Annotated in this window: 57 protein-coding genes (1 of these 57 only partly in view); 25 read left to right on the forward strand and 32 right to left on the reverse strand. The window is 57.4% G+C overall.

All coding sequences use genetic code 11. The annotated features are described in order from the left end of the window. Positions 1-122 precede the first annotated feature (122 nt). The 5 genes from E5J99_RS22015 to E5J99_RS07625 all read right to left on the reverse strand — a co-directional run bounded on the left by E5J99_RS22015 (position 123) and on the right by E5J99_RS07625 (position 6597). Complete coding sequence (locus E5J99_RS22015) at positions 123-251, reverse strand: YggL 50S ribosome-binding family protein (RefSeq protein WP_262712975.1); 129 nt, start codon at positions 249-251, stop codon at positions 123-125. A 110-nt stretch (positions 252-361) separates the two neighbouring features. Beyond that, complete coding sequence (locus E5J99_RS07610) at positions 362-1540, reverse strand: acetyl-CoA C-acyltransferase (RefSeq protein WP_135497126.1); 1179 nt, start codon at positions 1538-1540, stop codon at positions 362-364. Between the two features lie 175 nt (positions 1541-1715). Beyond that, positions 1716-4124: a 3-hydroxyacyl-CoA dehydrogenase/enoyl-CoA hydratase family protein gene (locus E5J99_RS07615; protein WP_135497127.1), complete on the reverse strand. Its 2409-nt coding sequence runs from the start codon at positions 4122-4124 to the stop codon at positions 1716-1718. 69 nt (positions 4125-4193) lie between these two features. Continuing rightward, on the reverse strand, positions 4194-4673 hold the full coding sequence (locus E5J99_RS07620; RefSeq protein ID WP_135497128.1) for a MarR family winged helix-turn-helix transcriptional regulator: 480 nt from the start codon (positions 4671-4673) through the stop codon (positions 4194-4196). A 145-nt stretch (positions 4674-4818) separates the two neighbouring features. After that, the gene (locus tag E5J99_RS07625) at positions 4819-6597 is read right to left on the reverse strand and encodes an AMP-dependent synthetase/ligase (RefSeq protein WP_135497129.1); all 1779 of its coding nucleotides are present in this window, start codon (positions 6595-6597) and stop codon (positions 4819-4821) included. A 229-nt stretch (positions 6598-6826) separates the two neighbouring features. On the opposite strand from E5J99_RS07625, the gene E5J99_RS07630 reads away from it, so the two are divergent. From E5J99_RS07630 to E5J99_RS07645, 4 genes are all read left to right on the forward strand, one after another. Further along, the gene (locus E5J99_RS07630; RefSeq protein WP_135497130.1) at positions 6827-7975 is read left to right on the forward strand and encodes a formimidoylglutamase; all 1149 of its coding nucleotides are present in this window, start codon (positions 6827-6829) and stop codon (positions 7973-7975) included. An 87-nt stretch (positions 7976-8062) separates the two neighbouring features. Next, entirely contained in the window at positions 8063-8332 is a 270-nt protein-coding gene (locus E5J99_RS07635) for a cytochrome b5 domain-containing protein (protein ID WP_135497131.1), read from the forward strand. A 55-nt stretch (positions 8333-8387) separates the two neighbouring features. Further along, positions 8388-9188: an N-acetylmuramic acid 6-phosphate etherase gene (gene murQ, locus E5J99_RS07640; RefSeq protein WP_135497132.1), complete on the forward strand. Its 801-nt coding sequence runs from the start codon at positions 8388-8390 to the stop codon at positions 9186-9188. A gap of 245 nt (positions 9189-9433) precedes the next feature. Continuing rightward, positions 9434-10000 carry a hypothetical protein gene (locus E5J99_RS07645; protein WP_135497133.1) on the forward strand — a complete coding sequence of 189 codons (567 nt, stop codon included), beginning with the start codon at positions 9434-9436 and terminating at the stop codon, positions 9998-10000. Between the two features lie 74 nt (positions 10001-10074). Here the strand turns inward: E5J99_RS07645 and E5J99_RS21600 are convergent, their stop codons facing one another. The 3 genes from E5J99_RS21600 to era form a co-directional block, all read right to left on the reverse strand. Continuing rightward, on the reverse strand, positions 10075-10377 hold the full coding sequence (locus tag E5J99_RS21600) for a hypothetical protein (RefSeq protein ID WP_210114413.1): 303 nt from the start codon (positions 10375-10377) through the stop codon (positions 10075-10077). A 124-nt stretch (positions 10378-10501) separates the two neighbouring features. Beyond that, positions 10502-11824, reverse strand: a complete 1323-nt coding sequence (gene der, locus E5J99_RS07655) for a ribosome biogenesis GTPase Der (RefSeq protein WP_135497134.1) — start codon at positions 11822-11824, stop codon at positions 10502-10504. Positions 11825-11969: 145 nt separating this feature from the next. Beyond that, positions 11970-12869, reverse strand: a complete 900-nt coding sequence (era, locus tag E5J99_RS07660) for a GTPase Era (RefSeq protein ID WP_135497135.1) — start codon at positions 12867-12869, stop codon at positions 11970-11972. A 192-nt stretch (positions 12870-13061) separates the two neighbouring features. On the opposite strand from era, the gene E5J99_RS07665 reads away from it, so the two are divergent. Beyond that, on the forward strand, positions 13062-14090 hold the full coding sequence (locus E5J99_RS07665) for an NAD-dependent epimerase/dehydratase family protein (RefSeq protein WP_135497136.1): 1029 nt from the start codon (positions 13062-13064) through the stop codon (positions 14088-14090). On the opposite strand, the gene E5J99_RS21815 is transcribed toward E5J99_RS07665, so the two are convergent. Next, on the reverse strand, positions 14080-14337 hold the full coding sequence (locus E5J99_RS21815) for a helix-turn-helix domain-containing protein (RefSeq protein ID WP_245318786.1): 258 nt from the start codon (positions 14335-14337) through the stop codon (positions 14080-14082). The genes E5J99_RS07665 and E5J99_RS21815 overlap by 11 nt on opposite strands. Before the next feature lie 51 nt (positions 14338-14388). Further along, a complete protein-coding gene (locus E5J99_RS07670; RefSeq protein ID WP_245318787.1) occupies positions 14389-15069 on the reverse strand; it encodes an AraC family transcriptional regulator in 681 nt (226 codons plus the stop codon). A 75-nt stretch (positions 15070-15144) separates the two neighbouring features. Here E5J99_RS07670 and hemH point away from each other — a divergent pair, with 75 nt between their 5' ends. After that, complete coding sequence (hemH, locus tag E5J99_RS07675; RefSeq protein WP_135497137.1) at positions 15145-16179, forward strand: ferrochelatase; 1035 nt, start codon at positions 15145-15147, stop codon at positions 16177-16179. A gap of 90 nt (positions 16180-16269) precedes the next feature. Here the strand turns inward: hemH and E5J99_RS07680 are convergent, their stop codons facing one another. The 3 genes from E5J99_RS07680 to E5J99_RS22020 all read right to left on the reverse strand — a co-directional run bounded on the left by E5J99_RS07680 (position 16270) and on the right by E5J99_RS22020 (position 17634). Then, a complete protein-coding gene (locus E5J99_RS07680) occupies positions 16270-16746 on the reverse strand; it encodes a PRC-barrel domain-containing protein (RefSeq protein WP_167852038.1) in 477 nt (158 codons plus the stop codon). 84 nt (positions 16747-16830) lie between these two features. Next, positions 16831-17496 carry a hypothetical protein gene (locus E5J99_RS07685; RefSeq protein WP_135497139.1) on the reverse strand — a complete coding sequence of 222 codons (666 nt, stop codon included), beginning with the start codon at positions 17494-17496 and terminating at the stop codon, positions 16831-16833. Between the two features lie 9 nt (positions 17497-17505). Next, the gene (locus E5J99_RS22020; RefSeq protein WP_262712979.1) at positions 17506-17634 is read right to left on the reverse strand and encodes a hypothetical protein; all 129 of its coding nucleotides are present in this window, start codon (positions 17632-17634) and stop codon (positions 17506-17508) included. Between the two features lie 290 nt (positions 17635-17924). Between E5J99_RS22020 and E5J99_RS07690 the strand changes: the two genes are divergently transcribed. Continuing rightward, positions 17925-19076 (forward strand): HlyD family secretion protein, encoded by a 1152-nt coding sequence (locus tag E5J99_RS07690; RefSeq protein WP_135497140.1) that lies wholly within the window; start codon positions 17925-17927, stop codon positions 19074-19076. A 59-nt stretch (positions 19077-19135) separates the two neighbouring features. Beyond that, positions 19136-21340 carry a peptidase domain-containing ABC transporter gene (locus tag E5J99_RS07695; protein ID WP_245318789.1) on the forward strand — a complete coding sequence of 735 codons (2205 nt, stop codon included), beginning with the start codon at positions 19136-19138 and terminating at the stop codon, positions 21338-21340. Positions 21341-21436: 96 nt separating this feature from the next. Here the strand turns inward: E5J99_RS07695 and E5J99_RS07700 are convergent, their stop codons facing one another. Together E5J99_RS07700 and glmM are read right to left on the reverse strand one after the other, a co-directional pair. Further along, positions 21437-22621 carry a cysteine desulfurase family protein gene (locus E5J99_RS07700; protein WP_245318791.1) on the reverse strand — a complete coding sequence of 395 codons (1185 nt, stop codon included), beginning with the start codon at positions 22619-22621 and terminating at the stop codon, positions 21437-21439. 108 nt (positions 22622-22729) lie between these two features. Then, positions 22730-24124, reverse strand: a complete 1395-nt coding sequence (gene glmM, locus E5J99_RS07705; protein WP_135497141.1) for a phosphoglucosamine mutase — start codon at positions 24122-24124, stop codon at positions 22730-22732. Between the two features lie 144 nt (positions 24125-24268). Here glmM and mazG point away from each other — a divergent pair, with 144 nt between their 5' ends. The 9 genes from mazG to E5J99_RS07750 all read left to right on the forward strand — a co-directional run bounded on the left by mazG (position 24269) and on the right by E5J99_RS07750 (position 32458). Beyond that, positions 24269-25114 (forward strand): nucleoside triphosphate pyrophosphohydrolase, encoded by an 846-nt coding sequence (gene mazG / locus E5J99_RS07710; RefSeq protein WP_135497142.1) that lies wholly within the window; start codon positions 24269-24271, stop codon positions 25112-25114. A 266-nt stretch (positions 25115-25380) separates the two neighbouring features. After that, entirely contained in the window at positions 25381-26253 is an 873-nt protein-coding gene (locus E5J99_RS07715; RefSeq protein ID WP_245318793.1) for a MotA/TolQ/ExbB proton channel family protein, read from the forward strand. A gap of 68 nt (positions 26254-26321) precedes the next feature. Continuing rightward, positions 26322-26945: an ExbD/TolR family protein gene (locus E5J99_RS07720; RefSeq protein WP_135497143.1), complete on the forward strand. Its 624-nt coding sequence runs from the start codon at positions 26322-26324 to the stop codon at positions 26943-26945. 12 nt (positions 26946-26957) lie between these two features. Next, a complete protein-coding gene (locus tag E5J99_RS07725; protein WP_135497144.1) occupies positions 26958-27482 on the forward strand; it encodes an ExbD/TolR family protein in 525 nt (174 codons plus the stop codon). Continuing rightward, entirely contained in the window at positions 27479-28306 is an 828-nt protein-coding gene (locus E5J99_RS07730) for an energy transducer TonB (protein ID WP_245318794.1), read from the forward strand. Before E5J99_RS07725 ends, E5J99_RS07730 begins: the two co-directional genes overlap by 4 nt. 222 nt (positions 28307-28528) lie before the next feature. Beyond that, on the forward strand, positions 28529-29359 hold the full coding sequence (locus tag E5J99_RS07735; RefSeq protein ID WP_135497145.1) for an energy transducer TonB: 831 nt from the start codon (positions 28529-28531) through the stop codon (positions 29357-29359). 224 nt (positions 29360-29583) lie between these two features. Beyond that, the gene (locus E5J99_RS07740) at positions 29584-29841 is read left to right on the forward strand and encodes a hypothetical protein (protein WP_135497146.1); all 258 of its coding nucleotides are present in this window, start codon (positions 29584-29586) and stop codon (positions 29839-29841) included. Further along, positions 29831-30790 carry a PstS family phosphate ABC transporter substrate-binding protein gene (locus E5J99_RS07745; RefSeq protein WP_245318796.1) on the forward strand — a complete coding sequence of 320 codons (960 nt, stop codon included), beginning with the start codon at positions 29831-29833 and terminating at the stop codon, positions 30788-30790. The genes E5J99_RS07740 and E5J99_RS07745 overlap by 11 nt, the downstream gene beginning before the upstream one ends. A gap of 51 nt (positions 30791-30841) precedes the next feature. After that, positions 30842-32458: a tetratricopeptide repeat protein gene (locus E5J99_RS07750; RefSeq protein WP_135497147.1), complete on the forward strand. Its 1617-nt coding sequence runs from the start codon at positions 30842-30844 to the stop codon at positions 32456-32458. Positions 32459-32534: 76 nt separating this feature from the next. On the opposite strand, the gene E5J99_RS07755 is transcribed toward E5J99_RS07750, so the two are convergent. The 14 genes from E5J99_RS07755 to E5J99_RS07820 form a co-directional block, all read right to left on the reverse strand. Beyond that, positions 32535-33596: an RluA family pseudouridine synthase gene (locus tag E5J99_RS07755; RefSeq protein WP_135497148.1), complete on the reverse strand. Its 1062-nt coding sequence runs from the start codon at positions 33594-33596 to the stop codon at positions 32535-32537. 87 nt (positions 33597-33683) lie between these two features. Then, positions 33684-34310, reverse strand: a complete 627-nt coding sequence (locus tag E5J99_RS07760; RefSeq protein ID WP_245318798.1) for an OmpH family outer membrane protein — start codon at positions 34308-34310, stop codon at positions 33684-33686. Between the two features lie 51 nt (positions 34311-34361). Continuing rightward, the gene (locus E5J99_RS07765) at positions 34362-35054 is read right to left on the reverse strand and encodes an OmpH family outer membrane protein (RefSeq protein ID WP_135497150.1); all 693 of its coding nucleotides are present in this window, start codon (positions 35052-35054) and stop codon (positions 34362-34364) included. A gap of 42 nt (positions 35055-35096) precedes the next feature. Then, positions 35097-37610, reverse strand: a complete 2514-nt coding sequence (bamA, locus tag E5J99_RS07770; protein WP_135497151.1) for an outer membrane protein assembly factor BamA — start codon at positions 37608-37610, stop codon at positions 35097-35099. A gap of 8 nt (positions 37611-37618) precedes the next feature. After that, a complete protein-coding gene (locus tag E5J99_RS07775; protein WP_135497152.1) occupies positions 37619-38365 on the reverse strand; it encodes an isoprenyl transferase in 747 nt (248 codons plus the stop codon). Positions 38366-38434: 69 nt separating this feature from the next. Continuing rightward, positions 38435-39184: a type IX secretion system protein PorG gene (porG, locus tag E5J99_RS07780; protein WP_135497153.1), complete on the reverse strand. Its 750-nt coding sequence runs from the start codon at positions 39182-39184 to the stop codon at positions 38435-38437. 41 nt (positions 39185-39225) lie between these two features. Then, positions 39226-40122, reverse strand: coding sequence for a DUF6089 family protein (locus E5J99_RS07785; protein ID WP_135497154.1), 897 nt, complete (start codon positions 40120-40122; stop codon positions 39226-39228). Positions 40123-40257: 135 nt separating this feature from the next. Then, positions 40258-41145: an NAD kinase gene (locus E5J99_RS07790; protein ID WP_135497155.1), complete on the reverse strand. Its 888-nt coding sequence runs from the start codon at positions 41143-41145 to the stop codon at positions 40258-40260. Positions 41146-41183: 38 nt separating this feature from the next. Then, entirely contained in the window at positions 41184-42623 is a 1440-nt protein-coding gene (locus E5J99_RS07795; RefSeq protein WP_135497156.1) for a BamA/TamA family outer membrane protein, read from the reverse strand. Positions 42624-42638: 15 nt separating this feature from the next. Beyond that, positions 42639-43316: a CBS domain-containing protein gene (locus tag E5J99_RS07800; protein WP_135497157.1), complete on the reverse strand. Its 678-nt coding sequence runs from the start codon at positions 43314-43316 to the stop codon at positions 42639-42641. 83 nt (positions 43317-43399) lie between these two features. Then, positions 43400-44179: an alpha/beta fold hydrolase gene (locus E5J99_RS07805; protein ID WP_135497158.1), complete on the reverse strand. Its 780-nt coding sequence runs from the start codon at positions 44177-44179 to the stop codon at positions 43400-43402. Between the two features lie 24 nt (positions 44180-44203). Further along, positions 44204-44800: an anthranilate synthase component II gene (locus E5J99_RS07810; protein ID WP_135497159.1), complete on the reverse strand. Its 597-nt coding sequence runs from the start codon at positions 44798-44800 to the stop codon at positions 44204-44206. Positions 44801-44895: 95 nt separating this feature from the next. After that, positions 44896-45417 carry a CvpA family protein gene (locus E5J99_RS07815; RefSeq protein ID WP_135497160.1) on the reverse strand — a complete coding sequence of 174 codons (522 nt, stop codon included), beginning with the start codon at positions 45415-45417 and terminating at the stop codon, positions 44896-44898. Between the two features lie 110 nt (positions 45418-45527). Continuing rightward, a complete protein-coding gene (locus tag E5J99_RS07820) occupies positions 45528-45992 on the reverse strand; it encodes a GatB/YqeY domain-containing protein (protein ID WP_135497161.1) in 465 nt (154 codons plus the stop codon). A 97-nt stretch (positions 45993-46089) separates the two neighbouring features. Between E5J99_RS07820 and E5J99_RS07825 the strand changes: the two genes are divergently transcribed. From E5J99_RS07825 to E5J99_RS07855, 7 genes are all read left to right on the forward strand, one after another. Further along, positions 46090-46803: a pyridoxine 5'-phosphate synthase gene (locus tag E5J99_RS07825; protein ID WP_135497162.1), complete on the forward strand. Its 714-nt coding sequence runs from the start codon at positions 46090-46092 to the stop codon at positions 46801-46803. A gap of 9 nt (positions 46804-46812) precedes the next feature. After that, the gene (mnmH, locus tag E5J99_RS07830) at positions 46813-47880 is read left to right on the forward strand and encodes a tRNA 2-selenouridine(34) synthase MnmH (protein WP_135497163.1); all 1068 of its coding nucleotides are present in this window, start codon (positions 46813-46815) and stop codon (positions 47878-47880) included. Continuing rightward, entirely contained in the window at positions 47870-48259 is a 390-nt protein-coding gene (locus E5J99_RS07835) for a VOC family protein (RefSeq protein WP_135497164.1), read from the forward strand. The genes mnmH and E5J99_RS07835 overlap by 11 nt, the downstream gene beginning before the upstream one ends. 42 nt (positions 48260-48301) lie before the next feature. Continuing rightward, positions 48302-49357 carry a selenide, water dikinase SelD gene (gene selD / locus E5J99_RS07840; RefSeq protein WP_135497165.1) on the forward strand — a complete coding sequence of 352 codons (1056 nt, stop codon included), beginning with the start codon at positions 48302-48304 and terminating at the stop codon, positions 49355-49357. A 3-nt stretch (positions 49358-49360) separates the two neighbouring features. Beyond that, positions 49361-49954 (forward strand): hypothetical protein, encoded by a 594-nt coding sequence (locus E5J99_RS07845; RefSeq protein ID WP_135497166.1) that lies wholly within the window; start codon positions 49361-49363, stop codon positions 49952-49954. A gap of 161 nt (positions 49955-50115) precedes the next feature. Continuing rightward, positions 50116-50886: an alpha/beta fold hydrolase gene (locus tag E5J99_RS07850; protein ID WP_135497167.1), complete on the forward strand. Its 771-nt coding sequence runs from the start codon at positions 50116-50118 to the stop codon at positions 50884-50886. Positions 50887-50955: 69 nt separating this feature from the next. Then, positions 50956-51660: an SAM-dependent methyltransferase gene (locus tag E5J99_RS07855; protein WP_135497168.1), complete on the forward strand. Its 705-nt coding sequence runs from the start codon at positions 50956-50958 to the stop codon at positions 51658-51660. A gap of 226 nt (positions 51661-51886) precedes the next feature. Here the strand turns inward: E5J99_RS07855 and feoB are convergent, their stop codons facing one another. Both feoB and E5J99_RS07865 read right to left on the reverse strand, forming a co-directional pair. After that, positions 51887-54079 (reverse strand): ferrous iron transport protein B, encoded by a 2193-nt coding sequence (gene feoB / locus E5J99_RS07860; protein WP_135497169.1) that lies wholly within the window; start codon positions 54077-54079, stop codon positions 51887-51889. A gap of 10 nt (positions 54080-54089) precedes the next feature. Next, positions 54090-54353, reverse strand: a complete 264-nt coding sequence (locus E5J99_RS07865; protein ID WP_245318799.1) for a FeoA family protein — start codon at positions 54351-54353, stop codon at positions 54090-54092. 223 nt (positions 54354-54576) lie between these two features. Here E5J99_RS07865 and E5J99_RS07870 point away from each other — a divergent pair, with 223 nt between their 5' ends. Next, the gene (locus tag E5J99_RS07870) at positions 54577-55473 is read left to right on the forward strand and encodes a carboxypeptidase-like regulatory domain-containing protein (protein WP_135497170.1); all 897 of its coding nucleotides are present in this window, start codon (positions 54577-54579) and stop codon (positions 55471-55473) included. A gap of 250 nt (positions 55474-55723) precedes the next feature. Here E5J99_RS07870 and E5J99_RS07875 read toward each other — a convergent pair whose 3' ends face one another. Next, positions 55724-56646, reverse strand: the 3' portion of a protein-coding gene (locus E5J99_RS07875; protein WP_135497171.1) for an alpha/beta hydrolase family protein. The gene runs 478 nt beyond the window's last position; 923 of the gene's 1401 nt are visible here — the last part of the coding sequence; the start codon falls outside the window, past its right edge; its stop codon occupies positions 55724-55726.

Consider the following 56646-nt stretch of genomic DNA (forward strand, 5'->3'; position numbering starts at 1 on the left):
CGCTATTTATGGGCCGAAACGCTTTTTGACAACTCGCCCAAGGACACCGTCCTGCTCAAAATCCCGCGCCACCAACTCCACATCTGGCAAGAGGCCCTGGCATGGGCCGCGTAGGGCTAAAGTCAAGCTAACAGCGTGTCGGAGAATTCCAGGTAAGCGTCGGGGTTGTCTTCCTTGAGCCGATACGAGACGTTCCAGCTGAATTCTTTGAACTCTTTGCGGTACGTTTTCTTGCGGAGGCGCTTTTTCATAATCTGAGTTAAAAACAGCTTGAACTCATGCCGGGTGCAGCCTGAGTTTTCTGGTGGAGAAGCGCTGCCACGCTTTCCCGGCCAGCACCCGGCATGAGTTGAAGCCTGAATTACTTGAGCAGCTCGTAGATACCGGCTACGCCCTGGCCGCCGCCGACGCAGGCGGTTACCATACCGTATTTCTTGTTCTGAGCCCGCAGCTCATGAAACAGCTGGATGCTAAGCTTGGCGCCCGAGCAGCCCAGCGGGTGACCTAGGGCAATAGCGCCGCCGTTCACGTTCACTTTGCTCTGGTCCATGTTCAACTCGCGCATTACGGCCAATGATTGCGAGGCGAAGGCTTCGTTCAGCTCAAACAGGTCGATGTCTTCGAGCTTCATGCCCGCCTGCTTCAGCGCCTTCGGAATGGCTTTGATGGGGCCCATTCCCATGATGCGCGGGTCGATGCCTTCGGTGGCGTAGGTTACCATGCGGGCAATGGGCTCCAGGTTCAGCTCCTTCACCATGCGCTCCGACATCACGATTACGAAAGCCGCGCCATCGGAGGTCTGCGACGAGTTGCCGGCCGTTACGCTACCATTGGCGGCAAATACCGGCCGCAGCTTGCCCAGCACCTCCAGCGAGGTATCGGCCCGTGGGCCTTCGTCGGTATCTACTACGTAGGAGCGCGTCTTCTTCTTGCCCGAAGCTGGGTCGAGGTAGGTTTCGTTCACCGTGATGGGCACGATCTGCTCCTTGAACTTGCCTTCCTGAATGGCTTTAATAGCCTTCTGGTGCGAGGTATAGGAAAACTGGTCCTGGTCTTCGCGGCTGATTTTGTAATCGTTGGCTACAGCTTCGGCCGTAAGGCCCATACCCAGATAGTAGTCCGGGTACTTCACCGACAGATTATAGTTAGGAACCGTTTTCCAGCCCACCGTCGGTACCATGCTCATGCTTTCAGTGCCACCAGCCACGATGCAGTCGGCCATACCGGCGGCAATTTTGCCAGCCGCCATGGCAATGGTTTCCACGCCCGAGCCGCAGTAGCGGTTCACGATGAGGCCCGATACGTTCATCGGCAACGCCAACAAGGAAATCAGGCGGCCCATTTGCAGGCCCTGCTCCGCTTCCGGTACCGCATTACCCACAATTACATCGTCGATGCGCGTGGGGTCGAGAGCGGGCACAGAGGCCACCAGATGTTTGATTACGTCCGCAGCGAGGTCGTCGGGACGCGTGAAACGGAAACCACCACGGGTTGCTTTGCCAACGGCGGTGCGGTAACCGGCTACGATATATGCGTTCATTGTAGTTGAGTCTTAGAAAAGGTGGGAGTAGAGCTGCTTTTTCTAGTTCCCCTCCTTTTTCCGAGGAGGGGTTAGGGGTGGTTACTAGAGCTAGAGAATGAGAACTACTATTCGTTCTGGCGTTTCAACTACCCCTAACCCCTGCTTAGCTAAGGAGGGGAACTAGGTCTTAGCTCTAGTTTCTCAAAGGTTTGCCGGTCGTCAGAATGCTCTGGATACGCTCCAATGTTTTCCGCTCGCCGGTGAGGCTCAGGAAAGCGTCGCGCTCCAGATCCAGCAGGTACTGCTCACTCACTTCCGTCGGCGACGACAAGTCCCCGCCGGTCATGATGTAGGCCAGCTTGTTGGCAATCTTAACATCGTGGTCGGAAATGTAGTTGCCGGCGCGCATGGCGTGTACACCGGTCAGGAACATACCCAGGGCTCCTCGGCCATGAACCTTGATGTTGGTTTTTTGCACGGGCTGGGTGTAGCCGGCTTCCGAAAGCGCAATGGCTTCGGCCTTCGCCTGCGCAATCACCCGGTTACTGTTCACCACCACATCGTCGCCCCGACGCAGGAAACCCAGGTCGAAAGCTTCAGCGGCGGAAGTCGAGACTTTGGCAGTGCTGATGGTCACGAAAGCGTTGCGCAACAAGTTGAACTCGGGCTCCCCTTCCTCATACTTAGCGGCCGTGCGCAGGGTCATTTCCTTGGTACCACCACCAGCCGGAATCAGGCCTACGCCGAATTCCACGAGTCCCATATACGTTTCGGCCGAAGCCACCACCTTATCGGCGTGCAGATTCAACTCGCACCCACCGCCCAGCGTCAGGCCGTGCGGCGTGCCCACCACCGGAATGCTGCTGTAGCGCATGCGCATCATAGCATTCTGGAACTGCGCAATCATCATATTAATCTCGTCGTACTCCTGATCCAGGGCGTACATGTACACCAAGCCCAGGTTGGCACCCGCCGAGAAGTTGGGGCCGTCGTTGCCGACCACGAGGCCGCGGTAGCCCTGCTCAGCCAGATCCACGCCCTTCATCAGGCCCTGAATCACATCGGAGCCCAGGGTATTCATCTTCGAGTGGAACTCCACGTTCAGGATACCGTCGCCGAGGTCGATGACCGAAGCACCCGCGTTTTTCCAGAGTACCTTGCCCGTCGAGCGCAGGTTGTCGAGAATGATGAAGTTTTCGACGCCCGGAATGGATTTGTAGCTCTTCGAGTCGAGGTCGTAGAATTGCTTCACGCCCTGCTCGTTCACTTTGTAGAACGCCGTATGGCCGGCATCCAGCATTTCCTGCACCCAGGGAGCTACCGATTTGCCCTCGGCTGTGGTTAGTTCCAGCCCTTTGGCCACGCCCAGGGCATCCCAGGTTTCAAACGGACCCAGTTCCCAGCCGAAGCCAGCGCGCAGCGCGTCATCAATCTTATACAGGGCGTCGGTGATTTCCGGAATCCGGTTGGTGACGTAGGCAAACAGGCCCGCGAACATCTGACGGTAGAAATCTCCCGCTTTGTCTTTGCCGGCGGCCAGCACTTTAAAGCGGTCGGCCAGCTTCTCGATGGGCTTGGTGGCTTCCAGCGTGGCAAACTTCACCTTCTGACTCGGCTTGTATTCCAGCGTGTTCAAATCGAGCGCCTGAATCTCGGACTTGCCACCCGCGCCGGCTACCTTCTTGTAGAAGCCTTGCTTGGTTTTGTCGCCCAGCCACTTGTTCTCGCCCATCTTCTTGAGGAAGTCGGGCAGTTGAAATACGTCTTTAGCTTCGTCGTTGGGCAAGCCTTGAGCGAGGCCATTGGCCACGTTCATCAGCGTATCGAGGCCTACGACGTCGGAGGTGCGGAAGGTAGCCGACTTGGCGTGGCCAATAACGGGCCCCGTCAGCTTATCTACTTCCTCTACCGTCAGCCCCAGCTTCTGCATCACCTGCAACACGTCCAGAATGGCGAACACGCCCACGCGGTTGGCAATAAAGGCCGGCGTGTCTTTGGCCAGCACCGTGGTTTTGCCCAGGTACAGGTCGCCGTAGTGCAGCAGAAAATCCACGATGGCCGAATCGGTATCGGGCGTCGGGATGATTTCGAGCAGCTTCAGGTAGCGCGGCGGGTTGAAGAAGTGGGTGCCGCAGAAATGCTTTTTGAAGTCCTCGGAGCGGCCCTCCGTCATCATATGAATCGGGATGCCGCTGGTGTTGGACGTAATCAGGGTGCCGGGCTTGCGGAACTGCTCCACGCGCTCAAACAGACTTTTCTTGATATCGAGGCGCTCCACGACCACCTCAATCGTCCAGTCGTAGCCGGCAATATCCTTGAGGTTGTCGTCGAAGTTGCCGGTCTTGATGCGCACGGCATCGGCCTTGCGGTAAAGCGGCGACGGATTGGAAGCCACGGCAGCCTGCAGCGAGGCATTCACGATGCGGTTTTTCACCGCCGGCGCGTCGAGCTTCAGGCCCTTCTTTTCCTCGTCGGGGGTCAGCTCCTTGGGAGCAATGTCGAGCAGTAATACCTGCACGCCGATGTTGGCGAAGTGGCAGGCAATGCGCGAACCCATCACGCCGGAGCCTAATACGGCTACTTTCTTAATAATTCGGTTCATACAAAACAAAGCGGGTGTTTCAGGTGAGCGGAAGTCGAAGTGAATGACAGGCAAACGCCCCAACCAAGCCTACGCGGAGGCTGATTCGGGGCGGGAAGTTTTGAGCTTGAAGTCGTCGAACAAGGTTTTACCCTCTATCATGCCCGTAATCTGGCCCACGACTTTGAACATGATATCCAACTGGGCCTGGGGGATTTTCTCCCGCACTTTCAGGTTGAAATGCCGCACGGTCTGGCGCGACACCTCCTTCTTGCGCAGGCCGTCTTCAGTCAGGAAAATGCGTACGGAGCGCTTGTCCTGCGTGTCGGCCTGCTTATAGATCAGGCCCTTTTCTTCCATGCTGCGCAAGATGCGCGTCAGGCTGCGGGTTTCGAGGCCCAGCAACGGGGCAATTTTGGTAGCCGGCGTCCCGATTTCCTGGTCTATATTGAGCAGCACGAAACCAATACTGGTGGTAATATCGTGCTTGGCAGCCTGCGTATTATACATGCGCGAAATGGCATGCCAGGCTACTTTGATGTTATAATCGACGGTTTCTTCCGGTTTCATGAGCGTTGCGAAGTCGGGTAAACATACACATAATATGTTATGCTTGCATACTAAATTACGAGAAAAAAGTTTGGGACTACCCAAGCCTCTGATAGAAGAGTAGCTTCGGTAGTCCCAGGCTTTTCCGATGGCAAGCAGCAGTATTTTAGCGGCGGTCGTCCTGCTGATACAGGCCCTCAATCGCGCCTTTGTTGTTCTCCGTGATAATCTTGCGCTTCACCTTCATAGTGGGCGTCATCTCGCCGGTTTCCACCGTCCACTGGTTAGGTAGCAGCACGATTTTCTTGACCTGCTCCCACTGGGCGAAGCTTTGGTTGTACTTCTTCACCAGATCGTCGTACATCTGCACCACTTTCTCGTTTTTGATGAGCTGATCATTAGAGCAGTTAGAATCGACGCCGTTGCGCTTGCACCAGCCTTTCAGATCGTCGAAAGATGGAATGAGCAGAGCCGAAGGAAACTTCTGGTCGGCTCCTACCACCATAGCCTGCTCCACCAGCGGCGACTCCTTGAGTTTGCCTTCTATCACCTGCGGGGCAATGTACTTGCCGCCGGAAGTTTTGAACATTTCCTTTTTGCGGTCGGTGATCTTCAGGAATTTACCCTCTACCAGCTCGCCAATGTCGCCGGTATGGAACCAGCCGTCGGCGTCAAACTCCTTGGCCGTCAGCTCGGGCTGGTTGTAGTAGCCTTTCATCACCGACTCCGACTTGGTCAGGATTTCGCCGTCGGCGGCAATCTTGACCTGAGTGTTGTCGATGATAGGGCCTACGGTGCCAATCATGTTGTTTTCGGGCTCAAAGCCACCCACAGCAATAACGGGTGAGGTTTCGGTGAGGCCGTAGCCTTCCATTACCCGGATGCCGGCCGCCCAGAACACCCGCGCCAGCCGGGGCTGCAGAGCGCCGCCCCCGCTCACGATGCAGCGCAGGTTGCCGCCCAGCGCCTCGCGCCACTTATTGAAGATGAGCTTGTTGGCCAGCGCCAGCTGGGTGTTGTAGACGAAGCCGTGGTTTTTCTGGTTGTCGAACTTCAGCCCCAGGTCCAGGGCCCAGAAGAACAGCCCTTTTTTCGCGCCTTCCAGGGCATGGCCCTTGGCCACGATCTTGTCGTACACTTTCTCCAGCAGCCGCGGCACGGTAGTAAAGATTTCGGGCTTTACCTCGCGCAGGTTGTCGGCAATGACTTCCATGCTCTCGGCGTAGTAGATACTCACGCCGTTGAACATATAGAGGTAAGTGACCATGCGCTCGAAGATGTGGCAGAGCGGCAGGAAGCTCAAGGCCTTGTCGTTGGCCGTGACGGGCACGAAGCGCTGGGAGTTGCGGCAGTTGCTCAGGATGTTGTTGTGGGTGAGCATCACGCCTTTGGGGTTGCCGGTGGTGCCGCTGGTGTAGATGATGGTAAACAGATCATCGGGCTGCACGGCGGCTTTCAATGGCTCCAGCGTGGCGATGTCGCCTTTCTTACCCATTTCCAGCAGCTCGCTGAAGTGACGGGCACCTTCCACCTGGTCGAAGGTAAAAACGTGCTTTACTTCGGGCAGGTCGGCGGTGGCCTCTTTTACCTTGGCGTAGAGCTTCTCGTCGGATACGAACACGGCCTTTACGCCGGCATCGGTGAAGATGTACTTGTAGTCTTCGACCGTGATGCTGGGATACATTGGTACGCTGGTGGCCCCAATCTGGGAGATGCCGAAATCGGCAAACATCCACTCCGGCCGGTTCATGGAAATGATGGCGACTTTGTCATCTTTCTTGATGCCAAGCTGCAAAAGCCCCAGGCTGATCTGGTTGGCCTGATCCAGCACGTGCTGCGTGCTGAAGGGTTGCCAGGAACCGTCGATTTTGGCCGCCAGACAGTCGGCTTTGGGGGCGGTGGCAAGTTGGTGGGGCAGAATGTCAAACGAACGACGGACTTCCATGTAGGGGGGGATACAAGTGGTGGGAAACGCCGGAAGCAGGTGGAAAGACCTTCTCCGGGTGGGAGAATACACGAAACAAGGCGGCCTGACAGGCCAATGCTGCTTAAATAAATGGATTTTTTGCCATAATGCCTACTCCGGACCAGGGCAGACGGCAGTAGCAAGGCCGAAAAACTGGCTGGGGTGGTCGGTTTTGCGTAGTTTTGTCAGCCTGCACTCCCCGCGCCCGATGAATCTGGCCATCTTCTTTGATCCGCTCCACGAGGAGCTTACCGCCGCTACGGCAGCCTCTACTACGCTTGCCAACTACGCTACACGCTTTCTGGACACGTTTCCGGATTGGCGGGTAGCCGACGTGGCCCTTATCGGGCTGAACGAGTGGCGCGGCAGTGCCGGCGGCACGCCACTAGCGCACGGTGCCGACGAAGTGCGCCGCCGCTTCTACCAGTTGCAGAAAGGCACCGGCAGCCTTCGCCTGGCCGACCTGGGCAATCTGCGGCCGGGTCTCACTCTGGATGACACCTACCTGCGGCTGCGCGAAATAGTGGCTACCCTGCTGGAGCACAACACGGTGCCAATTCTGCTCGGCGGCAGCCAGGACCTGGATTACGGGCAATTCCTGGCCTACGAAACGCTGGAGCGTCCCGTGAGCTTCGCCATGATTGACTCGCGGGTAGACATGGCCGAGCACGACACGGCTCCGGCCGAAGACTCCCACCTGCGGCGCATTCTGATGCACGAGCCCAACTTTGTCTTCAACTTCGCCCAACTTGCCCACCAGCAATATTTGGTGGCTCCCGATGTGCTCACGGCGCTGGAAAAGCTCCACTTCGAAACCCTGCGCCTGGGTCAGGTGCGCGACGATATCCGGCAGGCCGAGCCGCTGTTGCGGCAGGCTGACTTTGTGAGCTTCGACGTGGCCGCCCTGCGCTGGAACGACGCGCCGGCTTACTACCCGGCGAACCCCTTCGGCCTCACCAGCGAAGAAGCGGCCAAGCTGGCGTGGTACGCGGGCCACAACGATCAGCTCAGCTCTTTCGGCCTCTACGGCTACCGCCCCGACCACGACACGCACGGTCTGGCGGCCAGCGCTCTGGCTACCATGCTCTGGTATTTCATAGAAGGATTTTACCACCGGCGTAACGAAACCGACTTCCAGAGCCGACGCTTCACGCGCTACGCCGTGGGGTTGCCGGGCTCTCCAGCCAAGCTGGTATTCTACAAAGCGAAGCGTACCGAAAAGTGGTGGCTGGAGGTCGAAAGCCTGGCCAATAGTGAGGTGAAGCGCATCGTGCCATGCAGCTACGAAGACTATTTCAAGGCCGCGCAAGGCGACTTGCCGAACCGCTGGATTTTGACGCAGGCACTGCTGGGCTAGCGGGTTTCAGGCTTTCTGTTGGCATTATTTGCACTTATTCGGTGGTAGTGGCAGCTTCCCCGCCGTATACATCCGCTGCACCCTACTATGAGTCAACCTTCCGCTCCAGCCTTGCTTCCTGAATACACGCGGGCCCAGCTGGCACTGCGCAACGGCCAGGACCGTGACGAAATCTGGGTGGGCTACAAGGGGTTGATTTACGACGTTACTCGCTCGCGCCTGTGGCGGCGGGGCAACCACTACGAGCACTGGGCCGGCCAAGACCTGACCAGGGAGCTACAAAAAGACGCGCCGCACACCGAGCACGTCTTCGATAAGTTTCACGTCATCGGCCGCCTCAAAAACCCTGCTTCCTAAGAAGTGGTTTGAGGAGTCAGACCTCCTCCCGCTTCCTCCACTTCACCGCCTCCCCGTGAGTACTACCGAAAGTCCTTCCCACTTCAATCACCTCGAAAAGCTGTCGGCCAAAGAGCTGCTGGCCGGCATGAACAGCGTGGACCAGACCGTGCCGCAGGCCGTAGCCCAGGCCCTGCCGCAGATTGAGGCGCTGGTGGAAGCCACGGTAGCCCGGCTGCAGCGCGGCGGTCGGCTCTTTTATATCGGAGCCGGCACCAGTGGCCGGCTCGGCATTCTGGATGCCTCCGAGTGCCCGCCCACTTTCGGTGTGCCCCAGGGTCTGGTTATCGGTATCATTGCCGGCGGCGACGCTGCCATCCGCAAAGCGGTGGAAAACGCTGAAGACGACCCCCAGCAAGCCTGGCGCGACCTGGCTGCCTACGCCATCAACACCGATGATATGCTCGTGGGCATTGCCGCTTCGGGCCGCACGCCCTACGTCATCGGCGGCCTGGCCCTGGCCCGCCGTCACGGCATTGCCACCGGCTGCATCGTCTGCAACCCCAACTCGACCGTAGCCGCCGTGGCCGATTACCCGGTGGAAGTACTCACCGGCCCCGAGTTCATAACCGGCAGCACCCGCCTCAAGGCTGGTACTGCCCAGAAACTGGTGCTCAACATGCTCACCACCGCCACCATGATCCGGCTGGGCAAAGTGAAGGGCAACAAGATGGTGGACATGCAGCTCTCCAACCTTAAGCTCGTGGACCGCGGCGAAAAGATGATTATGGACGAGTTGGGCATTGGGCAGGAAGGAGCCGCCGAGCTACTGAAGAAGCACGGCTCCGTACGGGCCGCTATTGAGGCACGCCGGTAGATTCTGCGGGCTATGATTCCTTAGTTTGGCCAGCGGTTGTGCTTTCCTGCCTGTTGCAGTTCTGGCGGTTTTTCCCGCTTTATTGTTAGGCTCAATAATCTTGCTGAGTATACTATCAAGACGGCACTGGCAGCGAACCGACTACCTGGATAGCGCGTTACTAAGAGCCTGTTTTTTCCTCTCCTTGAATCCGCTGTTGAACGAGGCACTCGTTCCCACGTCCAGCTGTAACCTGCCCGCTTGCTATGCATACTATCGAGCCACACTACAACTGGATTGACCAGTATTCCGCTTCCGAAGACCCTCGCTCTCCCCTGTTCGAAGCCGAAAATAGCCTCGATACCTTCACCAATACCATCTACGGCTACTATATCCACCCCCAGTGGGACAGCCTCGACTCCGAGACGCTGTTCCTGAAAATCCTGTTCGTCGACTACGACGAGGCCATTGCCATCATTGAGTTTATCGGGGAGTGGAACGACGCCATCGAAAATGACGTGATGCACCTCAAGCGCAACATCGTGGACGTGCTGGTACACGAGGGGATTCGCAAGTTTATTCTGGTGGGCGAAAACGTGTTCAACTTTCACGGCTCCGACGACTCCTACTACGAAGAGTGGTTTGAGGATGTGGAAGACGGCTGGATTGCCGGCGTCAACTTTCAGGAGCACGTCATCCGCGAAATGCGTCAGTTCAACGTCGACAACTACGTCAACTTCGGTGGTCAGCTCGACGAAATGCCGTGGCGCACCTACGAGCCGCGCAAACTGGTCAAGCTGGTCGATAAGCTTATCAGCCACCGGCTAGGGTAGCACACTACGGGCACAAAAAAAGAGGCTCCCCAGATTGGGGAGCCTCTTTTTTTGCCTTATACAGGCAGAGCAAATTACTGCTGGGTCGTGGTAGCGCCGGCAGCAGGAGCTGGGGTAGTCTGGCTTGGGTTGTTCACGTCAGCAGCATCTTCCATGGCGTCAGCCTTGTTGTCAGCCGAGTCACGAACCATATCAGCCTGCTCTTCCATAGCGTCAGCTTTGGCTTCGCCGCTAGCTTCTACGCCGTCAGCAGCATTTTCTTGAGCATTTTCAGTCTTGCTGTCGCACGAAGTGAACGAGAACGAAGCAGCAGCGAGGGCAAGGAAAAGAACCTTTTTCATGGTGAGGGTAATTAGTGGGGGTGATAAAAATTTCAAGTCAATGGGGATGAATCTGCTGGCGAACAAAACACAGTCCGTCGCAAGATTCAGGGCTTTATACCGCCCCCCTAAGAAGGTAACCCAACCGTAGAAATATATTTTCCCGGCTGGGTCCTAGTTTCTATTTTTTGCGGAATATGATACCGATAGGCACGCCGATGAACCCAAAGTTGTCGCGCATGCGGTTTTCGAGGTAGCGCACGTAGGAATCACTCACGTACTGCGGCAGGTTGCAGAAGAAAGCAAACACGGGGTTGTGCGTGGGCAGCTGCGTCACGTACTTGATGCGTACCATCTTGCCCTTCACGGACGGCGGCTGGTGCTCCTCAATCACCTTGAGCATCACCTCATTCAGCTGGGAAGTCGGGATTTTCTTGGTTTTGTTCTCGTACACCTGAATGGCCGTTTCAATGGCTTTGTGCACGCGCTGCTTGGTGAGCACCGAGGTGAAGATGATCGGCGGGTACGCAATGGGCGCAATCTTCTCCAGAATCTGCTCCTCGATTTTCTTGGTCGAGTTCGTCTCCTTATCCTCCACCAAATCCCACTTGTTCACCAGAATCACGATGCCCTTGCGGTTTTTGTCGGCCAGGGCAATGATGTTCACGTCCTGGGCCTCGATGCCACGGGTAGCGTCAAGCATCACGATGCAGACATCCGACTCTTCCATGGCCCGGATCGAGCGGAGCACGGAGTAGAATTCGATATCCTCTTTCACCTTGGTTTTGCGGCGCAAACCGGCGGTGTCGATCAGGATAAACTCGTTGCCGAAGGCGTTGTAGCGCGTTTTGATGGCGTCGCGGGTGGTGCCGGCAATTTCCGTCACGATGGTGCGCTCCTCGCCCAGCAGCAGGTTCACGAGGCTCGACTTGCCCACGTTGGGGCGGCCGACCACGGCTATCTTGGGCAGGCCTTCGTCCTGCACTTCTTCCCACGGATCTTCGAAATGCGAAACCACCGCGTCAAGAAGGTCGCCGGTGCCGGAGCCGCTCTGGGAGGAAATCGTGAAAATGTCGCCGTCGCCAACGCCCAAGGCGTAAAACTCGCCGGCGGCGTGGGCACGCGCATTGGTATCAGCCTTATTGGCAACGATGTAAATCGGCTTTTTGCCCTGATAGCGGCGCAGCACGTTGGCAAACTCTTCGTCGAGGCCCTGCATACCGGCATCGACGTCGACCATGAACAAAACCACGTCGGCTTCATCAATAGCGAGTTTTACCTGGCGGCGGATGCTTTCCTCGAACACGTCGTCGGAGCCGTGCACGTAGCCGCCGGTGTCGATTACGGTAAAGTGCTTACCGATCCAGTCGCCGTAGCCATAGTGCCGGTCGCGGGTGACGCCGCTTTGGTTGTCCATAATGGCCTTGCGGTGACCCACGAGGCGGTTGAACAGGGTGGATTTGCCCACGTTGGGGCGGCCCACAATTGCAATGGTATTCTTCATGTGTCTGACTCCAGCCGCCGGCCCGACCAAGTTCGGCAGTGCCCGGAGTAGTTAAGTGAGTGTGTGGTCGGATTTCTTACAGCTTAGAGGTGAGAACTTAGACGGATAAAGTCTTCATTCTACCCTCCGAGCTTTCAGTTCTACTTTATTGGCTGTACCCGAAGCGGTTCAGAGCTTTGGGGTCGGTGCGCCAGTTTTCGTTGACTTTGACGTGGGTTTCGAGGAAGACTTTCTTCTGGAAGAACTTCTCCATTTCCTCCCGGGCCCAGGTGCCGACTTTCTTCAACGCCTCGCCTTTATTGCCGATAATAATGCCTTTCTGGCTGGTGCGCTCCACGTAAATCGTGGCCCGGATGCGGATAATGGCTTCCTCTTCCTTGAACTCCTCGATGCCAACCTCGCAGCTATAGGGCACTTCTTTTTTGTAGAGCTTGAAGATTTTCTCCCGAATCATCTCGGCGGCGAAGAAACGCTCGGGCTTGTCGGTGAGCTCATCTTTGGGGTAGTAGGCGGGGTGTTCGGGCAAATAGCCGAGCACCAAATCCAGCAGCTCACCGGTACCAAACTTCTCCAGAGCCGAAATAGGCAGCACGCGGGTAGCGTTGGGCAACTGTTGTGCCCAGTACTCCACCTTGGCTTCCACTACGGCCTGGTCGGCCTGGTCAATCTTATTAATAAGCAGCAGAATGGGCGTATCCACCATTTTGCGCAGGCGCTCCACGACGGGCTCTTCATCGTGCTTTTCGTAGATATCGGTCACGAACAGCACCACGTCGGCATCTTCCAGGGAGCTGTACACGAACGACATCATGGCGTTGTGCAGCTCGTATTTGGGCTGAATAATACCGGGCGTATCGGAGTAGATCAGCTGGAAGTTGTCGCCATTGAGGATGCCCAGGATGCGGTGGCGCGTGGTCTGGGCTTTGCTGGTGACAATGCTGAGCCGCTCGCCCATCAGGGCATTCATCAGCGTCGACTTGCCCACGTTGGGTTTGCCGATAATGCTCACAAAGCCAGCGCGGTGCGGTGTAGGTTCGGAATTCACAGTATTTTCGAAATAAGTCTGCAAAGGTACCGCTTTACGGGCACACGCGCATCGTGTATTGTAAAATCAAGCAGTTGAGCTCGTTAAGCAGGCCGCCGATTTTCGTTTTTGGTCAATTCGTTTACGGAAACGGACAGCAGTCGGGGTGGGTTGGGGGCCGACCTTTGTCAGCTACTCAATCCACTCTCCGTTATGAACTCAACCCTGCGAATTCTCATCCTGGGCGGCACCGGCAGCATCAGTTACGCCGTTACGAATAACCTCGTCGCCAAAGGCTGTTGCGTTACGCTGCTGGTGCGCGACGTTGCCAAAGCCCAACGCCTGTTTGCTCCTGCCCCCAACCTGATTCTTGAGCAGGGCGACGCCCAAGACCGGGCGCGGCTGCTGGCAGTGAGCCGAGGCCACTCGGTTATTTTCCATGGCATCAACTACCCGTACCACCAGTGGTCGGGTAACATGGAGCGCGTGACAGCCAACGTCATCGAAGCCGCCAGCCAGGAACAGGCCACCATCGTATTTCCCGGCAACGTGTGCAACTATGGCCTCACTACCCCGATTCGGGAAGACTCCCGGCCGCAGCCCGTTTCGAAGAAAGGAGCCTTGCGCGTGCAGCTGGAGCAGATGCTGGCCGACGCGGCTCACGCCGGCCGCTGCCGAGTGCTGAATGTGCGCCTACCCGATTTCTGGGGGCCGGACGTGCTGAACTTCGGTATCACGCCCGTTTTTGAGGGCGCCCTCACCGGCAAAGCCCTGCCCTACCTGCTCAACGCCGACATTCCGCACCAGATGGCCTACACACCCGACGCGGCCGAAGTCATTAGCCGTCTGCTACTGGCAGGCCCCCAGCAGCCCTACGAAGTCGTGAACTACGGCGGGCAGGTGATGCCGTCGGTGCGGCGGTTTTTCGGGCAAATCAGCGCGGTGGCCGGGCAGCCGCTCCGTATTCGGGTACAGCCCCGCTGGCTGTTTTCGTTGCTGGGGCTCTTTATGCCGATGGTGCGGGAGGCGAAGGAAATGTTATACCTCTTCGAAAACAGCATTATTTTGGATGATACAATGCTACGCTGCCGCTTCCCTGAGTGGCAGGAAACGCCGCTTTCGGAAGCCCTTGCCACGACGCTGAGCTGGTTTGCCGAGCACCAGCTGCACCGCTCCTTTACGCCGGCTGGGGCAGCCGCTCCCACCGAAAGGCACCCGGTGTCTGTCCCGTCTAACGCTTGAAGGAGCGCACGAACACGCTGGGCTCCGAATACCCCAGCAGAAATGAAATGTCGGTCGTGCTCAGGTGCGGCTCGCGCAGGTGGCGCTCGGCCAGCTCCCGGCGCACGTCGTCGAGCAGCTGCTGGTAGCTCAGCTGGCCCTCCTTCAAATGCAGCTGGAGCGTCCGCACGCCCATTGCCAGCCGGTCGGCCACGGTGGCCAGCGTGGGTTCAGCTCCTCTTAGCAAGTCCACGATTTCGCGCTTCACCCGGTCGGGCAGGCTGGGCGTGCGCAGGCGCGCCAGCAGCGCGGCGGCGTGCTACTCAAACAGCGAAAACAGCGTCGGGTTGGCATTGATTATGGGTAACTCCAGCAAGCTGGCGGCAAAGACAATGCTGCTACGAGCAGCATCAAACACCAGCGTCGCGGGCGCAAAAACCCGCTCGTGCTCGTGCGTATCGGCGGGCCGGGGGTAGGCCAGATGTACTTCCTGCACGGGTAAAGGCTGCCCGGTAAGGGTCCGGAACGCACTGAAGTAGACGGAAAATTCGGAGTTGATGACGTATTCGGGGTAAATGATGGCCGCGCTGACTACCTCCAGATCGAGCCAGCAGACTTCCACCTCCCGGCGCAAAGTAAGCTGCGCACCGATGCAGGCTACCTCCTGGTAGCGCACCAGCTGCTCCAGCGCCGCGCCCAGCGTGGGGCAGTGCAGCATCACGTAGGCCAGAATGCCAATGGCCGTCGGGTCGACTCGCTCGCCCAGATGCAGCGCCAGATAGGGGTCGTTAGTGGCCTGCACTGCTTCCCGCCACAAGTGCTGAATGGTGGCAACGGGCACGCGGCCATGGGGGTCGGCAAGCTGGGCAGGCGTGAGACCCAGGCGCTGGCACAGGGCGGCTTGGTCGGCACCGGCTTGGGCAGCGGCCCACAGCACCACGTTCAGGAGCCCAACGGACGAAGTATCGGCCGAGCCGGCGGAAGGCGAATTGGTAGTCATGGGCAGAAAAATACGTGCTTCTCTCCAAACCCTGGGGGCCCTACCTTTGTCTTAACCGGACGACCGTACTTTTTTATGCCCAACCCTTCCTCTCCTCAGCGCCGTATCGGCGTGCTCCTCGTAAACCTCGGCACGCCCGACTCGCCCGAAACCAGCGATGTGCGCCGCTACCTCAACGAGTTTCTTACCGACGGGCGCGTGATTGACATTCCGGCCGCCGTGCGCTACCCGCTGTTTCAGGGTATTGTGGTACCGCTGCGTGCCCCGAAATCGGCCAAAATCTACAAGCAGCTCTGGACTGAGCGCGGCTCGCCCCTGCTCTTTCACGGCCTCGACTTGCAGCAGAAGGTGCAGGAAGAGCTGGGCCCGGACTACGTGGTGGCCTTCGGAATGCGCTACCAGAAGCCCAGCATCGCCAGCGCCCTGGAGGAGCTGCGGGCGGCTGAGGTGGAGCGGATTATTGTGCTGCCGCTGTTTCCGCAGTATGCCTCGGCCAGCACGGGCTCGGTGCAGCAGAAGGTGATGGATATTGTGAAAGACTGGTGGATAGTACCCAGCATCAACTTCATCAGCGCCTTTGGCTCCGATCCTGGCTTCATTGCTACCATCGTAACATTGGGAAAGCGCGAGCTGGACAAGCAGCACTACGACCACGTCGTGTTCAGCTACCACGGCATCCCGGAGCGGCATATCAAGAAGGGTGACCCCACCAAGTACTGCCAGTTCGGGAGCTGCTGCGACACGCTCACCGACCGTAACCGCTACTGCTACCGCGCCCAGTGCTTTGAAACCTCGCGCCTGGTGGCGGCCGGCCTCGGCCTCTCGCCCGACGACTACACGGTATCGTTCCAGAGCCGCCTCGGCCGCGACCCGTGGCTGAAGCCCTACACCGACATTGCGTTGAAGGACTTTCCGGCGAAAGGCATCAAGCACGTACTGGCCTTTAGTCCGGCCTTCACCGCCGACTGCCTGGAGACGACCATCGAAGTAGGCGACGAGTTCAAGGAATTGTTTGAGGAAGCCGGCGGCGAGCATTGGCAACTGGTGCCCTCGCTGAACTCGGAGCCGGAGTGGGTAGACGCCGTAGCCGCCATGATTCGGCGCAGCTAAACCGACTGATTTTCGGCGAGAACCAGGCACAGAAAGGGCGGCGAAAATCAATTCCGCCGCCCTTTCTGTGCCTGGTTTACTGGTTGGCCGTTAGCTAATGCGGCGGCGGAAAGCCTCGTTGGCGTCCGGGCGGCGGTTTTGGTAGAAGCGCTGTTCATTGTAAGAATCTTGGTCGTAGAAGCTGCCGATGTGGGCTTCCGGTAATGGCAACTGCAGCGACCGAAGCATAGCCTCCTCATATTGCCGCGTAATCTGGATTTCCTGGTAGGGCGGATATTCCAGCACCGATTCTTTGGTGAGAGAAGGCACGAATACATTGTCGCCTTCTTCATCCAGGGCCGCTACGCCCACCGGAATCAGAATATGCCGCTCGTGGTGGTTCACGTTCAGCGAGGCATCCAGCTCTACATCCAGGTAACGAACTTTCAGGCTGGCTTCCTCCACGATTAGCTCATGCACGTCACCGAACTTGTTACCGTCGCCGCCGCGCACGGCCCAGCCGCGCACGTCCGGACTATTGTCGGCTACTTCAAATTCGGTCAGGTCGCGTAGGCGACGCAAGTGCATGCCTTCAGTAGAGGGTATGGGTAACGACGTTGGCTCCATAGAGGCAAGATACAAGCGGATGGAATACAGGGACTTTTATTTCGCTTACGATGCCGGCTCATTGAGGGCCCGCACTATTTCGGCTGCTTTCGTGAAGTACACCTGCAAGGCAGACTGATCGGCAGCCGTACTATGACCCGAGAGCTGCCGCGCTTGCTCGCTCAGTTCCGCCACGGGCGTTTCCAGAGCCGGATAGGCTTTCTGCTGCATGGCCTGCATCAGCCCTACCACGGCTACCAGACCCGGCCGCAAGCTAGCATTGGGCTCTGAGCTACGACTAATGGCGCTGGTCAGGTCGTTGCGCCGCTCGCTCACGGCCGCGTCGCGCAGATCAGCGCGGTCAGCCAGCTCCCCGAGCGTAGCACTTAACATCTGGAGGCCTCGGCGGGCATAATCGGGGCTATCGGCTTCGTTGGCGGCAAAACTGGCCAACTCCTCGGGAGTAGATGGGGCTTCTTCGGCGGCTATGTCGGCCACGGCGGCTCCCGTACCCCCATCGGCGGGCGGCGGCGTGGCGCGGGCGGTTTCCTCGGCCTCCGAAACGGGAGCAGGACTGGCGCTGGTGACGGGGGTGGCAGGTCCGGTGGGCGCGGGACTGGTGTCGGCGCGTAGAAAGAAGTAGGCCAGCAGGCCCAGCACGGCCAGAGCCAGCAAAACGAGCAGCCAGGGGCTGGGAGCAGATTTCTTGCGCTGAATGTTGATTTCGGCCATGCGAGCGGATCAGTTAGGCGTCAGGCCCCCACCATTGGCGGCCCGTTGCTGCCGAATAATACGCATTCCGGCAGAGTTGGTCGGTGCCTGGGCCCGGCATTGCCCGCCGGCGGCTTCGTCCGATCCGGAACTAGGCATGCCGCCCGCCTTGTCGGCAGCAGCATGCCTTGAGTAGTCTGGCCCTGGAATAAGTCCGGTGCCAATGCTGTATCTAAAACTTGAGCATTATTTTTTTGCACTATACAACCTTCCCGTTCATCCTGATATAGAATTAACACTTTATATTGCATGAATTATCAAAACCATTTTAGTAACGATTTGATAACAATCTGGTCATCACAGACTGGAGAATACAGTTTGGCAGCCAGCTTCTTTTCCGCCTGCCCACGACCAGCCTGCCCCGCTTCTTCCCATCCTTCACGCACTCTATGCCCAACTCTTACCCCAAATTCGACAGCTCAACCTACAATCACCTAGCGACATTTTCCTACCGCAGCAAAGCCGTATATCTGGCGGCCATGCTGGGTATCATTCTCCTGCTGGTTTCCCTGCCGCTCGTGCGCATGAGCGTTTCGGCGCAAGCGCCCGGCATGCTGCGGCCCCTGGCCGAGAAAACTGAGGTCCGCCCCCTAGTAGCGGGCACCATCACCAAGCTGCTGGTACGCGAAAACCAGCAGGTGCAGGCCGGCGACACGCTGCTGCTGCTGCAATCGGGGGCTATGCAGTCCCAACTAGCCCTGAACGCGCGGCAGCAGGCCGAGCACGCGGCCTTCGTGCAGGACCTGGCGTGGCTGGTACAGCACATGGCCGCCCCGGCCGGGGGCCTGCGCACTCCACTCTACGGCCAGCAAGCCGCCCAGTACCAGACCCAGCTCCAGCAGTTTCGGAACCAGCTCCAGAAAAGCAGCCGCGACGTGGCCACCAGTCAGGAGCTGTTCCGCGACAAAGTCATTGCCCGCGTGGAGCTCGAAGACAAGACCTTCGCCCACCGCAAGCGCCTCGACGAGGCCCGGGTGCTCACCGAAACCCAGCGCAGCCAGTGGCAGGCCGAGCTGGCCAGCCACCGCGCCGCCCTGGCCGAGCTGCGCGGGCAGCAGCAGCAGCTGGGCCTGGAGCGCCGCCTCTACTGCCTGCGCGCCCCCGTGACGGGCACCGTGCAGCAGCTGGCCGGCAAGTACGTGGGCAGCTACGTGCAGAGCGGCGAGCTGCTGGGCACCCTCTCCCCCGACGGCGACCTGCTGGCCGAGTGCTACGTGTCGCCGAAGGACATCGGCTTTATGCGCGTGGGCATGCCAGCCCGCTTCCAGGTCGATGCCTTCGACTACAACCAGTGGGGCCTGGTGGAAGGCCGGATTACGGACGTATCGCGCGACTTCGTGCTGGTCAACAATGAGCCCGTGTTCAAGGTGCGCTGCCAGCTGAGCCGCGCTTTCCTGCAGCTCGACAACGGCTACCGCGGCACCCTGCGCAAGAGCATGACGGTGCACGCCCGCTTCCTGCTGGCCCGCCGCACGCTCTGGCAGCTGCTCTTCGACCGCGCCGACAACTGGCTGAACCCGACCCAGGACGGCGTCAGCTAGTCCCGCTTTTTTGCCCCCTTCCCTATTCCTGGCTTCGACCGGGCCTTATCCTATTGCTCATGCCCCTGAATACCTCCATCCGCCAGCGCGACGCGGCCGACTGCGGCGCGGCCTGCCTGGCATCCGTGGCTGCCCACTACGGCCTGCTGCTGCCCCTGGCCCGCGTGCGGCAGCACACGCCCGTCACGGCCCACGGCACCGATATGCCCCACCTGCTGAAGGCCGCCGCCAAGCTCGGCCTGGAAGCCCGCGGCGTGCAAAGCGACTTAGCTAATCTGGCCGGGGTGCCCCTGCCCGCCATTGCGCCCATCGTGCTCAATGAAGACGATTCGGTATGCCGCTACGTAGTGATTTACCGGGTGGGAAAGCGCCGTATCACCTACCTCGACCCCGCCGACGGCAGGCGCCACCGCCTGCGCCTGGCCGACTTCGCCCAGTACTGGACCGGCACGCTGCTGCTGGCCCGCCCGGATGCGTCCTTCGAGGCCGGCAACCATAAAAAATCGGTACTCGGGCGCTTCTGGGAGCTGGTGCAGCCCCACGGCTCCATTATCACCCAGGCCCTGGTGGGCTCGGTGCTGTACACGGTGCTGGGGCTGGCCATGTCGGTGTTCGTGCAGAAAATCGTAGACCACGTGCTGGTCGACGGCAACCGCAACCTGCTGAACCTGCTGGGCCTGGGCATGGTGGTGCTGCTGGTGTTTCAGGTGTTTCTGGGCACCATGAAAAGCCTGTTTGCCCTCCAGACCGGCCAGCAGATTGATGCCCGTCTCACCCTGGGCTACTACAACCACCTGCTGCGCCTGCCCCAGACCTTCTTCGACTCCATGCGGGTGGGCGAAATCATTTCCCGCCTCGACAGCGGCATCAAGGTCCGGGCCTTCGTGAATGAAACGGCCCTGAACCTGCTGGTGAACCTGTTCATCGTGGTGCTCTCGTTCGGGCTCATGTTTACCTACTACTGGAAGCTGGCCGCGCTGATGTCCATCATTCTGCCCCTGTACGCGGGTATCTACTGGGTGCAGAACCACCTGAACCGCCGTTCCCAGCGCCGCCTGATGGAGCAGACAGCCGAAATGGACGCTCAACTGGTGGAGTCGGTCACGGGTATGGGCACCATCAAGCGGCTGGGCATGGAAAGCTTCGCTAGCGAGCGGACCGAGGCCCGCTTCATGGGCCTGATGCGGGCCGTATCCGTATCGGGCCGGCAGGGCATTCTGAGCAACGCGGCTACCGAGTTCGTGTCGCAGCTGTTCCGCATCGGCCTGCTGTGGGTGGGCTCCTACTTCGTGCTCGACCACGAGCTGACGCCCGGCGAGCTGCTGTCGTTCTACGCCATCGTGGGCTACTTCGCCGGCCCGGCCACGGCCCTGATGGGCGCCAACAAGTCGGTGCAGGATGCCCTGATTGCGGCCGACCGGATGTTTGAGGTGATTGACCTGGAAGCCGAGGCCCAGGACCAGAAAACGGAGCTGACGCCCGAGCTGGCCGGCGACGTGGTGCTGCACAACGTTTCGTTTGCCTATCACCCCGGCCTGCCGGTGCTGCGCGGGCTGAGCCTGCGGGTGCAGCGCGGCTCCATCACGGGCATCGTGGGTGAAAGCGGGGCCGGCAAAACCACCCTGCTGTCGCTGCTGCAGGGCCTGTACCCGGTCGAGGCAGGCAGCATCACCATCGGCGGCCTCGACGTGCGCCACCTGCACCTGGGCAGCCTGCGCCGGGTGGTGGGCATCGTGCCCCAGCAGATTGACCTGTTCTCGGGCTCCGTGGCCGACAACATCACCATCGGCGACCCGCTGCCCGACATGGCTCGCGTTATCACGCTGTGCCGGGAGCTGGGCGTGCTGGCCTTCATCGAGCAGCTGCCCCACGGCTTTGCCACCCAGCTGGGCGAGCGGGGTGCCGGCCTCTCGGGCGGGCAGAAGCAGCGCCTGGCCCTGGCCCGCGCCCTCTACCGCAACCCCGAAATCCTGATCCTGGACGAGGCCACCTCCTCCATGGATGCCGCCGCCGAACACTACGTGCACGACACGCTGCTCCGCCTGCGCGACGCCGGCAAGACCATCATCATCATTGCCCACCGCCTGAGCACCGTGGCCCACGCCGACAAGATTGTGGTGCTGGCCGACGGGCAGGTAAAGGAAGAGGGTGCCCACGCCCAGCTCCTGCACGACGGCGGGGCCTACGCCGGCCTCTGGCAGCAGCTCATGCCGGGCTCCGCGCCCGTGGTGCCGGTACCGTCCCGGGAAGCGGCCACGCCCTAGGCTGGCACTACCCAGACAAACGAAGGTCGCCCCGGCGGAGCCAACTCAGCTAGCTGAGTTGGCTCCGCCGGGGCGACCTTCGTTTGGGGCTTATATCTACGCCGGCACCTTGCGGTACATCTTGGCCAGCTGCTCCACAGCGTAATCTACTTCGGGAGCCGTGTTGTACTTGCTCATCGAAAACCGGATAGCTCCCCGCTGCGGGTCGCAGCCCAGGGCTGTCAGTACGTGCGAGCCGGCATCGGCCCCGCTGCTACACGCCGAGCCGCCCGATACCGATACCCGACTGATATCCAGATTGAACAACAGCATCTCGTTGAGGGCCGACGGTGGCAGGCTCACGCTCAGTACCGTGTACAGGCTCTGGTCGGTAGTGGCCGAGAGGCCGTTGAACCGCACATCCTCGATTTCGGTGGTCAGCCGCGAAATGAACCGTTCTTTCAGAGCCTGAATGTGCTGCCGATGGGCTGCCATATCCCGGCAGGCAATTTCCAGGGCTTTAGCCAGCCCCACGATACCATACACATTCTCCGTTCCGGCCCGCACGTTGCGCTCCTGCGACCCACCATGAATCAAGGGGCTGACCTGCACTTCCGGCCGCCGATACAGGAAGCCAATGCCCTTGGGGCCATGAAATTTGTGCGCCGAGCCTACCAAAAAGTGGGTTTTGAGCTTCTGCACATCGTGCTGATAATGCCCCATCGTCTGCACCGTATCGGTGTGAAAAATGGCTTTATGCCGCTCACAAATGTCGCCGATAGCAACGATGTCGTTCAGGTTCCCGATTTCATTATTAGCGTGCATCAGGCTCACAAATGAGCGGTCATTAGCAGCTAGTAATTCATCTAAGTGCGCCAAGTCAAGCTGGCCCTGCGCATCATGTCGCAAATAGCTTAGCGTGATGTCGCCGGTTTTTTCCAGCGCCTGCAAGGTGTGCAGCACCGCGTGGTGTTCGAGCTTGGACGTAACAGCGTGGCGCAGCCCCAGCGTCCGGACACTACCGAAGGCCGCGTAATTGTCGCTCTCGGTACCACCAGATGTAAAGGAAATTTCGGCGGGCGCGGCGTTAATCAGGTGCGCAATGGTCTTGCGGGCATTCTCAATGGCTGCCCGCACCTTGCGGCCGTGGCCGTGGATGCTGCTGGGGTTGCCAAAATGCTCGAGCATAAACGGTAGCATGGCATCCAGTACTTCCGGATCGAGGGGCGTAGTGGCCGCATTATCGAAATAGACGGCCAGTGGAGTGGCCGTGGAGGCGTGCGAATCGGAGTGGTGAGGCATACGCGCAACGAGGGAAAAGTGGAGAGCCGCGCGGAGCACGGCCGCACAAAAATAAAGGATTCCGGCTTGGTAGCCGGAATCCTTGACAACTGCTCGGCAAAAAGCCCTTTAGCTCTTCACCGATATAATCTCCTTGATGTCGGCAATGATCTTATTGGCCAAATGGTCGGCGGTAGCATTGGAGTCCGACTCGGCATAGATCCGGATAATAGGCTCCGTATTTGATTTGCGCAGATGCACCCACTCTTTATCGAACTCGATTTTCACCCCGTCGATGGTATTCACTGGCTGCTTAGCGTAGCGCTGCTCCATCTGGGTCAGCACTGCATCGGTGTTGATTTCCGGCGTCAGCTCAATCTTGTTCTTCGAGATGAAATAGCCCGGATACGAAGCCCGCAGCCGCGTCATGGTCAGGTTAGACTTGGCCAGATGACTCAGGAACAGTGCAATACCGACCAGAGAGTCGCGCCCGTAGTGCAGCTCGGGGTAAATGATGCCACCGTTGCCTTCGCCACCGATAATGGCGTTGGTTTCCTTCATCTTGGTTACCACGTTCACCTCGCCTACCGCTGCGGCGGCGTAGTGTCCGCCGTGCTTCTCGGTCACGTCGCGCAGGGCGCGAGTGCTGCTTAGGTTACTCACCGTGTTACCACCGCCATTTTGCTGCAGCACATAGTCGGCCACGGCTACCAGCGTGTATTCCTCGCCGAACATCGTGCCGTCCTCATTCACCAGCGCCAAGCGGTCAACGTCGGGGTCCACCACAATGCCCAGGTCGAAAGAGCCTTTCTGCATCGTCTTGGCAATTTCGCGCAGGTTTTCGGGCAGCGGCTCGGGGTTGTGGGCAAAGTCGCCGGTCGGCTCGCAAAACAGCTTCTCGATGATTTCCACGCCCAGCTGCTCCAGCAGCATCGGCACAGCAAAGCCGCCCGTAGAGTTCACCGCATCCACCACCACCCGGAAGTTCTTGGCTTTGATAGCCGCTTTATCAACCAAAGGCAAAGCCAGAATAGCGTTGATGTGCTGCTGCAAAAACGTGTCGTCGGTGGTGTAGCTGCCCAGCTTGGTGACGGGCGCAAAATCAAACGACTCCGAGTCGCCCAGAGCTAGTACCTGCTGCCCGTCGGCATCTGAGATAAACTCGCCTTTGTCGTTGAGCAGCTTCAGCGCGTTCCACTGCTTGGGATTGTGCGAAGCGGTGAGAATGATGCCGCCGCCCGCTTTTTTAGCCGGCACCGCCATTTCCACGGTGGGTGTGGTGCTCAGGCCCAGGTCGATGACGTGGATGCCCAGCCCGCGCAGGGTGCCTTCTACCAGCTTGCTCACCATTTCACCCGAAATGCGCGCATCACGGCCGATGATAATGGTGTTGTTCTGCGTTTTCTCCAGTACCCAGGTGCCAAAGGCCGCTGCGTACTTTACGATGTCAATAGGAGTCAGGCCTTCGCCTGCGGCACCACCTATGGTGCCCCGGATGCCGGAAATTGATTTAATAAGTGCCACAAGCAATGTCTGGTTTGAGAGTGCAAAAGTAGAGAAATGACCCTGCTTTTCTAGGAAAGTATTTCCGTGCCCGAGGTGTGGTGCCCACACCCCGGCTCTACATACGTATACCCCGGCCGGCTTGGGCACCGTATATTTGGCTCAATGGAAACACAACACGCTATGCCCCCCCGGCGCGCCGAGCAGCTAGCCGCCTTTGGCCGTCTGCTCGACGTATTGGAGCGCCTGCGGGCCGAATGTCCCTGGGATCAGAAACAAACGATGCAGAGTTTACGTCATCTTACTATTGAGGAGACGTATGAACTCTCCGACGCCATCCTGCGGGATGACCTCGCGGATGTGAAGAAGGAACTCGGCGACGTGATGCTGCACCTCACGTTCTACGCCAAAATAGCCGCTGAAACGGGCCATTTTGATATTGCGGACGTACTCGATGCGCAGTGTGAGAAACTCATTTTCCGTCATCCTCATATCTATGGCGACACCGTCGTGACGAGCGAAGAAGACGTAAAACGCAACTGGGAACAGCTGAAATTGCGGGAAAAAGGCAACTCTTCGGTGCTGGGCGGCGTACCGACTTCCCTGCCAGCATTGGTAAAGGCCATGCGGATTCAGGAGAAAGCCCGAGGCGCGGGCTTCGACTGGGACAAGCCGGAGCAGGTCTGGAAAAAGGTGCAGGAAGAGCTGGCCGAATTTGGGGTTGAATACGCCCACGCCGACCCGGCGCAGCGCAACCAGGAACAAGCGGCAGCCGAGTTCGGCGACCTGCTGTTTTCGCTGGTCAACTTCGCCCGGTTCGCCGGTATCAACCCGGAAGAAGCGCTGGAGCGGACCAACCGGAAGTTCATACACCGCTTTCAGTACCTTGAAACCGAATCAGCCCGTGATGGTCACCGTTTGGCCGATATGACCCTGGTCCAAATGGACATGTACTGGGAACAAGCGAAAAAAATGAACTTAAAGAAGCAAGAAAACGAAAACCAGAAATAGCCTTTTTTTAAGTCCCAACCCGCTTTGAAGCGTTTAAACGCATTTTCCATTTGGCAGCACGTAGGTTTTTATTTAGGTTTGCCAAGGATACTCTGATTTCGGAACGGGCCCCGCGCACGAGCAGACCCACACTTTGCCACCCCGGTGGCTGCCAAGTGTGCGGGTGAGCGGGGCGCTGCTGTCTTCAGAATATGCGGTTTACAATCTTCACTTTTTTCACCTTCGAGTTCAACCTTTCACCACCAACCCACTAATTCTCCGGAACAATGGAACAAAAGAATGCCATGAATAAAAACGTGCGGCCCACCGCTCCCGCTGCTCCCCAGGGCGAAGCGAAAGGCGGTTCCGCGTTTGCCGCCATCGTGATTCCACTGGCGTTGATCGTATCGATTATCATCTACAAATTCGTTTTTGGCAACCCCGGTAACTTCCAGGGCGGTAACTCAGAAAATCACCCCCTGCCCGGTAGCTACCTCGGTATTATCTACAAGGGTGGTGTGATTGTACCCATCTTGCTGACTATGTTCCTGTTGGTAATTACCTTCTCGATCGAGCGTTTCCTGACCATCAGCAAGGCAAAAGGCACCAAGAGCATCGAAGCGTTCGTACGCTCGATCCGCCAGAAGCTGAACGTGAACGACATCACCGGTGCCGTAGCCGCCTGCGACCAGCAGAAAGGCTCGGTGGCCAACGTGGTAAAAGCTGGCCTGATAAAGTATCAGGAAATGGCTCGTGACCGTGGCATGGACAAGGATCAGAAAGTATTGGCTATCCAGAAAGAAATCGAGGAATCGACGGCTTTGGAGCTGCCCATGCTGGAAAAGAACCTCGTTATCCTGTCTACCTTGGCTTCGGTATCGACGCTGGTGGGTCTGCTCGGTACGGTGTTCGGTATGATCAACGCCTTCTCGGCTCTGGCAAACGCCGGTGCTCCGGATGCAGTAGGTCTGGCCAACGGTATTTCGGAAGCCTTGATCAACACGGCTCTGGGTATCCTGACCTCGGCCCTGGCTATCATTGCCTACAACTTCTTCACCAGCAAAATTGACGAGCTGACCTACAGCATCGACGAGGCTGGCTTCAGCATCATTCAGACGTTCGCGGCGCAGCACGGCGAAAAAGAAACTTATACTGCTTAAGCTGCGGTTCTCGCACTAAAGCAGCGTTTCGCAACGTTTCTGAATAAAGCTACCTAACCACGCTCGAAATGCCCAAAGTAAAACCCCACAGAACGTCCCCGTCGTTGGATATGACTCCGATGGTGGACTTGGCATTCCTGCTGGTGACCTTTTTCATGCTCACCACCAAGTTCGCTCCCGAGGAAGCTGTAGTGGTGGATACTCCCTCCTCCACTTCGGAGATTCGCTTGCCTGAAAGCCACGTTATTACGATTTCGGTGGACAAGGACAAGCGGGTATTCTTCGGAATGGATGACGCGAAGCCCAAGATTGACATGCTGACCCGAGTGGGTGCCAAATACGGAGTAAGCTTCACGGCTGCTCAGGCAAAGACCTTCTCGAATCTGTCAAGCTTCGGCGTACCGGTACAACAGCTTCCCGACTTCCTCAACCGCGACAACGAGCAGCGTAAAACCGTCAAGCAGTCCGGCATTCCCGCCGACTCCTTGAACAACCAGTTTATCGACTGGGTGGTTGAAGCACAGGCCGCCAGCCGGAAGGAGTTCAACAAGCCCGCCTACATCGCCATCAAAGGCGACGGTAATGCGGACGTACCCACGGTGAAGAAAGTCATCAAACTGCTGCAGGATAAGAACATCAACCGTTTCAACCTGATTACCGATTTGGAGTCCAAACCGGTAGCCGGCAAATAACCGACCCCAGCCATGTCAGAAATACAACAACAAGCTGATTCCGGTAAGGGCGGGAAGAAACGGGCCAAGAAAATGTCGACCAAAATCGACATGACCCCCATGGTTGACTTGGCCTTCTTGCTGCTCACCTTCTTCATGCTGACCACCACGTTCAGCAAGCCCACGGTGATGGACCTCACGATGCCCGTGAAGCCCAAACCCGGTGACCCGCCGATTGAGCTTCCGGCCCGCAATGCCTTCACGGTTATCCTGGGCGAGAGTAACAAAGTTTTCTACTACGCTGGGTTGCTACGCGAAGGCGAAGCTAAACCAGAGTTGGTAGCAAGCGATTATTCCGCCAATGGTATCCGGAAAGTATTGTTGGAGCGTAAGCGCGCTAACAAAGACTTGGTTATCCTGATCAAACCGGTTGACAAGTCGAATTACAAGAACATGGTCGACATCCTCGACGAGATGAATATTACCAACCAGAATAAGTACGCGTTGGTAGATATCTCGAAAGTGGACGAGGACTTGATTAAAAGCTCAGGGCTATGATGGATAACACGCAATTGGCCAAAGCGTCTTTCAACGACATTGTCTTTGAAGGACGAAATAAGGCCTACGGAGCTTATGTGCTCCGGCGGTTGTACGGCAAGCACATCACCCGCGCGCTTCTCCTCGGTATTGCTCTCTTGGCTCTTATGGTAAGCTTCCCGCTCATCGCGCGAATGTTTGCCGACGACAAGAAGGTAATAGATGATAAGATGTTGAAGCAGAACGAGCTGATGGAAGCTCCACCGCTGGACGAAACCAAGCCGCCGCCGCCGCCCCCACCACCGGAGGCGCCACCACCGCCACCACCGAAGCTTTCGACCATCAAGTTTACCCCGCCCGTTGTAAAGAAGGACGAAGAGGTAAAGAAGGTGGAAGAAGTACCGGACGTGGAAGAATTGAAGGAAAAGGTAGTCGCTACCGAAACCGTCAAGGGCAACACCGACAACCCAGCCGACTTGGCTGGCCTGGAAGGTGAAGGCAACAAGGTAGTAGAAGAGGTCGTTGAGAATAAGGTCTACACCTATGTAGAGCAAATGCCAACTCCTCCCGGCGGTATGGCCGGTTTGCTCGCTTATCTGGGCAAAACCATTAAATACCCCGCTTTGGCGCTGCGCAACCAGGTTGAAGGTAAAGTATTCATCAGCTTCGTGGTGGGCCCAACGGGCAACATCACGGATGTGAAACTGACCAAAGGCATCGGTGCCGGCTGCGACGAAGAAGCAATTCGCGTTATCAAGGCCATGCCAAACTGGACGCCTGGTAAGCAGAACGGCCGTCCGGTAAGTGTCTCGTACACGGTTCCGGTGACTTTCGCCATCCGTTAAACAGTTTCTTCCAGCCTTCGGCCGGAAGCCCAAAAGCCCGAATTGAGCAGCTGCTTAGTTCGGGCTTTTTCGTGTGAAAAGAATTCGGCTAGCCGCATACTTTTCTGCTTCAAGCTGGCGTTTTACCCCTGAAAGCCAGCAGCATGAAGGAGTGAGGAGTAGGAATGGCTTGGATACTGCGTGCCTGTGATTTCCGTTTCACCTTTAGCCCCTATCCTGCCCATGAGCATTCTCAACCTGCACACCGCCTCTCTGGATCAAATCGTCTTTGAGGGCCGCAACAAAGCCTACGGCGCCTTCGTGCTACGCCAAGTGTATAACCGGCACCTGGCACGGGCCCTGGCTATTACCGTGGCTTTATGTCTGGTACTCGTCAGCATTCCGCTGGTGGTGCAGCGCCTCTGGCCAGCAGCAGTACCCCTGGCCAAGGATCCGTTGAAGGATATGATACAGCTGACGGACGTGGTTATGACCCAACCAAAACCGGCTCTTCCTGCTACCCCAGCAGCTCGTGCGCAACCAATGGCAGTTGTCACTCCACAGCCGGCGACGACGCTACAGAAAGTAGTGCCAGACGATGCACTGCTGAAGCCACAGCCGACCACGGACGCTGTTATAACCAATGATAATATTCTGGCGGATATCGCGCCGAGCGGGGCGACGACAGCAGGAACGGGCGTGGGCACGCCGGGGGCGGCAGGTACCGACTCGGGGGCCGCTACTGTAGCGCCGCCAGCCAAGCCATTCGTGTACGTAGAAGTAATGCCGGAATTTGCGGGCGGAATAAGCGCATTGCGCCAGTACATGCAGCGTAATCTGCACTTTCCCCGCCAAGCATTGGCCGCCGCTATATCGGGCAAAGTGTTCGTGTCCTTTACCGTGCAGGCCGACGGCTCTATTTCGGATGTGCAGGTATTGAAAGGCCTGGGGTACGGCACCGATGAAGAAGCGGCCCGAGTGGTAAGCAATATGCCCTCCTGGACGCCCGGCCGGCAGAACAGCCGCCCCGTAGCTGTACGCTACACCTTGCCCATCACGTTTCAGTATGAATAGGCATCTGATAAAGTACCATACCTAAGACTTCATCTTCAGAGCTTTAGTTGATTTGATGTTTTATATATAGTCAAAAATCAGGTGGTATACTGTATACCGCCTGATTTTTGGCTTTTTTTGTAGGATAGCTTTTTTACGCTTTCCCGGCAGCCCGGGAGGCTTGAACGAACGGGAGAGCGGTAGTTTTACGTTCTACGCTCAGACTCTTTTCTTTTGCACACTCTATGCTTAATAATTCAACTACTGAGGAACGGCTGAACCGCAAATCACCCCAACGGCTGGTGCAGTACTTCACGCTCGCCATGGCGGTCATCTACACTGGTCTAGGGGTGTTGCTATGGCTGCCGATGGCAAACATAGTTTCGCTGCCCACCACCACCCGGCGCATTTTGGGGGCGGTGTTCGTTTTTTACGGAATCATTAGATTTGTTCGCACTTACCGGCAGCACTTTCAACGAAACAACTCCAACGATGCGCGTTAATATAAAAGCAGCCAGCACCGTACTACTGTTGAGCGGCACGCTGTTCGGTGGCTGCAATCAGGCAACGGGTCCGATGGAGGACAGCTCGGATACGCCAACCAGCGGCGCTATCAACATCAGCGTGGATGAGACGTTTGAGCCGATTCTGAAGTCGCAGATAGATACTTTCCAAAAGCTCTACCCAGCGGCGCGGGTTACGGCTGCTTACAAGCCCGAGGAGGAAGTAATGCGGGATTTGCTGGCCAACAAAGCGCGCGTGGCGGTCCTATCGCGGCAGCTGAACCCAGCGGAACAAGCAGAGTTCGAACGGCTTAAAATCGTGCCGCGCACCGCCCGCCTCGCCGTCGATGGGCTGGCTATTGTAGTACATCCCAGCAACCCCGACTCGATGCTTACGGTAGCGCAGCTACGGAGTATTTTTATGGGCAACACCCAGGAATGGTCGCAGGTCAGTGGCAAGAAAGGGCTAGGCAGCATCAATGTAGTATTCGACACGAACCGCTCCAGCACTACGCGCTACGTTCAGGACTCCCTGCTTCAAGGCAAGGCGCTTACTAAACGTGTTTTTGCGGCCAAATCGAACCCGGCGCTACTAGATTACGTTGCTACTCATCCTAACACTATTGGTATTGTGGGGGTAAACTGGATCAGTGACCGGGATGACAAGGCGGTACAGGGCTTTCTGAAAAATGTGCGGATTGTGAGCGTCAGTGCCCAAGCTAATCCGCAGAAGCCCGACGACTACGTACAGCCTTATCAAGCCTACCTGGCACTGAAAACGTACCCGTTGCGGCGCGAGGTATATCTGATCAGCCGAGAAGCCCGCGCTGGGCTTGGCACCGGTTTTGCATCCTTCTCAGCGGGTAACAAAGGCCAGCTTATTGTCCTCAAGTCCGGGCTGGTTCCGGCAACGGGCCAAATGCGGATTATCGATACGAATAAGCGCTAGCCTTACTTTTTGTCTTTTCCTTAACAACGCTTTCCACCAAACCTTTTGCTCATGAACTTCAAGCCCTGGAAGCTTTCGCTCCTCGCTGCCTTGTCTGTTTCCGGCTCTGCCGCTTTTGCTCAAACCGCACCGAGCGCCCAAAAATCAATTGAACTGGGCCGTTATAATGAAGCCCGCGCAGCCTTGCTGCGGCAGGGTTCGTCGCCGGAAGTATCTTTCGAGCTTGGTCGTTTGTACCAGATGCGGGAATTGCCGGATTCGGCAGCTTACTACTTCAACCGGATTCCACTGAACCCGAAGGATGCTACTACCATGGTAGCAGCGGGCCGGGCCGCTTTGGCCCAAGGCAAAACGGCTGAAGCTGAAATTCAGTTTGACAACGCGTTAAAAGCCACTAAGGGGCGGGACGCGAAGGTGCTGACGATGATTGCGCAGGCGTATGCCGAATCGAACGTCAAGGATGTAAACAAGGCTCTTTCGTATGTGGAGGCCGCCCATAAAGCCAATAAGCTGAAGGACGACCCAACGCTGATGATTGCTCGGGGTGATATTTACCTGAAGCAGGAAAATGGCGGCGGCGAAGCAATGAACAGCTACGACAGAGCGACGCTAGCCGATCAGAACAATGTATTGGCTTACTACCGCAAGGGTCAGCTGAACGTTCGTTCGCGCAACTACAATGAGGCCCGCACGGCTTTCGATAAGGCTATCAGCCTGGACCCTAATTACGCTCCGGCATATAATGCCTTGGCTGAGACCTATTTCTACGCCGGCAAGTACGACGATGCATTGTCTAACTTCCAGAAGTACACTGGCTTAGCCGAGAAGTCATCGGATACGGATGCAAAATATGCGTCCTTCCTTTTCCTGACCAAGAAGTATCCAGAGGCGTTGACGGAAGTACAGAAGGTGCTGGCCCGCGACCCCAACAATGTGACGATGAACCGTCTGCTGGCTTATTCGCTGTATGAAACCGGCAAGAATGAGGAGGCCATTGTAGCCATGGACAAGTACATGAAGATAACCCCTGCTGAAAAAGTCATTAAGGAGGACAACGTGTATTACGCCAAAATGCTGGCTAAAGCGGGCAAGGGTGAGCAGGGCATTGCAATGCTGCAGAAAGCCATCCAAGCTGACCCAACAAACGTGGATCTGCAAAACGATTTAGCACAGGCGTACTCGTCGTCGAAAAACTATCCGATGGCCATTGCCACCTACCGCGCCAAAATGAAGGCGACAGGAGGGGGAGAGCTGACGGATCAGGTGTTGCTGGCCCGTGTGTATACCAACAATAAGCAGTATACGCAGGCCGACAGCCTCTACAACATCGTACTGACGGCAAAGCCCAACTATGTACCTGGCTACCTCATGCGGGCCCAAGCCAACTACGGTCTTGATCCGGACTCCAAGCAGGGCTTGGCTAAGCCTTACTATGAGAAGTATGTTGAAGTAGCCAAGGCTGACCCTGCCAAATACAAAGACGGCTTGGTAGAGGCCAACAGCTACCTGGGGTACTACCACTACCAGAAGGGCGACAAGACTACTGCTCTCCCCTACTACCAGCAGGTACTGGCTCTGGACCCCGCCAACCAGAATGCCAAAGCGGTGGTTGACAGCATGAAGGCCCGGCCGAAAACGGCAACCAAAGCACCTGCGAAGAAGAAGTAACCACTTGCTTCGACTCAACTAAAAAGCCTGCTCCACTAGCGTGGGGCAGGCTTTTTTGGCATCATATGGTTCTCTGTTAGCTGTCGTGGGTGGCATACTGCTCCCACTTAGCCAACACCGATGCAAAGTCAGCAGGCAGCTCTGAGTCGAAGTGCGCGGGTTCATGCGTAACCGGGTGCACCAGGCCCAGGGACTTAGCATGCAGAGCCTGCCGGGGCATCAGTTGGAAGGCTGCCTCTACAAACGCCTTGTAAGTCCCCGTGCGCTGACCATATAGTACTTTGTCGCCGCCATAGACAGCATCGGAGAACAAGGGGTGCCCGATATGTTTCATATGCACCCTAATCTGGTGGGTGCGGCCCGTTTCCAGGTTGCATTGCAGCAAGGCTACATGGCCGAACGTTTTGAGCACCTTGTAATGCGTCACAGCGTGCTTGCCCTGGTCGCCATCAGGAAATACGGCCTGCACCTTCCGATCCTTCACACTACGCCCGATATGCCCCCGTATTGTGCCTTCCGATTCTTTGGGGATTCCCCAAACCAGCGCCAAGTAGGTCCGCTTGATAGTGTGATGGAAAAACTGCTGCGACAAATGCGTCATGGCCCACTCCGTTTTGCCGATAACCAGTAAGCCGGAAGTATCCTTGTCGATACGATGCACGAGGCCCGGCCGAACTTCGCCATTGCGGCCGGTCGGCAAGTTGCTCAAGTGGTGTGCCAAGCCATTGACAAGTGTGCCGCACCAGTGCCCAAAAGCCGGATGCACCACCATACCCGCTGGCTTATTAACGATCAGGAAGGATTCATCCTCGTAGGGAATGTCCAGCTCCATCGGTTCGGGCACTACGCTAACATCGCGCGGCGGCCCAGGCAGCGTCATCGTTATAAGATCGAGCGGCTTAATGCGGTAGTTCGACTTTATGACCTTACCGTTCACCTGCACGGCCTCGGCCTTGATGGCATTCTGAATCTTGGTGCGGGTAGCGTTCGAGAGCCGGTTCATCAAGAACTTGTCAATCCGAATCATCACCTGCCCCCGATCCACGATAAGCCGGTGCTGTTCATAGAGTTCATCCCCGTCTCCGTCTTCTTCGTCGGGCAGGTCAGGGTCGGGCAGTAGAGAGTCGGCGGCAAGCATGGAGGGTAGCAACTTGAGGGTACTGAAATGAAAATAAGAAAGCCGGAGCCTAAGGCCCCGGCTTTCTCCTCAGAACAACAGCGTGAGCTAGTTCTTCTTGGTTTTTACTTTGGTTTTGCTCGGAGTAGTTGTGGCAGCGGGAGTAGCAGTCGACGCGGCCGGCGTTACTTTAGCGGCAGCAGCGGCACCAGGCGTCACGCCCATTTTCTTCAGCACCAGATCCGAGATGTCACCTTCTTTGGGGCCGTGCAGCAATACCGGGCTGGCACCATCTGAGTTCAGCACATACGTGTAGCCGTTCTCTTCCGCTACCTGGTCGATGGTCTTTTGCAGCTTATCCAGGGCCGGCTTCAGCAGCGTCTGCTGCTTCTGCTGCAACGACTGGTCGGCGCTGCGCTGGAACTCCTGGATGGAAGACTGCAAGCCCGTCAATTCCTTCTCTTTATCAGCCCGCACTACCTCCTGCATGGTAGAAGCACTTTTCTGATATGCTTCGGCTTTGGTCTGATAGTCGGCATACTTGCTCTTTAGCTGAGCTTCAAGCTGGGTGCTATACGCTTTCAGATCCGATTCGATCTGCTTGCTTTCCGGCATCTGGCTCAAGACGTACTCTACGCTGGTGTAGCCAATTTTCAGAGGGGCCTGCGCTAGTGCCGAGGTGGCCGTGCTGAGCGTGAGGACGGCTACAGCCAGGGCAAGACGGATTTTGTTCATGATGTTCATTAAGAGGAAAAACTTTCGGGGAAGTAGATTACGAAGGCAAAGTTAATTTTTTCGGCTCGCCGGGCGCGTATTTGTTGAGCGCGTAGGCTGGCGGGTCTTACTTGCCGGAGCAGCGCTTCCGTCCGAGTCCGTAGCCGCGTCAGTTTCAGCGGCTGGTGTTTTGGGAGTCGTGACCGTGCGTACGGCTCCTTTTTGCCCGGGCTGATTGCGGTCTTCAGAAGCTAAACCCAATTCTTCCAGCACAAATTCCGTGTAGTCATGGATTGGGTTGGTGTAGAGCATCGTCAGATCCCCGGCCTTGTCGAAGACAATGCCCAGCTGTTTTTTCTTGGCTACTTTCTCAATCGACTCGAACACCTGATCCTGCACGGGCTTGGTAAGCTCCTGACGCTTCTTGAACAGCTGCCCTTCGTAGCCAAATATCTTGTTTTGGTACGCCTTGACGTCCTGCTCCTTCTTGAGAATCTCGTCTTGCCGCTTTTTCTTCATCGGCTCCGTCAACAGTACTTCCTCGACCTGATAGTTACGATATAGCTTGTCAAGGTCTTTTTTCTGGCTCTCAATTTCTTTCTGCCAGTTTCCCGACAGCGTGTTCAATTCCTGCTGAGCCTGTGCGTAGGCAGGCATCTTGCTCATCACAAACTCGGAGTCGACGTAGCCGAATTTCTGGGCTACTGCAGCCGGCGCGCTCAGGAGGAATGCTGCTCCCAAGAGAAAAGAATGAAGCTTTTTCATGTTCGGGTAGAGAAAGTAGCTGGCGGCGCAGCCTGCCAAGTATTAGCGAATCTGCTGGCCAATGATGAAGTGGAAACGACCTTTTTCCTGTGTAGCCTGCCCGGCACTGTACCGGGGCACCGCATCGAAACCATAGCCGTAATCGAAGCCAAGCAAACCGAATGCCGACATGAAAATACGCGCCCCTACCCCCACCGAGCGGTAGAGCTTGTAAGGGTTATACTGACGGTACGATTCGAAAGCATTGCCGGCTTCGGCAAAGCTGAGCACATACACCGTTGCCGCCGGGTTCAAGGAAACCGGATAGCGCATTTCCAGTACGAACTTGTTGTAGGCTACCCCAGTTGAGCTGGGACTTTGTATTGCGTTGGGGCTGTTAGGGTCCTCATATCCGCGTAAGCCAATAAACTCGGTGCCCACTACGAAGTTGGAAGAGCCACCAAAACCCAGGCCCGCACCACCAAGCTTGAAGCGCTCAAAAGGGCCAATTTCCCGGTTGGAGTTGTACGTGCCGATGAAGCCGAAGTGTGCCCGGGTATTTAACACCAGTTTGCCGACGATAGGAGTGAACCAGGATGCGTCGAACATCCACTTATGAAATTCGATCCACTCGTTCACGTTTGGATGCGCGCCCTTGAAGATTGAGTATGGAGGGGTTAAGCTCAAGCTCAACGACAGCGACGAACCCCGACGGGTATAGGTCGGGTTGTCGATGCTATTGCGGGACAGAGTGGTATTCAACGTGATGTTGCTGGCAGTCCCGTTCTGGAAATTCGCGAACAGCGGATAATCCTTGGTCTCGTACTGCGTAGCCGATAGTGAGTTGCTCAGCGTGAAGTAATCATCGGGCCAGCGCAACCGACGGCCCAAACTAACTGATGCCGTATTACTTTTAATAAAGCTGCCGTTTTTAATATCAAAGCTACCGCCGTTAGTCAGCCGGTTGACAGTCCGATTCAGGCTGAATGACAAAGAATTAGGCTTCCGACCGCCCAGCCACGGCTCAGTAAAGGAGAAGGAATAGGCCTGATACTGCAAGCCATTCGCCTGCACGTTCAGCGCCAGACGCTGCCCGTCGCCGGCTGGTACGGGCGTCCAGTTGCGTAGAGTGCTGGCTTTACGCAGCGAGAAGTTGTTGAACACAAGGCCAACAGTACCGATGAAGCCTGCAGCCCCACCCCAACCACCCGAAAGGGTAATTTGGTCAGAAGGCTTCTCAACCACCGTATAGTTAATGTCAACCGTTCCCTCAGCTTGGTTAGGCACCGGGTTCAGACCGATTTTTTCCGGGTCGAAGTAGCCCAAAGTAGCAATCTGACGCTGGGAGCGAATCAGCAGTTCCCGGTTAAATTTGTCGCCGGGCAGCGTCTGTAATTCGCGGCGCAGCACATGGTCGCTGGTTTTGGTATTACCCGCAATGTTCACCTCTTTGATGCGAGCCTGGACTCCCTCGGTGATGCGCATTTCGATGTCAATCGAGTCTCCTTCCACTTTGGTTTCCACTGGGTCGATGCCAAAGAACAAATAGCCGTCATTCATGTAGAGCGACGTAATATCCTGCCCCGTGGGGTTGTAGTTCATCCGCTTCTCCAGCGTTTCCTTGCTGTAAGTGCTTCCTTCCTTAATAGCCAGTACCGACGCCAGCGTTTTGTCGTCGTAGAGGTAGTTGCCATTCCAGGTAATATTCCGGAAGTAGTACTTCGAGCCCTCATCTACCTTGATGCGCAAGGCCAACCCATCTTCCGTGCGTACCAGCGTGTCGGATACAATTGCCGCGTCGCGGTAGCCCTCGCCGTTGTAGAAGTCCAGCAGCAGCTGTTTATCGGCTTCGTACTCGCTCTTCTGGAACTTGCCAGCGGTCAAAATCTTGTACGACTTACGCTCCTTGGTCTTTTTGAGCTTGCCCTTCAGCTTCCGGTCCGTGAAGGCATTGTTTCCCTCAAACGCAATATCCCGAATCCGAATTTTGCTGCCTTTGTCCACCGCAATATTTAACACCACACTATTGGACAGGGTCGAATCCGGCACTTGCACAATCGTGGCCTTGGCATCCAGAAACCCCTTATTTGTGTAGAACTTCCGTACCTGCGTTTTGGTGTTGTTCAGCAGCGCGTCGGTTACTACTTTACCCCGGATGAGCTTGATTTTATTTTTCAACTCATCGGCTTGGCCTTTGCTGATACCTGTAAACTCAAACTTGGAAAGCCGAGGACGCTCTTTCAAATTAAAATCCAGAAAGATGCGCGTCCCCTCGATACGGGTAGTCGACACACTCACGTCGCCCAGGATACCTTGGTCCCAGAGCCGGCGGATGGCTTTGCCGATTTCCTCGCCCGGAATGGAAATCGGGTCGCCTATTTTCAGCCCTGTCAGGCCAATAAGCGTATTCGTGTCTAAGTAGGAAGCGCCACTGACGGTAATACCGGCCAACTCGTACCGTTGGGGCTCGGCCCCAGCCGCCGTCGGGGTCTGCGCCCATGCGTTGGGTACACAAATAGCCCCACCAAGGGCGAGTACGGTCAGGAACAAGAAGAATCTAGTCTGGAAGGAAATCATTCGAAAACTTACGAAACGGTTAGCTGCTCACTGGTTTTGCCAAAGCGCCGCTCCCGGCGCTGGTAGGCATGGATGGCGTCGTAGAGGTGCTCGCGCCGGAAATCCGGCCACAGCACATCCGTGATATAAAGTTCGGTGTAGGCCAGCTGCCACAACAGGAAGTTGCTGATGCGCTGCTCTCCACTTGTGCGTACCAACAGTTCCGGATCGGGCATACCCGCCGTTACCAGATAGCCCGCAATGGTTTGCTCGCTTATGTCCTGGGGCCGCACCGTGCCAGCGGCTACATCAACAGCCAAACGCTGCGCTGCTTGTGTTAGATCCCAACGCCCACTATAGCTTAAGGCCAACACCAGCGTCATGCGCGCGCCATCTTTGGTCAGCTCAATGGCTTCGCGTAGCTCTCGCTGGCAAGACTCCGGCAGGATTTCCGTTTGGCCAATTGCTTGCAGACGAATACTGTTCTTGAGAAGCGTCGGCGTTTCGTGCCGGATAGTATGCACCAGTAGCTGCATCAAAGCCATTACCTCGTGCTTGGGGCGGGCCCAGTTCTCGGTGGAGAAAGCATACATGGTCAAGAACTGAACGCCAAGCTCAGCAGCGCCTTCCACCGTGTCGCGCACGGCCGTGATGGCACTTTGGTGCCCAAAGATGCGCAGGCCACCTTTCTGTTTGGCCCAGCGGCCATTACCGTCCATGATGACGGCAACATGGGCAGGAATATTCTGAGTGTCTAGTTCGGACCGGGCGGCCATCGGTACTTTTTGCGTAAAGAGGCCGCAAGTTACGCAAATGGTTGCATTTAGCCCGGCCTAGTCTGACTTCTACCGCAACAGCTTAGGATTTGCCTTGTAAGAGTCCGGGCAATTAATCTTGTAAAAAGTATAGGAGATGCTCACGCCATTGTAAAAATACCAGTCCTGGTCGTGCGTATTCACCAGCACAGCATTCTGGGTGCCGAGATTATCTATTTCATCGGTGAAGGCTTTGCGAGCACCGGCTTCCAGGCCCAGGTTCCACCGGGGCGTTAGGGCGAGCTTGAGGCCAATGCCCGCCGGTATGGCCAACCCAACCGTATTGCCACTCTTTTCCAGCTGGTCGAGGCCAGCGTTACTGATGGTGCGGGTACGGGCTAAGAAGCCCGCCACACCCACAAAAACGTAGGGTGTGAAATGGACCTTCTCTTTGCGGTTTCGGTAGTCGAAGAAATTATATTCCACAGCTGCCCCCGCTTCTAAGATGTTGCCTTTGGTATTGGCCTGTCGATAGGCCGGCAATGGGGCTGTATTCCCATTCACCCCTCCTACGTTGGCATCGTCGGCCCGCACCAAGCCCCATAAGAAGTTCCCCCGCAGGGTAATGGGTGCAGAAATATCCTTACGATAAAAGACAGTGGCCGCCGGGCGGTTGTTCCGAAACTGATACGCTGGGGCAAGCTCCCCTTTGTAGACCATTCCTCCGATGCCGATACCTAACTCACTGGTATTTTGAGCGGCGGCGGTAGAAATAAAAAAAACACTCCCTGCTTGCACCAAGCAAACAAGGAGTGTTTTGAAGAGATTCGAATGCGTCATTAGACTAGCTGTAAGTGAAACTTGACAGCCAGTATAACTGGCTATCGGAATTTGGGGCTTTTAACGCGGGGAGCCAAGATGTAGTTTACGTTGATACCCGTAACGATGTACCAATCTTTCTCATTGCCTTTGCCGCGCATTTCGCCGGGCACGTTGAAGTTGGTGAAAGGACCGTCGTCGGTGCGGGTAATACCACGACCGAAGTACTTAGCCTCTGCGCTACCTAGCTTGGCATCATCAACATAGGTCTGGCTAACGTCGTCGAGGTAGTCGCTGAACGTCTTGCGCCAGCCGATTTCCAGGCCAATATCAAAGCTTTTGTTGACTTTGTAACGAACACCGCCACCGAAAGGAATAGAAAAGTTAGTCAGGCTGTAGTCGACGCCTTCCGTCTTGAGAGGCTGCAGATTCACATACGAGCCTTCCGATACATTGCTCACGTCGCCACCTTTCACCAACCCCTTGGGATTGTGGTGGAACACGCCAATACCAGCGAATACGTACGGCACGAAGTCTGGGCGCTTGATGTAGTTGTTACGGTTGGCAATCAGATCGAAAACACCTACTGCCGACAGTTCCACGATATCGTTGCGGAAGTTCATGTTCCGGTGGTAACGAAACCGGGCGTCTGGATCGGTAGGATCAGCGGCTTTCTCGTCGTCGCCGGTGATACGGCCATAAGAAAAGGCTAAACGAGCCGAAATACGGGGAGCAAACCGGTGGGTGAAATTTACCCCGATGTTGGGGCGGGTGGCAGCGAAGCGCAAGCTAGGGATGCTAGCCTTGGGCACGATGTCACCGAAGTAGTTCATCGCATTGAGGCTGACGCCAACGGAGTTGTACTGCTTCCGCTTACTAAACTGTTGCGCACTCGCCTCTGTGGCGACCAGCGAAACCACTAGCAGCAAAGCCAAGACGTGGGTGAAGAATTGCTTCATATTGAGCGAAATTAAGGATATGCGAAGGTTTAGAAGAGTCGTTAAATCCGTAGGGACACGAGTTCAGTCAGTGACAAAAGTAGAGGTTGGCGGGAACTTAAAAAAGAAATACAGGAAAAAGTCAATGTATTACAGTCAGATACCCACCGGATTCCGCTTGTCGAGGCCCCAATTCAACTTACTGCGCAACGTGGTCAGAAAGTTAACATGATTGAGTTTGACAAGCCGGGCAGCGAAGTTTTCACGCCGCACCGCAATTTGAATACCCGCGTCGACGGCGACCGAGCGCGAATCGAGCGACAGCAGAAAGTTGTTGCTTCGGCCTTCAATCTCGAAGGAAATCACGCTACGGTCGGACACGATGATGGGGCGAACGTTCAGATTGTGCGGACATACGGGAGCAATGATAAAATTGTTGGTTTGGGGCAGCATTACCGGCCCGCCACAGCTGAGCGAATACCCGGTGGAGCCCGTTGGCGTGGCTACGACCAAGCCATCGGCCCAGTAGGAGTTGAGGTATTCGCCGTCGATATACGTATGCACGACAATCATGGAGGACGTGTCGCGCTTTAAAATGGAAAATTCATTGAGCCCAAAATTAATGCCATCAAATACTTCCGGGTCTGTATCGACCCGAATCAGGCTGCGCTCCTCCAGCACGAAGTGGCCTTTGTAGAGCGCATCAATAGCTTGGGCAATGCGCTCGACGGTGATGGTAGCCAGGAAACCCAAACGGCCAGTGTTGATCCCTAAAATCGGAATTTGCAGCGCGCCAACATAGGTGACGGTATCGAGCAAGGTGCCATCGCCACCGATGCTGAACACGAACTGGACGCCGCGCAGCGAGTCGCCGCGGCGAAATGTCCCGATACCTTCGGGAAGCCGCAGCCGGTTGTCGAGGTAAGTACGAAAGGACTCGACGATGATGACTTCCGTCTGGCGCGCGACTAAATCGTCGAGAAGCGCCTGCAGAAACGGTAAGGTTTCTTCGTCGAAAGGTTTGCCGAGAATAGCGATTTTCATAACAAAAACTTAACCAGCCCGCCGTGTGGAAGGCCAGGTCAGATGGGGAATTCGGTGCGCAAAAAAAACCCGCCCTGTCTGTGCACATTGCGGGTATACTCCAGCGTCAGGACCCGGTCGTAGTAGGTAACCAGGTGTAAACCGACGCCCAAAGAGGCCTGTAGCCGGTTTGGCAGCTGGTTGCCAAGCGCTGTAGCCCGGCTGCCTACGTAACCGGCATCGGCAAAGGTATTTAAATATACAACCAGCGGAATGCTGTTGATTTTCGGGTTGCTTATTCCTTGCAGCCTGAGCCGGCCCAAATCGAGCAGTTGGTACGAAAGGCCTTGCCGCAACAGGCCATACTGACGGCCATCGACTACGTACTGATCGTAGCCGCGCACTAATTCCCCGTAGCCAAGCGCCCGATTGTCGGCGTAGGCAACGCGGCGGCCAAGGCGCAATTGGCCTTGCACCCCGACAGTATAGTAGAAGTCGTGGCCAAGTGCCATGTACTTGGCAGCCTGCACCCGGAGCGTGGTGAGAGCCGGCGCGGAAGCAATGAATCCCCGATGTAATACGCTGGCCTGTACATAGTGTCCCGTCAGAGGATAGGCAAAGGTATTGCGGTGGTTAAGAACCGCTGTTAGAGCCAGATCCAGATAAGCACGGCGCGGCGCGCCCAGAAAGTACTCGGGATTGAGCCGCACGACGGAGTCGGAAATTGTTTCCCGATGATAGGATACGTCCAGCAGCGCACGCCGCTGCACGGAATAGCGCCAGCGCAGCCCGGCAGTGACGTACTGCCGCTCGATGGGAAAACCGGCTTCATCCCGGAAAGTCACGAGGCGGTCTTGCACGGTGGCGTAATCGAGGGCGTGGCTGCGGTAGTAGGAAGCGCCGACACCAAAACCCAGACGCCGCAGCTTGCCGTAGCCGGGAGCATCGTAAAACAGCTCGTACTTGCGGTTGAAACCCAGCTGTAGGTTACCCCGGATTTCCTCGTTGCGTCCCCGGAAATTCTTACGCACCACATGCAGCCCATAATCGACCCGCTGCCAACGGTCGGGGCGGTCGAGCCAGGAGCGGAAGTTGCGTTCGGCCAAGGAGAAGATGGGAACCGGGAAGGTGTACCACCGCTCCTGCAAGCTGAACAGCACCGTGATTTCACCGTCGCGGCATACCGTTTGGGCCAGCACGCCGTGGAAAATCTGCAGGTTGAACAGACGTAGCCGGTTGGCTTCCAACCGACGAGCCAAGTTGACTACGCTAATCGTGTCGCCCTCCCGGAAGTCCAACTCCGCCCGCAGAATCCGCTCCTTGGTCACTTCATTGCCCACAAACAGGATGGTAGCGACGCGTACGATCTGGTAGTCGGGGCACTGGGCCCGCACCACGCTGTCTGCGGGAGCCCGCCGGGTCGGGTCGGGCGAGGCAAGCGCTGGGGTGAGAGGTGAGGGCAGCCAGCCTAGCAGCAGGACGAGCAGGTAGGCAAGCACGCGGGGAAAGGGGTTTTATAAGCTCAAATATTTGAGCAGCGCGTCGAAGCGCTCCTGCTCGTTTTCGCCGACTTCGCCAGCCCCGCTGAACTGGGCCGTAATGAGGTAGCCAAACCGCTCGAGCGTGGCCGTGATACGAGCCATATTCGGGGTGTTTAGCTTTAGGGTCAGCCGAATTTTGTAGGGGTCGTGTTCGTCCTGAGCCACATGGGCGCTGAGAATCTTGGCATTGTTCTCCTCGACGTAGCGGCTGATCTGGGTCAGGGAATAATCACGCTCCTCCATCGACAGCACCAGAATGCCGCCCTGGCCGGCTGCTATCGGCAGTTGGCCGAAGGCCGCCAGCGTATCGCTCACGGTCACGACGCCGAGGTATTCATTCTGGTCGTCGAGCACCGGCACCAGCTGCACTTTGTTCTGAATCGCCAGCTCCATGATGCTGTAGAAGTGCTGGTCGCGCTGCACGTGCACCTGCGCGAAGCCGAACGGCACATTGGTCAGCAACTCGTCGGGGTGCTCGTAATCCAGCAGGTCGGCCTCGGTGATGAGGCCCCGGTAGAGGCGATTTTCGAGCACGGGCAACTGGCCAACGTGGAATTCTTCCAGCCACTTGGCCGCTTTACCGGCTGAGTCCGACACTTTCAGTGGAGGAATCATTTGGTTGAGCAAGTCCTCAGCAATAATCGAGTGCATTGGCGGAAAGAACTGAAAGCCAGAAATAAACTAGGAAGACGGCGCGACGAGTAAGCCGGCAGGCGGTGGTTTTGTTCAGCCCCTTACGTCAGAGCTGGCTCCGGGGCCGTGCGTCGCAGAAACTGGCGCAGCAGCCGATTGAATTCCCGGGGGTGCTCCATCATGGGCACGTGCCCACAATGGTCGAGAAAGCGCAGTTCCGACTGCGGCAGTAGCCGATGAAACTCGTGGGCCACCACCGGTGGCGTTATCGTGTCGTTCAGCCCCCAGACCAGCAGCGTTGGTGCGGAAACCTTCGTCAGATCCTTGCCCAGATTATGCCGCTGGGCCGAGCGGGCGATGCTGATGATGCGCAGGCACTTGGTATTGGAATTGGTGACGCTAAAGACCTCATCCACGAGCTCTTTGGTGGCAATGCTGGGGTCGTAGAACGTGTAGCCCACGCGCTCCTGCACGAAGGCGTAATTGCCGCGCTTAGGAAAAGAGCCGCCCATGGAATCCTCGAACAGCCCGCTGCTGCCGGTAAGCACGATGCGCGTCACCATGTTGGGGTTGCGCAGCGCATATACCAGCGCAATGTGGCCACCCAAGGAGTTGCCGAGCACCGTTAGGGGCTCGGTGAGCTGCACCTGCCGCAGGAAATCTTCGACGTAGCTCACCAAGCCTGGCACTCCGGCCTGGCTGAGGGGCATTTCATAGATGGGCAGTAGCGGAATCACGACCCGGTAGTCGGTGCTGAACTCCGCCACTACGTCCTGCCAGTTGCTGAGGGCCCCAAACAGGCCGTGGAGCAGCAGCAGCACCTCGCCGGTGCCTTCTGCTACATACTGAAAACCGTTCTGTTCCTTTATCTGCAATTCCATCTTCTCGGGAGATTTCGAGTCCGGCTACGCTGACTGACCATCCTTTGCAATGATACAACACTTGACCCAATTGGCTAGCAGGGGCAGGCCGTGGGTGGTGAGGAGTGCTTCGGGATGAAACTGGACGCCATACAGCGGTAAGGTACGGTGCCGGAATGCCATCAGTTCTTGCGCGTCGTCGAGGGTATACGCCAAAGGCTGCAACTCCTTTGGCAATGATTTGATAATCAGGGAGTGGTAGCGCGTAACGGGAATTTGCGCGGGCAAATCGGCAAATAAGGCGGCGGCTCCCTCGCTCTGTATTACCGATACTTTGCCGTGCATGGGGCGGGCCGCCCGCGTGAGCTGCGCGCCGAAAAACTCGCCCAGCGCCTGATGGCCCAGACACACGCCAAGCATCGGCACCTGCTGATGATACTCCGCGATGAGCGCCATCAGGCAGCCCGCCTGGCGTGGTGTGCCCGGCCCCGGCGACAACACGATGGCGTCGAAAGCCAGTTGCCGAATCTCAGCCAAGGGCACATCGTTGCGCACCACCTGTACGCTCACTCCCAGCTGCCGGAAGTAATCCAGCAGATTATAGGTGAACGAGTCGAAGTTGTCGAGCAGCAGCAGGTGCATAGTAGCCTTCTGATCCGTTTTTCTACGCCAAAGTTGCAGGCGGCCTTTTCTGGCCCCACTAGCCTCGCACTGGCTTACCAACACTAGCTACTTGACTAAAACACACCGCGTAGCTTTTCCAGCAATGTAGCGGCAAACGGCATAATGAAGCTCACGATTTCTAGGGCAAACGGTGTGGCTTGCTGCACAATGGGCAGCACCTGCGAGTCGGCGATGAGCGTGGGCGAGAGCAATTTGAGACCGGCAAAGCCCACGCCGTGGAGCAGCAGACTAATACCCAACACCCACTTCAGCGCCCCGGCCGCGGCTCCCAGCAGATTATCCAATACGCCCAACGGGGTAAGGTGCACCGCCGTTTTGAGGAAACCACCCGCCAGGTGTACGCCCCAGGTAATGAGCACGAACACCAGCAGAAACGCCACGATAGGCAGCAGCCCAAACGCCTCGCCCACGTAGTTGCGTACCAGCGGAATGGCATCGCTGAGCAAAGCCAGTCCGCCAATAATGCCCAGCACGAAGGCCAGCAGCGAGGCCGCCTCCAGCACCAGGCCCCGCCGAAAGCCCTTCACGGCTCCTACGCCCAGCGGCAGCAACAACAGAATATCGAAGCCGGACACAGAATTAAGTAAGAATTGGTAATCAGTAAGTAAGAATTCGTACTGAGCAACAAGAGAAAGAGGACGTTGAGCCCAATTTTTAACTGCTCAGTACGAATTCTTAACTGACTCTACACATTCGTGTTGTTGAGCAGATTGCTTACCACCTGGGAAACCAGTTTGCCGTCGGCCTGGCCTGACAGCTCCCGGGCGGCCGCGCCCATCACCTTACCCAAGTCGGACGGGCCCGTGGCTCCGACGCGCTGGATAATGGCCACGATTTTCTCCACTATATCCGCCTCAGAAAGCTGCTCGGGCAAGTATTCTTCGATGATAGCCAACTCGGCCAGCTCAGTTTCCTCCAGGTCGGAGCGGAACTGCTTCTGGTAAGTGTCGGCGGCCTCACGGCGCTGCTTAGCCGCTTTGTTGAGCAGCTTCAGCTCGGCCTCCGGCGTGAGGGCCGCGCCGTGGGCGCCTTCGGCCGTTTCGGCCAACAGGATCTGGGACTTAATGCTGCGCAGCGTCAGCAAGCGCACTTTGTCCTTGGCCAGCATAGCCTTTTTAATATCCGCGTCGATGGTGTCTTTCAGAGCCATAAGTTTGTAGTAGTAATGTCTGGAATCAAAGATTCCGACTGGCCGCGTATTTTTGACCCACGCTGGCCGTTTTGGAGTCAGTTTTTCGCCTTCTCTCATGACGAAACTTAGCGTAAACATAAATAAAATAGCCACGCTACGGAATGCCCGGGGCCACAACCGTCCGAACGTGCTGCAGGTAGCCCGTGACTGTGAGCGGTTTGGCGCCGAAGGCATTACGGTGCACCCACGCCCCGATGAGCGCCACATTCGCTACCAGGACGTGCACGACCTGCGCCAGATCGTGACGACGGAGCTGAATGTAGAAGGCAATCCAACCCCGGATTTTCTGGAGCTGGTGCGCGCCGTGCGGCCCGAGCAGGTGACGCTGGTGCCCGACGCCCCGGATGCCATTACCTCCAATGCGGGCTGGGACACCATTACGCACCAGATTTTTCTGCTGGGTGTGGTAACGGAGCTGAAATCTATCGGCTGCCGGGTATCCATTTTTCTGGACCCCGACCCGGCCATGATGAAGGCCGCCGTGGCCACCGGCACCGACCGGATTGAACTCTACACCGAAGACTACGCCCGCCTCTACCCCACCGACCCGGCCACAGCTATAGCGCCCTATATTGCGGCGGCCCACATGGCCCAGCAGTTGGGGCTGGGGCTGAATGCCGGCCACGACCTGGACCTGGAGAACCTAGCCTACCTCAAGCAGAACTTACCGGGGTTGGCCGAGGTTAGCATCGGGCACGCTTTGGTGTGCGACGCGCTATACCTGGGGCTGGAGAATACGATTCAGCTCTACCGGCGTCAATTGCAATAACCCCCGTTCATGCCCCGCCTTCCCCTTCACGAGTTCATGCCTGTGGCCGCCGACATCCCGATTCTGGATGTGCGCGCGCCTGTCGAGTACGCCCAGGGCCATATTCCTGGCGCCCTGAGCTTTCCGCTGTTTTCCGACGAAGAGCGGGCCCGCATCGGCACGGCTTATAAGCAGGTGAGTCAGGAGCGGGCCGTGCATATCGGCCTGGAGTTTTTTGGGCCGAAGATGAGCCGCATGGTGAAATACGCCCAAAAGCTGGCTCCCAACAAGGAAGTGCGCCTGCACTGCTGGCGCGGCGGCATGCGCAGCGGAGCCGTGCTTTGGCTGTTGGAGCTGGCCGGGTTCAAGGTGCATCTGCTCGACAAAGGCTATAAGGATTACCGCCGCTGGGCCCTGGCGCAATTCTCCCAGCCGCGCCCGATGCTGATATTAGGCGGCCTGACGGGCAGCGGCAAAACCGACGTGCTCCACGAGCTGGCACGCCGTGGCGAAACCATCGTGGACCTGGAAGGACAGGCCAGCCACAAAGGCTCGTCGTTCGGGGCCATTGGCCTGCCGCCCCAGCCCACGCCCGAGCAGTTCGAAAACAACCTAGCCTTGCTCCTGAGTCAGCTGCCGACCGCAGTGACGCCGTGGCTGGAAGACGAAAGTCTGACGATTGGGCGGCTGACGATTCCAAAGCCGTTCTTTGAGCAGATGCGCCACGCGCCACTGGTAGTGCTCGATATTCCACACGACGTACGCACCCGCAAGCTGGCGGCGGAATACGGCAAGGAAGACCCGCAGCTGCTGGCCGAGGCCATCGTGCGCATCAGCAAGCGCCTTGGCGGGCTAGCCACCAAGGAAGCCCTGGCCGCCATTGAAGTCGGCGACATGGAAAAGATGGTCGACATTGCCCTCACTTATTACGACAAAACCTACGGCTTTGGGCTCAACGGCAAAGTCAACGCCCAGATCGTGCGGGTGCCTTCCGCTACCTGCGACCCGGTCGTTAATGCGGAGCTGGTGCTGGCGGCAGCGGCCGAAGCCGGTTTGTTTGCCGGGGTTCATCCTGCGCTGCCTTCCCATGCTGGCTAAGCTGCGCGTAGCTCGGCCCACCGACAATCTGGCGGCCGTGGTGCGGTTTTACCAGGAGGGCCTCGGCCTGACCCAACTGGCCAGCTTCACGGCCCACAACGGGTTCGATGGCGTCATGCTGGGCCAGGCCGCCGCGCCCTATCATCTGGAGTTCACGCAGCAGCCGGGCCACACCGTGGGGCGGGCGCCAACCGCCGACCATCTTCTGGTATTTTACCTACCCGAAGAAGCGGAGTGGCAAGCGGCTGTGCAGCGCCTGCGCACGGCGGGCTTTGCTCCCGTACCGGCCTACAATCCTTACTGGGACCAGCAGGGTCTTACTTTTGAAGATCCGGACGGTTACCGGGTAGTTTTACAACACGCGGCCTGGAACCTGTAGCGTTCCTGAGCTGCCTCTCTTCTGCTTCTAACGCCTTTGCCCATGACTCCCGACACCACGCCCGACCAGATCCGCCTCACGCAGTACAGCCACGGGGCGGGCTGCGGCTGCAAAATTGCGCCCAAGGTGCTCGACCAGATTCTGCACACCAGCATTGCCCAGCCCCAGCACGACAAGCTACTGGTAGGAAACAGCAGCCGCGACGACGCGGCGGTGTACGATATCGGCGGCGGCCAGGCCATCATCAGCACCACCGACTTTTTTATGCCTATCGTCGATGATGCCTATGATTTTGGGCGCATTGCCTCGGCCAATGCCATTTCGGACGTGTACGCCATGGGCGGGCGGCCCGTCATGGCTATTGCCGTGCTGGGCTGGCCCATTGATAAGCTGGCTCCGGAAGTGGCCCGCCGCGTGATTGAGGGCAGCCGCAGCATTTGTGCCGAGGCGGGCATTCCGCTGGCCGGCGGGCACAGCATCGACTCGCCCGAGCCCATCTTCGGCCTGGCCGTCACGGGCATGCTCGACATCAAGAACCTGAAGCAGAACGACACGGCTACAGCGGGCTGCGCGCTCTACCTGACCAAGCCTTTGGGAGTAGGAATGTTGACCACGTCGCAGAAACACGGTATTCTGAAGCCTGAGCACGAGCAGATTGCACCCCAGCAAATGATGCAGCTCAACAAAATCGGCTACGAGCTGGGCCAGCTGGAAGCCGTGCGCGCCATGACCGACGTCACGGGCTTCGGCTTGCTGGGCCACCTGTCGGAAGTGTGCGAAGGCAGTAATCTTACGGCGGAAATCGAGTTCAGCAAAGTGCCCTTGCTGGCCGAGGCCGAGGAATACCGGCAGCAGAAAGCCATACCCGGCGGCACGGTGCGCAACTGGGACAGCTACGGCCATAAAATAGGGGCCGTAACCGACGAGCAGCGCCACTGGCTCTGCGACCCACAAACTTCGGGCGGCCTGCTGGTGTGCGTCGAGCCCGGGGGCGAGGCGGCCGTGCAAGCCGTTTTTGAGCAGTATGGCCTGACGCTACAGCCCTTCGGCACGCTGCGGCCGCACGTGGCCGGGGAGCCCTGGATTGAGGTGCGCTAAGCAGTGAAGCTGTTCCCTTTTCTGCGCCCCATCCTGGAAATCGTGGCGGCTGTGTGCGCCATCGTGTTTGGCCTGCGCTTTATTACCAGCTTTTTCAGCCGGGCCAGCCCGGTGTACCGGCCCACGTTTCTGCGGCAGTTCTATCTGCTGTTCTGGCCCTTGCTCAGCATGAGCGTGGGCCTGCCCTTCCTGATTTCGTTTCTGTACCTGGGGCCTGTTTCGGCTTATGAGCTGGTGCTGTTGGTGGCGCTGGGAGCCGTAATTATGGGTTTTTCGGTGCCCGCTCTGGTGCTGCATGCTCAGTATTACGCCCGCAACCTGCACACCACGCTCGTGTTCGACGCCAGGCAGAACCGGCTGGAAATCTACGAAGGCCGGGTGCTGATTCCGTTTGCCAGGCGCGACCTGGTGCGGGTAGAATACGTGACCTGCCGCTCCAAACGCATGTTCTGGAGCAACTACAACTTCCTTCGGCTGCACCTGACCACCGGGGAAGTGCTGACGCTTACCTCCCTGCTCACCAATCTTGCACCAGTAGCCGAGTTTCTGCGCAATAGCAATCTGGAGTCACGCCAACAGTGGTTCTGCTTTGTATAAACCGCGCTGACTACGTGCCTCAAGTACCCCACCGGACTACCTGATAGCGAAGCCCGAGCTATGGCTGAGGCCTGAGCCCGGGCACCAGCAAGGCGTAGAGCTACCAGGCTTGAAAGAAGCGGTAACGCTGTTTTGCTTTTCCCTACCGACCTTTGCGCTCTATGCAACTACACCACCGCGAACTGGGCGAGGGCAATCCGCTCGTTATTCTGCACGGCCTGTTTGGCACCTCCGACAACTGGCAAACGCTGGCTAAGCGCTGGGCCGAAACCCACCGCGTTATCGTGGTAGACCTGCGCAACCACGGCCGCTCGCCCCAAACGGCCGAGCACTCCTACGAGCTCATGAGCCAGGATGTGCTGGCTCTGTTCGACCAGCTGCAGCTGCAGCACGTGACGCTACTGGGTCATAGCATGGGTGGCAAAGTAGCCATGCGCTTTGCCCTCGACCATCCCGCCCGCCTCGATCGGGTGGTCATACTCGATATCGCGCCGCGCCTGTCGGATATGCAGCATCAGGATGATATCCTGGCCGGTCTGCACGCCGTGGACCTCGCCAGCGTGCAGTCGCGGCAGCAGGCCGATGAAGCCCTGGCCCAGCACATTCCGCAGGTGGGCGTCCGGCAATTCCTGCTCAAAAACCTGTACCGCCGCGAAGACAACTCCTTTGCCTGGCGGCCCAATCTGGCGGCCCTGACGACGCATATGCCCGCCATCGGAGCCGAAATTACAGGCCCCACTCCTTTTCTTAAGCCCGCGTTATTCGTGCGGGGCGGCAAGTCAAACTATGTCACTACCGAAGACAAGCTCTACGGCATTCCGGCGCTGTTCCCCAACAGTCAGGTGGAAACTATTGTGGACGCTGGGCACTGGCTCCACGCCGAAGAGCCCGACCAGATTTATACCCTGGTAGAAGCATTTGCCACTAGTTGAGCCTTCCATAAGGTCTTTTTGCGTGCAGCCCTACGCTGCGTTTCCACTTCCTACTTAGCACCCTTCCGCTTGAAAGGCACCTTGTACCTGATTCCTACCGTGCTGGCCGACGACACGGCCCCGCAGGTGCTACCCGCTCAGGTAGCCACCCAGGTGGCAGCGCTTTCTTATTTTCTGGTAGAAAATGCCCGCACGGCCCGGCGCTTCATCAAAACTGTAGCGCCGGCACAGGTAATCGACAGCTTGCGCATCGCCGTTATCGACAAAGACTCGACCGAAGCCCAGATTACCGAGGCCCTGAAACTAGTAGTAGCGGGCCAGGACGCGGGCGTGCTGTCGGAGGCGGGCTGCCCGGGCGTAGCCGATCCGGGGGCGGAAATTGCGCGCCTGGCCCACAAGCTCGGTATTCGGGTGGTGCCGCTGGTGGGCCCCTCGTCTCTCCTGCTGGCCCTGATGGGCTCGGGTATGAATGGGCAGAGCTTCGCGTTTCACGGCTACTTGCCCATCGAGCGGGCTCAGCGCCTGGCGGCCATTAAAACGCTGGAAAAGCAGGCCCTCAGTCAGCACCAAACCCAATTATTCATCGAGACGCCCTACCGCAACATGCAGATGCTGGAAGATTTGCTGACTCAGCTGCACCCCTCGACCCGCCTATGCATTGCTGCCAACCTCACCGCCGCCGATGAGCTGGTGCGCACCGACACGGTAGCAGGCTGGAAAGGCAAACTCCCCCAAATTCATAAGCAGCCCGCCGTGTTTTTGATCGGAAAGTAGCAGTTGGGTTAGTTTCGGCTGTCATCCTGCCGCTGGTGCACGCAGCGGGAAGAGCCCTTTTCACTTATCCTCACTGAAAGTTATTCACACTAAAAAGCCCCTTACCATGACAGGCAAAGGGCTTTTTACTGTGAAGCTGTTTAGGAAGTAGACTGCCCGTCATGCTTTGACAAGCTCAGCATGACGGGCATACACCAGCTGCAGGAATGATAGCCGAAATCAACCCCTACTTAAATACCTGGTACACAATCAGCGACGACACATAGGCCAGGCCCGTCATATAGAGCAGCTGCAGCAAGGGCCATTTCCAGCCTTTGGTTTCACGATACACCACGGCCAGCGTACTCATGCACTGCATGGCAAAAACGTAGAACACGAGCAGGGAAAAGGCCCGAGCCGGCGTAAAGAACGGCTGCCCGTTTTCGTCTTTTTCAGCGGCTAATTTCTGCTGCACCGTGCGCATATCGGCATCCTGCCCTACGCTATAAATCGTGGAGATGGTGCCCACAAACACCTCGCGGGCCGCGAAGGAAGTGATAAGCGCAATACCAATTTTCCAGTCGAAGCCCAAGGGCCGAATGGCGGGTTCCAGCAGGTGGCCAAACAGGCCCGCGTATGAATTCTCCAGCTTTTCGGAGGCTATCCGGATATCGGTTTCCGTGGGCGTCAGCTGTTGCTGAGCGGCGGTAGCCCGCACCCGGCTTTCGGCCCGCGCCAGCGAATCGCCCGGTCCGTAGGAGGCCAGCACCCACAGAATCACGGAAATGGCGACGATAACCTTACCGGCCTGAAACACAAAGGTTTTCACCTTTTCCACGATGGTGATACCCACATTTTTCCAGCGCGGCCAGCGGTACACCGGAAACTCCATGATGAAGTAGCTCTTGTTCTGGGTGCGCAGCAGCAGCTTCAGCGCCAGCGCCGAGAAAATAGCCGCAAAGAACCCCAGCAAGTACAGCCCCATCAGCGCGAAGCCCTGCAGGTTGAAAATACCCAGCACTTTGGTCGGCGGCACTACCAGCGCAATCAGCACGGTATACACCGGAATCCGGGCCGAGCAGCTCATCAGCGGCGTCACGAAGATGGTGATGATCCGGTCTTTCCAGTTTTCGATGGTGCGCGCGCTCATAATGGCCGGCACGGCGCAGGCCACGCCCGAAATCAGGGGCACCACGCTTTTGCCGTTGAGCCCAAACTTGCGCATGATGCAGTCCATCATGAACGTGACGCGGGCCATGTAGCCCGTTTCCTCCAGCACCGCAATAAAGGCGAAGAGCAAGGCAATCTGCGGGATAAAAATCAGGACGCCGCCCAGGCCCGCCAACACGCCTTCGGTGAGCAGGCTCACCAGCGGCCCGTCGAAGTTGGTTTGCACCAGCTGGTTGATCCAGGTTACACCCTCGTCGATAAGCTCCATGGGGTAGCTGGCCCAGGCAAACACCGCCTGAAACATCAGAAACAGCACTCCAAAGAAAATCAGGTAGCCCCACACCTTGTGGGTCAGCACCTTATCGATACGGTTGCTGTACGGCTCGTTCTGCTCGGTGCGCGTCACGGTCACCGTATTCAGCAGAATATCGTTGATGCGGGCGTATCGGTCAATCGTCTCCTGGGCCTGCCGGGCAGTGGGCTGAAAGTCGTATTTCTCCACCAGCTCCTGAATATATGCCCGGTCGTCGGGAGTCAGAAAGCTGATTTGCCGGAACTGGTGCGCGTAGTGCAGCGCCAGGTAGTCGTTGTGCAAGTCGAAGTAGTAGCGAATCTGCCGGAGCATGGGCAGCAGGTCGTCGCTGGGCGAAAAGAAGCCCTTGGTAGGCGCGCCTAGCTGCCGCGCCATCACGATTTTGAGGGCCGCAATACCGACGCCTTTGCGGGCATTCATCGGAATAATGGGCACGCCCAGCTCCTGCTGCAGCGCCGAAATATCAATTTGAATGCCGTGCTGCTCAGCCACGTCCATCATATTCAGGGCCAGCACGGCCGGCAGGCCCAGGTCAGCTAGCTGGGTAAACAGCAGCAGATTACGGCGGATATTGGACGCATCCACCGTCACGACCACGAAATCGGGGTATTGCTCGGAAGTCCGGTCGTAGAGCAGGTCAGTTATTACCTTCTCGTCCAGGCTCTTGGGATACAGCGAATACGTACCCGGCAGGTCAATAATTTCGGCGCGGTGCTGAGCCGTAAGCTGACTGATGCCCGTTTTGCGGTCGACCGTGACGCCGGGGAAGTTTCCTACTTTCTGGTTGAGGCCCGTGAGCTGGTTGAACAGCGAGGATTTGCCCGAGTTGGGGTTGCCGATCAGCGCAATGCGCGTGAGGGTACGGGGGCTGCGCGGTGGCACGTCGCGCAAGGCTTCCAGCGTCAGGGCCGAAGCAGCGGCCCCGGTAGAGTCGGTGATGAGGGAAGCGCGGGCCATGCGGCGGCAGCTAGTCTTTCAGAAGAATAGTGGCTGCCTCGCTCACCCGCAACGACAACGTGTAGTCTTCGTTGCCCACGACCAGCGTAATAGGGCAGCCCAACGGGGCCCGGCTGTTCATCCGGACCTGCGTGCCGGGAATACAGCCCATTTCCAGCAGCTTCAGTGCCATTTCCGGATCCTGCAGGCAGCAGATGGTGCCGCTTTCGCCAAGGCGCAGGTCTTTCACGCTACGAGGCACGGGAGTCTTGGCTGAGGCGGAAATGCTGGACACGGGCACGGGTGTTATTTAGATTCTGTTCAAACAAAGATACTACCCATTTAGGTTTCAGCCAAAACACAGATAGTTGTACCTTGGAAGGGCGAAAAAACATCTAAGTCTTTGATTTAGAATTATTCCGAACTGCAATTGCATATTTATAAATATTCAGGGAGGTCTTGCGTTTCTTCGCCCTTTTCATTGTAGTTTTGACATATAATAAAGATCCTGACTACCTATGCTTCAACGCGTACTTACTCTTTTCGCCTTCGTTCTGCTGTTCCCAGTAGTGGGCTTTGCTCAGGAGAACAAAATTTCGGGCCGCATTGTAGACCAGAAAACCAAAGAACCCATTCCTTTTGCCTCCATTGGCCTGAAAGAGGAACAAAGCGGCGCGCTGACCAACGAGTACGGCTTCTTCCAGATGGCCATGCCCGACAAGGCGCAGGACTCCCTGGTAGTGCTGGCGCTGGGCTATTTCCGCAAGGCCGTGCTGGTGAAGAAAGGTGCCAACCTGCAAGACCTGATTATCGAAGTGCCCAAGCGCGTTATCGAGCTGGCCGACGTAAAAGTTATTGGTGGCAAGGTGAAAGACCTGTCGCTGGGCTCGAAGGGCAACACGCCCGGCGAGGGCATGATTCAGGGCCTGCCGGGCCAGCAATATGCCTTCTTCGTGAAAAACGAGAAGAGCAAAAAGTTGGGCAACGTCCGTTCGGTCTCCTTCTACATCGGTGAAAACGGCTTTCCGCGTGAGCCTTTCCGCGTACGTCTCTACAAAGCCGATGGCAACTACAACTCGCCCAACACCGACATCCTGACGGACAACGTGGTGGTATCGGCCCCGAAAGGCGGCGAGTGGTATACCATCGACCTGAACTCGTATAACATCCCGGCCCCCGAAGAAGGCTTCTTCGTAGCCATGGAGTGGATTGTGAGTGGTGACAAGTTCTACACCACCAACTTCATGGAGACCTACACGCCCTACGGTCAGATCATGCGTCCTACGTTCGAATTCAAAGAGAGCCGCACCTGGACCTACTCTATCGGCAAAGGCTGGAGCCTGATTACACTGGCCAACAACGGCATGCGCTACAACGCTATGATTAAGGCCGAAGTTGACATGATTAAAGACTAGAGCCACCCGCTCTGCCCCTGGTTTTAACCGGAGAACATCCCAAAAGAAAAGCCCGCGCTCCAACCAGCACGGGCTTTTCTTTTGTCTTCAACCGAGCGGGCCTTACTAGTCAGGAAGTCGTCAGAACGTCATGCTGAGCGCAGCCGAAGCATCTCGCGTGCAACAGTAATCAACTTACCATTGCACGCGAGATGCTTCGGCTGCGCTCAGCATGGCATTCTATTGGATTTCAGCGACTTCCTAAACAGCTTCATTGCTTCTCTTGCTGAACATGCTTCATGATCCATTCCCGGACAGCATCCTGGGCGGCGGGCGAAAACGTGGGCTGCAGCTGACCTTCCAGCATGGCCCACTCCGCTTGGTCGGCCTGGAACAGGTGATTTACGCCGGGCAGCTTGCGGGCAGTTACATCCTTATTGGCCTTGAGGCCCTTATCCAGGGCCGTCAGGTTGGTTTCGGGCGCTGCCTGCAGGTCTTTGGTGCCATTGAGCAGCAACACCGGGCAGCGCACTTTGGCGAGCACGCTCTGCGGATCGAAGCCCAGGAAGTAGCGGTACCAGGGCGTAGTCAGCTCGGCGGCGCTGGCCAGAGCGGTGGCATTGTCCATGGAGGTGTTGGTCTGCCGGAGCATGTTGGCGACGATAGCCTGAGCCTGGGCATTATCGGCAGTGAGGTTGATAATCTCCAGCATCGACTTTTGCCGCTTCGTAGCGGCTTCTATCTGCACCGCTTCCATGCCCACGGAACGCATGACATTGGCTTGTTGCTGTAGCAGCACCTGCTGGCCCGGAACGCCGTAAGCGGCCATCAAAACGATGAAAGTGGGCGGCAACGGCTCGGCGGCAGCCAGCGTGGCAATATTGCCACCCTCGCCGTGCCCGATCAGGCCGATATGGGAAACGTCGACCTCGGGGCGGGTACGCAGAAAGTTGAGGCCCGCCTGCGCATCTTTCACGAGGTCGGCGGTGGTAGCGGCGGCGGTGTTGCCTTGCGACTGGCCCACGCCCCGGTCATCGTAGCGCAGCACGGCGATACCGCGGCGGGTGAGGTAGTCGGCAAGGGCACCGAACATCCGGTATTGGTCCAGGGTACCGTCGCGGTCCTGGGGACCAGTATCGGAAAGCAGCAGCACGGCCGGAAATGGCCCTTCCCCGGCGGGGACGGTCAGGGTAC

Origin of the sequence: Hymenobacter elongatus (assembly GCF_004745955.1) — a bacterium.
Taxonomy (GTDB): Bacteria; Bacteroidota; Bacteroidia; order Cytophagales; family Hymenobacteraceae; genus Hymenobacter; species Hymenobacter elongatus.

Bases quoted from the DNA above. Each gene is read 5' to 3' on its own strand.
- E5J99_RS22015 (WP_262712975.1), bottom strand. From the start codon at position 251: ATGAAAAAGCGCCTCCGCAAGAAAACGTACCGCAAAGAGTTCAAAGAA.
- E5J99_RS07610 (WP_135497126.1), bottom strand. From the start codon at position 1,540: ATGAACGCATATATCGTAGCCGGTTACCGCACCGCCGTTGGCAAAGCA.
- E5J99_RS07615 (WP_135497127.1), bottom strand. From the start codon at position 4,124: ATGAACCGAATTATTAAGAAAGTAGCCGTATTAGGCTCCGGCGTGATG.
- E5J99_RS07620 (WP_135497128.1), bottom strand. From the start codon at position 4,673: ATGAAACCGGAAGAAACCGTCGATTATAACATCAAAGTAGCCTGGCAT.
- E5J99_RS07625 (WP_135497129.1), bottom strand. From the start codon at position 6,597: ATGGAAGTCCGTCGTTCGTTTGACATTCTGCCCCACCAACTTGCCACC.
- E5J99_RS07630 (WP_135497130.1), top strand. From the start codon at position 6,827: ATGAATCTGGCCATCTTCTTTGATCCGCTCCACGAGGAGCTTACCGCC.
- E5J99_RS07635 (WP_135497131.1), top strand. From the start codon at position 8,063: ATGAGTCAACCTTCCGCTCCAGCCTTGCTTCCTGAATACACGCGGGCC.
- E5J99_RS07645 (WP_135497133.1), top strand. From the start codon at position 9,434: ATGCATACTATCGAGCCACACTACAACTGGATTGACCAGTATTCCGCT.
- der (WP_135497134.1), bottom strand. From the start codon at position 11,824: ATGAAGAATACCATTGCAATTGTGGGCCGCCCCAACGTGGGCAAATCC.
- E5J99_RS07665 (WP_135497136.1), top strand. From the start codon at position 13,062: ATGAACTCAACCCTGCGAATTCTCATCCTGGGCGGCACCGGCAGCATC.
- E5J99_RS07670 (WP_245318787.1), bottom strand. From the start codon at position 15,069: ATGACTACCAATTCGCCTTCCGCCGGCTCGGCCGATACTTCGTCCGTT.
- hemH (WP_135497137.1), top strand. From the start codon at position 15,145: ATGCCCAACCCTTCCTCTCCTCAGCGCCGTATCGGCGTGCTCCTCGTA.
- E5J99_RS07680 (WP_167852038.1), bottom strand. From the start codon at position 16,746: ATGCACTTGCGTCGCCTACGCGACCTGACCGAATTTGAAGTAGCCGAC.
- E5J99_RS07685 (WP_135497139.1), bottom strand. From the start codon at position 17,496: ATGGCCGAAATCAACATTCAGCGCAAGAAATCTGCTCCCAGCCCCTGG.
- E5J99_RS22020 (WP_262712979.1), bottom strand. From the start codon at position 17,634: ATGCCTAGTTCCGGATCGGACGAAGCCGCCGGCGGGCAATGCCGGGCC.
- E5J99_RS07690 (WP_135497140.1), top strand. From the start codon at position 17,925: ATGCCCAACTCTTACCCCAAATTCGACAGCTCAACCTACAATCACCTA.
- E5J99_RS07695 (WP_245318789.1), top strand. From the start codon at position 19,136: ATGCCCCTGAATACCTCCATCCGCCAGCGCGACGCGGCCGACTGCGGC.
- E5J99_RS07700 (WP_245318791.1), bottom strand. From the start codon at position 22,621: ATGCCTCACCACTCCGATTCGCACGCCTCCACGGCCACTCCACTGGCC.
- mazG (WP_135497142.1), top strand. From the start codon at position 24,269: ATGGAAACACAACACGCTATGCCCCCCCGGCGCGCCGAGCAGCTAGCC.
- E5J99_RS07715 (WP_245318793.1), top strand. From the start codon at position 25,381: ATGGAACAAAAGAATGCCATGAATAAAAACGTGCGGCCCACCGCTCCC.
- E5J99_RS07720 (WP_135497143.1), top strand. From the start codon at position 26,322: ATGCCCAAAGTAAAACCCCACAGAACGTCCCCGTCGTTGGATATGACT.
- E5J99_RS07725 (WP_135497144.1), top strand. From the start codon at position 26,958: ATGTCAGAAATACAACAACAAGCTGATTCCGGTAAGGGCGGGAAGAAA.
- E5J99_RS07730 (WP_245318794.1), top strand. From the start codon at position 27,479: ATGATGGATAACACGCAATTGGCCAAAGCGTCTTTCAACGACATTGTC.
- E5J99_RS07735 (WP_135497145.1), top strand. From the start codon at position 28,529: ATGAGCATTCTCAACCTGCACACCGCCTCTCTGGATCAAATCGTCTTT.
- E5J99_RS07740 (WP_135497146.1), top strand. From the start codon at position 29,584: ATGCTTAATAATTCAACTACTGAGGAACGGCTGAACCGCAAATCACCC.
- E5J99_RS07745 (WP_245318796.1), top strand. From the start codon at position 29,831: ATGCGCGTTAATATAAAAGCAGCCAGCACCGTACTACTGTTGAGCGGC.
- E5J99_RS07750 (WP_135497147.1), top strand. From the start codon at position 30,842: ATGAACTTCAAGCCCTGGAAGCTTTCGCTCCTCGCTGCCTTGTCTGTT.
- E5J99_RS07755 (WP_135497148.1), bottom strand. From the start codon at position 33,596: ATGCTTGCCGCCGACTCTCTACTGCCCGACCCTGACCTGCCCGACGAA.
- E5J99_RS07760 (WP_245318798.1), bottom strand. From the start codon at position 34,310: ATGAACAAAATCCGTCTTGCCCTGGCTGTAGCCGTCCTCACGCTCAGC.
- E5J99_RS07765 (WP_135497150.1), bottom strand. From the start codon at position 35,054: ATGAAAAAGCTTCATTCTTTTCTCTTGGGAGCAGCATTCCTCCTGAGC.
- bamA (WP_135497151.1), bottom strand. From the start codon at position 37,610: ATGATTTCCTTCCAGACTAGATTCTTCTTGTTCCTGACCGTACTCGCC.
- E5J99_RS07775 (WP_135497152.1), bottom strand. From the start codon at position 38,365: ATGGCCGCCCGGTCCGAACTAGACACTCAGAATATTCCTGCCCATGTT.
- porG (WP_135497153.1), bottom strand. From the start codon at position 39,184: ATGACGCATTCGAATCTCTTCAAAACACTCCTTGTTTGCTTGGTGCAA.
- E5J99_RS07785 (WP_135497154.1), bottom strand. From the start codon at position 40,122: ATGAAGCAATTCTTCACCCACGTCTTGGCTTTGCTGCTAGTGGTTTCG.
- E5J99_RS07790 (WP_135497155.1), bottom strand. From the start codon at position 41,145: ATGAAAATCGCTATTCTCGGCAAACCTTTCGACGAAGAAACCTTACCG.
- E5J99_RS07800 (WP_135497157.1), bottom strand. From the start codon at position 43,316: ATGCACTCGATTATTGCTGAGGACTTGCTCAACCAAATGATTCCTCCA.
- E5J99_RS07805 (WP_135497158.1), bottom strand. From the start codon at position 44,179: ATGGAATTGCAGATAAAGGAACAGAACGGTTTTCAGTATGTAGCAGAA.
- E5J99_RS07810 (WP_135497159.1), bottom strand. From the start codon at position 44,800: ATGCACCTGCTGCTGCTCGACAACTTCGACTCGTTCACCTATAATCTG.
- E5J99_RS07820 (WP_135497161.1), bottom strand. From the start codon at position 45,992: ATGGCTCTGAAAGACACCATCGACGCGGATATTAAAAAGGCTATGCTG.
- E5J99_RS07825 (WP_135497162.1), top strand. From the start codon at position 46,090: ATGACGAAACTTAGCGTAAACATAAATAAAATAGCCACGCTACGGAAT.
- mnmH (WP_135497163.1), top strand. From the start codon at position 46,813: ATGCCCCGCCTTCCCCTTCACGAGTTCATGCCTGTGGCCGCCGACATC.
- E5J99_RS07835 (WP_135497164.1), top strand. From the start codon at position 47,870: ATGCTGGCTAAGCTGCGCGTAGCTCGGCCCACCGACAATCTGGCGGCC.
- selD (WP_135497165.1), top strand. From the start codon at position 48,302: ATGACTCCCGACACCACGCCCGACCAGATCCGCCTCACGCAGTACAGC.
- E5J99_RS07850 (WP_135497167.1), top strand. From the start codon at position 50,116: ATGCAACTACACCACCGCGAACTGGGCGAGGGCAATCCGCTCGTTATT.
- feoB (WP_135497169.1), bottom strand. From the start codon at position 54,079: ATGGCCCGCGCTTCCCTCATCACCGACTCTACCGGGGCCGCTGCTTCG.
- E5J99_RS07870 (WP_135497170.1), top strand. From the start codon at position 54,577: ATGCTTCAACGCGTACTTACTCTTTTCGCCTTCGTTCTGCTGTTCCCA.